Raw genomic sequence first — 50,876 nt, 5'->3', positions numbered from 1 at the left:
AGTCGAAACGTCTTATTACGGCGTAAAGCATGACAACCAGATGGGTCCAGGCATCGAAACGCTTGATGTACCTTTCTCCTGTGTGTGTTCGGCTATGTTGGAGGACTTGAGACTTGTCTAAGAGGTGGAGCAGCTGACTATAGATGGGCTGTCCGAAGAAATGCTTACTTTTACTCATCGTTACCTTGCATTGGTTTGGCGACAACAAAGTAACGAAAAGAGGGCTGACTTCCTGATACAGGAGCCAGCCCTTAATTTATTACTTCAAAAATTTTTATCGGACACCAATATTTTGCAATAACTTGCGTTCTTATTTCAATGAGATGATATACTACGTTCGTCCTGCTTCGCTTAAAAGTTCTGCAAGCTCTCTACCTGAACGAAAAAACCGGCCTGTGTAAAAGAAAAATGGCAATAAATTCAATATATTCCTTACATCGAATTCATGTCAAATCAGGAATCTCTAAAGTCGAACCTTGGCAATGCTCTTCTTGATTGTTCCCTCACCGATAATGGTCGCATGCGCATCTTCCGGCCAAAAAATGATAAACTGGCCGGGTTTATAATTGAAATAACCATCAGGTTCGTCTCCATAAAACATACAGTCACGTGCTGCATCGTAAGGCACAACTTTATCCCGGCAATCGGGGGTGGATTTCCACCCCACTCTCTCCTTTCCTTCCAACAGGAAATGAATATCTATAAAATTACGGTGAACCTCCAACACCTGCTTTTCTTCGGGTACGCCCAAAGGCCTGTCGTTATTGATAAACAAAATATCAGGCCGGAGAACGATACGCCCCGGAGGCATAAGTAACAAATCATGCTGTTTTACATACTCGAATACTTCATGAAAAAGCGGATGCAAGCATTCGTAACGATACGACTCCGATAAATTTGCTAAAACCATAAGATTATTTATTTACTATTTTATGCCCCATATACCACCCCATCAAACTGCGAATAAGCAGATAGCTTAAAAAAGCTATCCATAATATGGTCAATCCGCTTTCTGCTAAAAACCCGAATACAGAAGCAGAGCAATAAATGACAAAAAAAGCTGTCACTCCGGCAATCATGGTCAACCGCATGGCACGGCTATGGGTGGCACCGACAAAAATACCATCCCATAGAAATGCCGCAAAACCGCATAACGGAATTAAAGCAGCCCAATGTGCGTAATGCAAGGCATAGTCTATAACTTCCTGTTCGTCCGTGAGCAGATAAAGCAAGCCCTGCGGAAAAAGAAAATACAATACAGTGGTAATAAAACTCATGATCCAACCGATAACGAAGATGTTTTTAACGGTCTGTCTCAGCATATCGTATTTCTTTTCTCCGATAAACCGTCCGGTCAACGCCTCTCCCGCAAAAGCAAAACCGTCCAGAAAATAGGAAAATATAGTAAATAACTGCATCAGCAGAGCATTTGCCGCCACAGCATCAGTTCCAATTTTAGTTCCGGCATAAGTAAAAAACAGAGTCACACAACTCAACAAACCCGTCCGGATAATCAAATCCACCGAAATGCGGAGATACTGTCTAATTCTATGTGTGGAAAACATATCCTGCCAACGGATAAAACGTAAAATACGCCTGTACTTAAGTACACCGGCTACCAGCAGCATAAACACAGCAGAGTATTGCGCCAGTACAGTTCCCAAGGCCAAACCGCCGACTCCAAAATGAAACCGGACAACAAAAGCCACACTCAAACCGATATTGATAAGGTTTTGAAGTATTGCCACCGCCATTATCACACGTGTATTTTGCATACCGATAAACCAACCGTTTAACACATAAAGAGACAATGCGGCGGGTGCACCCAGAAAAGCCACTCTCAAATAGTCCAAAGCCTGATCGCTAATCTCCTGTCTACCGGCAGAAATCAAACCGGACAAATCATACAGAACAGGACGCAGGAGGATAATAAGAAATCCGCCCGCAACGGCGAAAAACAGACCTCGTGTCAATTGTAAACAGATGTCCCTCACATCCGATCGGCCATAAGCCTGAGCCGTAAAACCGGTACTGCCCATACGCAAGAAAGCAAAAAGCCAGACAACAAAGTTAACGACTCCGACGGCCACGGAAACAGCCCCAATGGTGGAAGAGGCTCCCATACGTCCGGCCAAACCCAAATCGACCAACGTCAACAAGGGTACGGTTATATTGGAAATGATATTGGGCAAAGCCAATCGAAAAATCTTCCTGTACATCATGCTGCAAAGTTAAGTCGAAAGAAAGGCAAAATATGCCTTAAGGTGGTTCATTCGGCTTACTAAAGTTATATTTGTAACCGATAACAGATTAAACAAGTTGCATCACAATCGTCATGATTCTCTGTATAGCCGAAAAACCGAGCGTAGCCCGAGATATTGCTTCCATACTGGGAGCCAATGAACGCCATGAGGGTTACATGGAAGGAAACGGCTATTTTGTGTCCTGGACTTTCGGACACCTGTGTACACTCAAAGAACCGCACGACTACGACTTGTATTGGAAACGGTGGGATCTAAGTACGTTACCGATGATTCCCGCCCGTTTCGGCATCAAATTTATTCCGCAGACCTCATACGAAAAACAGGGTAAGATTATTAAAGATCTCATTTCTCGCTCCAGGATGGTTATCAACTGCGGCGATGCCGGTCAGGAAGGTGAGTTGATCCAGCGATGGGTCTTGCAAATGTGTGGAAACACATTGCCGGTAAAGCGTTTATGGATATCTTCGATGACAGATCAGGCCATCAAAGAGGGTTTTCAAAATCTTAGAGAAGAGCATGAATTCCAATCGCTGTACGAAGCAGGAATGTGCCGTGCCATCGGAGACTGGTTGTTGGGAATGAACGCTACACGGCTTTATACCCTCAAATACAATAACCAACAGGGACAGGTGCTCAGTATCGGACGAGTACAAACTCCCACGCTGGCTCTTATCGTGCAAAGGCAAAACGAAATCGACCACTTCATCCCTACGACATACTGGACACTGAGCACGCAATACCGGGAAGTGACATTTTCGGCACAAAAGGGTAAATTCGATAAACAGGAAGAAGCGAACGAATCTTTATCCAAAATAGCATCCGAACCTTTTCTGATCAAGGATATCTCACAAAAAAAGGGGAAAGAACTGCCACCTAAACTATTTGACCTGACAAGCCTGCAAGTTTCCTGCAATAAGAAATTCAATCTTTCGGCAGAAGAAACACTCGGCATCATTCAAAGTTTATATGAAAAGAAACTGACCACCTATCCGCGCGTAGACACAACATATCTAAGCGATGATATCTATCCCAAAATTCCGGATATCCTGCGAGGGCTTGCAGATTATCAAGAGTTTACCGCCCCGCTGCTAAACGGCAAACCGCTTAAAAAAAGTAAAAAGGTTTTCGACAATAAAAAAGTTACAGATCACCACGCCATTATTCCGACAGGACAACGACCCGGAAATTTAACCGAAAAAGAACTGATTGTCTTCGACCTCATTACCCGTCATTTTATTGCCTCTTTCTATCCTGATTGTGAGATCAGCACCACAACGGTACTCGGCGAATCTGCCGATATACCTTTTAAGGCTACCGGCAAAGAGATACTTAAACCGGGCTGGAAAGCCATCTTCACCAATGATCAAACCGAAGAGGAAGACGAAGAAAATAAAACCAACAAAGAAGAAGAAGAACCGCAGAACAAAGTACTGCCGGCATTCGTGAGCGGGGAAAGCGGACCTCACAAGCCGGAAGTGAAAGAAAAACAAACCCAACCACCCAAACCGTATACGGAGGCCACATTGCTACGGGCTATGGAAACGGCAGGAAAGACAGTGGATGACGAAGAACTGCGCGAAGCAATGAAAGAAAACGGCATAGGACGACCAAGTACCCGTGCGAATATCATTGAAACGCTTTTCAAACGCGGATATATCGTCAAAGAACGAAAAAGCCTCAAACCGACGACTATCGGAAGCGGACTGATGAAAACCATAAACTACGAACTGCTGAAAAGCCCTGAACTGACCGGGATATGGGAATACAAGCTTCGGCAAATAGAAAGAAAGGAACTGGAAGCAGCTCAATTCATTTCAGAACTGAAAGCTCAAACAACACAGTTGGTCAATCAGGTACTCAGTACACCCAACAGACCGGGAGCGGCAAGCGAAGCGGTATCTCACTCGAATACGCCTCCCGTTTGCCCCAAATGCGGTAGAGGGTATATCATCAGAGGCAATAAGGCCTTCGGGTGCAGTGCCTACAAAGAGGGTTGCAACTTCAGACTCCCTTATGAAGAATATTCCCCGCAAATGTCGGATGAAGAACTTCTCGATACAATCAGAAAAATCAGCATAAATAAAATTCAACCATAAAAAATGAACAGACGATACCACATGGCAACGCTCTTGATTGCCATTTTTACGACATTGCCCTTTTCAGGATTATCCCAAACAGGCGCTCCTCCTTTAGACGATGGTTTTGGCCCTGTCGATATGGTTTCCCCCCTTATAGGAACCCAAAGCAGTTTCGAGTTGAGCAACGGTAATACCTATCCTGTAATTGCGCGCCCCTGGGGAATGAACAGTTGGACACCGCAAACGGGCAAGATGGGAGACGGATGGCAATATACTTATAATGCGCACAAGATCAGAGGGTTCAAGCAAACACACCAACCGAGTCCGTGGATCAACGACTACGGTCAGTTCAGCCTGATGCCCATCATCAGCAATGAACCGGTATTCGATGAAGACAAAAGAGCTTCATGGTTCAGCCACAAGGCGGAGACGGTTACTCCTTATTATTATAGTGTTTATTTAGCCGATTATAATATCAAAGCCGAGCTAACCCCCACAGAGCGTGCTGCTGTTTTTCGTTTCCTTTACCCTCGTCCCGGAGTAGACAACGGTTTTCCCACCCCATGGCTGATTATCGACGGTTTCGACGGCGGTTCGGATATTCAGGCGGCAGAAGGTTCTAACATCATCAGCGGTTACACCACAAAAAACAGCGGTGGCGTGCCGGAAAATTTCCGTTGCCACTTCATCATCAAATTGGACAGGCCCATTTTGGAAGTAAAAAAATGGGTTAAAGAAGATACCGAAAAAGGCACGCACACACAATTGGCCGTGCGCTTCGATGTGAGGAAGAACCCTTACGTCATTGCCAAAGTAGCCTCCTCTTTCATCAGTCAGGAACAAGCACAGTTAAATCTGCAAGAAATCGGCAATCGGGATTTCGAAACGGTAAAAAGAGCAGGACGAAAGGTTTGGAACGATCTACTGGGAAGAATCATCGTGGAAGACGGTACAACGGATCAGATGCGTACTTTTTACAGTGCTCTTTACAGGAGTTTACTCTTCCCGAGAAGATTTTTCGAAATCAACGGAAAACAGGAAATCGTACACTACAGCCCTTACAACGGAAAAATAGAACAGGGATACATGTACACCGATACGGGTTTTTGGGATACGTTCCGCTCCCTTTTTCCTCTGCTGAATCTTCTGTATCCGGAAGAGAACAAAAAAATCCAGGAAGGCCTGATCAATACTTACAAAGAAAGCGGTTTCTTCCCCGAATGGGCAAGCCCCGGACATCGGGACTGCATGGTGGGCAACAACTCGGCCTCTGTTTTAGCAGATGCTTTCATCAAGGGTATTCGTGTGGCAGATAAGAAGACGCTGGCAAAGGGCGTCGTCCACGGAGCGAATAATGTGCATCCGACAGTGAAAAGCACCGGACGCTTAGGGTATAAATACTACAATAAACTGGGTTACGTGCCTTATAATGCAGGCATCAACGAAAGCGTAGCACGTACTTTGGAATACTCCTATAACGATTGGTGCATATACAGACTGCTACGAAGCATGAGAAGGCCGGAAAAAGAGTGGGAAACGTATGCTTCGCGCGCACTCAACTATAGAACTCTTTTCGACCCGACGAGCAACTTGATGAGAGGGCGTTTGAAAAACGGCCGCTGGATGGAGCCATTCGAACCGTTGAAATGGGGAGATGCTTTCACCGAAGGTAATGCATGGCACTATGTATGGTCTGTTTTTCACGATGTGCAGGGACTCATAGACCTGATGGGTGGTGATGGAGCTTTTACCGATATGCTCGATCATGTATTCAAACTGCCACCGATCTTCGATGAGAGTTATTACGGTTTCGTAATACACGAAATCAGGGAAATGCAAATCACGAACATGGGTAACTACGCACATGGCAATCAACCGATCCAGCACATGATCTATCTTTATAACTATGCCGGCGAACCCTGGAAGGCACAGGCACGGGTGAGAGAAGTCATGAACAAACTCTATACACCGAACCCCGATGGCTACTGCGGAGACGAAGATAACGGACAAACCTCTGCCTGGTACGTGTTTTCAGCAATGGGATTCTACCCTGTTTGTCCCGGCACAGATCAGTATGTTCTGGGCTCTCCGCTTTTCCCGCGTATCACCCTTTTTCCCGGTGGCGACAGATATAAACCAACGGTTATCGAAGCCAAAGGCAACAACGATACCACCCCTTATATAGAATCGCTGACGATTAACGGTATTCCTTCCAGCAGATGCTACCTGACTCATAAAGAATTGACAGAAGGAGGTAAACTCGTATTCACCATGAGCACCCAACCGAACAAAGAAAGAGGAACTCTAACCGCAGACCGGCCTTATTCGTTCAGTACGGATCCTTCCAAATAAAATACCATTCAGTCATGAATATCAATAAACAACATTTATGGGGGCTAATCCTTCTGCTCGTTTCAACCGTCACAGCCTGTAATAAAGCAAGCCTGACAGACAGTTACGATGCACCGGTAGATTGCGTAAATCCTTACATGGGCAATATCAGCCATCTTTTGGTGCCGACCTACCCCACCGTACATTTACCGAACAGTATGCTCCGGGTGTATCCGGAGCGTGCGGATTACACCGGTGAAACGCTCAACGGCCTGCCTGTAATCGTAACCAGCCATCGCGGAAAGTCAGCCTTCAAGCTCTTCCCCTTAAGCTCTTCGCCCGATTCTCTACCCATAAAGCATCATTATACGTACGACAACGAAGTGATTACACCTTACCGCTATCAGGTTTTACTTGACGATGAAATGATACAGGTGGATTTCGCTCCAATGAATCAGAGTGCTCTATACAATTTTGAATTTACCGGTAAGAAAGGAAGAGCCATAGCATTACAAACGGACAAAGGAAATCTTGAAGTTAAAGACAATACGATAACAGGAGTCGAACATTTGAAAGACAGCACATTTGTTTATCTGTATGCGGAATTTCAGAAAAAACCCATAGACATTGTACAAACGCCTGTCGACTCGACTGTTTCACATGCACCCCAAACAATCGTACTCAAGTTTGACGACAAAGAGCACTCCGTGGCCATGCGTTACGGTATTTCTTTTATCAGCATAGAACAGGCAAAGAAAAATCTCGAACGTGAAATATCCTCGTATGTAGTCGATGTAGTAGCTAAACAAGGGCGCAACGAATGGGCAAAAGCCCTCGGCAAAATAGAGGTATCGGGGGGAACAGCCGAGCAACGAAATGTTTTCTATACAAGTCTGTACCGGACTTATGAAAGAATGATCTGCATCTCGGAAGATGGCAGATACTTCAGTGCATTCGATAACGAAGTTCACGATGACGAAGGGATACCTTTCTATACGGATGACTGGATATGGGATACCTACCGCGCCGTACATCCGCTACGCATCCTCATCGACCCGGAAAAAGAGGCTTATATGATACACTCTTTTCTTCGTATGGCAGAGCAAAGCAAGGATGGTTGGCTACCGACTTTCCCTGAAGTAACGGGAGACAGTCACCGGATGAATGGCAATCACGCCATTGCTACTCTGGCAGATGCTTATGCCAAAGGTATCACCGGCTTTAACTTGAGTGCTGCTTATCAGGCAGGAACCAAGACCATGAGAGAAAAATCTCAGGTCCCCTGGACGCGCATGCCTAAAACACCTCTGGATAAATATATGGATGAACACGGTTATCTGCCGGCTCTCAAACCCGGAGAGAAGGAAACAGAGCCATATATCACGCTATGGGAAAAAAGACAGGCCGTAGCCGTAACCTTAGCAGCATGCTACGACTATTGGTGCCTGAGCCAGTTAGCCACTTTCGGCGGACATATCAAAGAAGCAAAAGAGTGGCTGAGAAAAAGCTATGACTACAGATCGCTTTTCAATTACGAAACCGGATTTTTCCACCCCCGCGACAATAAAGGCAAATTCATCATGCCATTTGATTATGAGCTTTCCGGCGGATTGGGAGCGAGGGATTATTACGACGAAAATAATGCCTATACCTACCGGTGGGATGTGCAACACAATGTGGCAGATCTATTATATCTAATGGGAGGTAAAGAACAGTTTGTAAATTATCTGGATGAAACATTCCGTACTCCCATCAGTATAAATAAGTTCAACTTCTATCATCAGTTACCCGATCAAACCGGTAATGTAGGGCAATTCAGCATGGCCAACGAACCCGGTTTGCACATACCCTATCTCTACAACTATGCCGGTCAGCCATGGAGAACGCAGAAGATGATAAGAAAACTTATCGGCACCTGGTTCAGAAACGATCTCATGGGTGTACCCGGCGATGAAGATGGAGGAGGCATGAGTGCTTTTGTCGTTTTCTCCATGATGGGTATTTACCCGGTAACCCCGGGAATGGCCTCGTACAACATAGGAACGCCTTTCTTCCCGGAAGTAACGATACACTTATCCAACAACAAGACGTTTACCATTAAAGCCGTGAACCTGAGTGAAGAAAACAAATACATACAGAATGCGGAATTGGATGGAAAAAAACTCAACCGTCCCTGGATAAAACACAGGGAACTGATAGACGGCAATGTGCTTACGCTGAAAATGGGTAAATACCCGAATAAAGAATGGGGAGCGGCAGCACCTCCGCCTTCTGCCAACAAAATTTTCATCTCTGAAAATGAATAATCAAGACACATAAAAAACAAAACGGAGAAAGCGACAGCCTTACAACCGGTATGGTATACCGAAAAAGGCTCTCATAATCTTGAAATAAAGGAAAATAGGCTATTTTTGCAAAAAAAATTAATATTTAGCATATTATAAATATATGATGACATCAAAAGAGATCAGAGAAAGTTTCAAAACTTTCTTTGCATCGAAACAGCACCATATCGTTCCTTCTGCACCAATGGTAATTAAGGATGACCCTACATTGATGTTTACCAATGCGGGGATGAATCAGTTCAAAGATATTATTCTGGGTAATGCAGAAGCTCAATATAAGAGAGTTGCAGATTCACAAAAATGTCTGCGAGTAAGCGGTAAGCACAACGATCTGGAAGAAGTAGGAAGAGATACCTACCACCACACGATGTTTGAAATGCTCGGCAACTGGTCTTTTGGAGATTATTTCAAAAAAGAAGCCATCGCCTGGGCATGGGAGTATCTGACAGATGTGTTAAAAATAGATCCGGATCTTTTATACGTTACTGTTTTTGAGGGTTATGAGCCTGAAAATCTGGCTCCCGATACAGAAGCGGCATCTTTATGGGAAGCATTTCTACCAAAAGAAAGAATACTATCAGGTAATAAGCACGATAATTTCTGGGAAATGGGAGACACCGGTCCTTGCGGCCCCTGCTCCGAAATACACATCGATTTACGCCCTGAATCGGAGAAAAAAAACAAACCGGGGCGCGAATTGGTAAACAGCGATCATCCGCAAGTGATCGAGATCTGGAATTTGGTCTTTATGCAATACAATCGTAAAGCCAACGGCTCATTAGAACCTCTACCCAACAAGGTTATAGACACAGGCATGGGTTTTGAGCGTTTATGTATGGCCATACAAGGAAAAACATCAAACTACGACACAGACATTTTCACACCCATATTGTCTGCCATCAGCACGCTAACGGGAATTTCTTACGGTAAAAGCGAGGAAACGGATATAGCCATGCGTGTCATAGCAGATCATATCAGGACTATTGCTTTTGCAATTACGGACGGACAGTTGCCAGGCAATGCAAAAGCCGGCTACGTTATCCGCCGCATCCTTCGTCGTGCGGTAAGATACGGGTATACTTTCCTGAACCGGAGAGAAGCTTTCATGTACTGCCTCATCCCCGTTTTAATCGAAACAATGGGTGAAGCATACCCCGAGTTGATTCACTCGCGCGAACTGATAGAAAAAGTAATCAAGGAAGAAGAAGAGAGCTTCATGCGTACACTGGAAACGGGTATACGGTTACTGGACAAGAAAATTGCCGAAGCACGGGAACAGGGTGTAAAAATACTGAATGGTGAAGATGCTTTCATTCTTTTTGACACCTATGGATTCCCCCTCGACTTGACTTCTCTGATTCTGAACGAACACGATATGACTGTGGACGAAGCTGGATTTGAGGCACAAATGAATATGCAAAAAGAGCGTGCCCGAAATGCTGCCAGCATCGATGCTTCGGACTGGGTAATATTAAAAAACGGAGAAACTCAATTTGTCGGTTACGATAAAACAGAATGTAACACGGAAATACTGCGTTATCGACGAGTAAAACAAAATAAACAGGAGTTTTACCAAGTTGTTTTATCCACAACCCCATTTTATGCCGAGATGGGAGGACAAGTCGGTGATACCGGCTGGCTGATTGACAGCAACAATAAAAAGTATGCTGTTTATGATACCAAAAAGGAAAACAACCTGCCTGTTCATCTGATGAAAAAGTTACCCGCAGAAACAAGCGGAACTTTTGTGGCGAAGATCGACTTTGAAAAAAGATTGTCAGCCGAAGCAAATCATACGGCAACACACCTGTTGCACGAAGCTTTAAGAGAAGTGCTTGGTTCGCATGTCGAACAAAAAGGATCTTTTGTCAGCGCCGATGTTTTACGTTTTGACTTCTCCCATTACTCTAAACTGTCTTCGGAGGAGATCAGAAAGGTGGAAATACTGGTCAATGAGCGTATTCGCAAAGACTACAAACGGGAAGAATTTCGCGATATCCCCATTCAGCAAGCTAAAGAAATGGGAGCTATGGCTCTGTTCGGGGAGAAATACGGCGACAGCGTGCGCGTATTGAAATACGGAACCTCCATAGAGTTATGCGGCGGAACTCACATCCCTTCCACCGGCATGATCGGAGTATTCAGGATAATTAACGAAAGCTCCATTGCAGCCGGCATAAGGCGTATAGAAGCTGTTACAGGCGTACAATCGGAAGCTTATCTTTACAAACAGGCAGACCTGCTCAATGAATTAAAAGAGCTTTTAGGCAATAACCCAATGCCGGTAAAAGCTCTGGAAAAGATTTTAGAAGAAGAAAGTACTCTGAAAAAGCAAGTAGCAGAAATGTCCAAAATACGCACAGCCCAAATCAAACAATCTATTTTGGAGCAGAAAGAAGAGCAAAATGGTATCCGGCTTTTCGTAATCGAAGGGGAAATACCTGCAGATATCGTAAAGGATATAGCTTTTCAGGTATCGGGAGAAATTAAGGGCTCTTTCTGTCTCTTAGGAGCAACCAAAGATCAGGGACGCCCGACACTGACCGTGATGTTGAGCAAAGATATTACTGAAAAGTTTAACGCCGGCAATTTGGTACGCACCGCCGCAAAACAGATTCAAGGAGGTGGCGGTGGCCAGCCTCACTTCGCGACAGCCGGAGGAAAACGAATTGAAGGCTTGCCCGAAGCGTTAAAGGTAATGAAATCGGAATTGGGCTTTGCCTAAAAAGATGAAATGACTATTATCAAATACCTAAATAATTGCACAGAGCTAATAAAGCTTATCGGAGAGTATTCTGCCTCCGGTAAGCTTTTTGCTTTCATGAGTCGCAGGGTTGCCGAATTACATCCGATATTGGCAAAGACTGTTGAACGGTCTTGCCGGGTTTGCCTGATTGAAAACGAAGAAGCATATAAAAATATTGAAAGTGTAACCGATTTATGGAAATTTCTTTCTGCAAACGGAGCAGATCGTGAAGCTCGAATTATAGCGATCGGAGGCGGGGCCATAACTGATCTTTCGGGCTTTACAGCCTCTACCTATATGCGAGGTATTCAATGTATCTATGTTCCCACCACCCTGCTATCGATGATCGATGCATCCATAGGCGGCAAAACAGCCATAAATATTGACCGGATAAAAAATCTGGCAGGCACATTTCACCAACCCTCCGAGGTTTTAATTTTACCCGAATTTCTAAAAACATTACCGCAACGCGAACTTTTAAGCGGTTTTGCAGAAGCAATCAAACACGCCATTCTATCCGGAGAAAAAGACTTCCGTTCTTTGAAAGAAATTACATCAAACATAAAAGAAATAAACTGGGAAGTTTTCATAAAAACGAATATAGAGTTTAAGCAACGCATCGTGGAAGCCGATGAGAAAGAAACTTCAAACATCAGGGCCCAGTTAAACTTCGGGCACACTTTCGGACATGCTATCGAATCTCTTTGCAACAATCCGTCTAATGAACTACAGCCGGTTTTGCACGGGGAAGCGGTCTTTGCCGGCATGATCTGCGAACTCTACCTCTCGGCTCTACAAAACAATGGCTCTACAGCACTTGTAAGAGATATGCTTCACTCCTTCAGCTCTTTTTACAAAAAAATACCGATTGAATGCAAACATTACAAACAATTGATTCACCTGATGACATTAGACAAAAAGAACAGAAATAAAGCTATACGCTATATATCGATAGAGTATCCGGGGAGTTTTTCCCTGTCTCGAATAGACAACGAAAACGACATCAAAGAGAGTCTGGACTTTTACAGAGAAACATTTGTTTGAACAAATAATTTTACTACCTTTGCAACGCTTTCGGGATGTAGCTCAGTCCGGTTAGAGTACTCGTCTGGGGGGCGAGTGGTCGCTGGTTCGAATCCAGTCATCCCGACTGATTATCGAAAAGGTTTTCCTGGTTCTCAAGAAAACCTTTTTACTTTTTTAGAAACAGTCATTTGTTATCTGTATAACCCAATCCATAAGTTGCTGTCCCTTCAAGAAGATGGATAGAAAATAAAAAAGGAGTCGATCTTCCCAGACGAACTCCTTAATCACCTAAATAAATGTATTCCCATCGAAACTTAGATGCCGATATTCAATATCCGGCATACCAACTATCTTATCCCAGATAGATTTTGTGCAATTCATAATTAAACGAAAAGATGATATCTTTTAGAATAAATTTTTCCTAACACTTTGGGTACAGAAAAATTTAATCGTCTTAATTATCTATCACAAATATCTCTATTCTGAGAAAAAATCAATTGTCTTTTTTTGTCATTTATTTGTATTATTCAAGCAATTTACCCATTGCCATTTGTATTTATTGCGCATAAATCAGATACAAATCATCTGATTTACAGCACATTAAAAACTACAAACAAGAAATAATACTTTATATATCCAAGTCTGAAAGTTGCTGGTATTGCGTAGGAGTATATCCGGTCATTTTTTTGAATGTTTTAGAAAAATAAGGCAAATCATAATAACCGCACAATTCTGCAATCTCGGTAATGTTCATCTCGCTTCCACGTAAAAGCTTTTTTGCTTTCTTCATTTTTATATGAATAATATGATTTGATGTAGAACAACCGATAATAGCATTCAATTTTCGATTAAGCTGGGAAACACTCATATAGAGTTGAGATGCAATAAAAGATGTAGTCAGAGCCGGATTCTGTATATTTTCATCAATAATTCGGGTGACTTTTAAAATAAAATTCATCTTATCATCGTCATAGTAAGGTTTGTCATCTTTTTCGGACTCCACTCGAATGTCGGAAACATGTTGCTCTATTTTTGTCAAATATTTCTCTTTTAACAGTTGCCTTCTACTTAATATATTTTCTATAAGCAAAAGTAATTCTTCCGCATCAAAAGGTTTTTTAAGATAAGCTTCTGCTCCGGACTTCAATCCTTGTATCTTGTCTTCTACCGAAGATTTAGCAGTCAAGAGTATGACCGGAATATGATTTAACAATGAAGATTCCCGAATTGAAGTGCAGAGTTCGTAGCCATCTATTTCAGGCATCATAATATCTGAAACAATAATATCCGGCATTGCCTCAGAGGCTTTGGCTAAAGCTTCCCTACCATTATTCGCCAATATCACGTTATATTGATCTTGCAGCAAAGTCTTTATATAATTAATGACATCATTATTGTCCTCTACCACCAAAATGCAATATTTTTCATCAACATCTTTATTTTCATCAGACAGCATAGAACATTCATTATTTATATCCTCCATACGAGACTGTATAGAATCTACAATGGGAAAAATCGGATTCATAGGCGAATTTATATTCCAAAAATCCAAACGAGACCCGGATTTTGTACGCTTAGGAAATTGAATTATAAAAGTAGCACCCTCTCCTTTTACACTTTCCACATCTATAGTTCCATTCATACCTTTAACCAACAACTCCGTAAAATACAATCCAACCCCTGAACCAACATTGGATTTCACATTTGATCCCTGATAAAACAGTGAAAATATATTTTTCAAATCCTCTTCATCAATCCCCTGTCCGGTATCGGAAACTCGAATAGAAATCAAATCTTCACTGGGTTCTGCGATATTGATATAAATTTCACCTCCTGCATCAGTATTTTTAATGGCATTGGACATCAGATTATTGATAATTTTGTCAATATAAAATGGTACAAAATCCATTTCTATATCCTCTTTCTCAGACTGAAACACCAAGTTTATATCCTTTTGAGCTGCTATCAATTTAAAAGTTTCAGAAAGCATATTTATGTATACCACAATATTCCCTTGTTTCCAATCAGGTTTATTGACACGACTTTTCAGTTTGCTGATATCCATGATATCATTGACAAGCCACAACAAATTATTACTTTGTCTGCGGATGGACTTAAGATATTCCAACTGTGTTTCACGGCTCAACTCTTTATTTTCCATCTGCTCACTAAGCCCCTGAATTACAGTAATAGGTGTTCTGAATTCATGAGTGATGTAAGTGTAAAAGTTAGATCTGAAACGCTCGATATCTTTCAATATCTTATTTGTTTTAGTACGTTGGCGAAAAATATAAAAACCAAGAATAAATACAAAAAACAAAATGCAAAAGACAAGACCGGCAATAATCAATGTATAACGATTGGTTTTCTCTTTCTTCAGATTCAATTCTTCTAAAGATTTAATCTGTCTGCGACCTTTCTCACGCTCGTAGTTTATCCTGAAATCGGTAAACTCATTGGCTTTGACAAGATTTACCGTGCTGTCTTGCATAAGCTCGCTCTGCCGGAACAGTTCAAAAGCTTTTTCATAATCGCCCTTTTGTTCATAGTATTCAGATTGTAAAGAATATACCTGTACCAAATGCTCCGGAGATTTGATTTCTTTTGCTGTAGATTCAGCTTGGGATATCAACTTCAAAAAATCGCTATAATTATTCAAGTAAAAGTTTATACGGGCTAAAGAAATAACCGGCTCAAGCCAATGCCATTTATCTGTTTTTTCAAACATCACATCATAGGCCAACTTATATTGCTCTTTCGCTTTGATAAAATCTTTCCCTATTTCATGCAACCTGCCTAAATGAGTATAACACAAGCCCTTTCCCAAAGCGGAACCGGCACGGATATTGCATTCTAAAGATTTATTATAAAAATATCGAGCTGAATCGTATTGATTTCTTAACTCAAAACAGGAACCGATATTGGCATAGTTAATCGCCTTTCCCAAATTATTATCTTGTACCAGTTCATGATTAAGCGCCTCTCTAAAAAAACTCTCTGCTTCATTGTAATTCCGTAAAGATAAACTGACATTTCCCAATCCGTTCAATGAGTAGATATACCCACGAAAGCCCGGATCATGCTTTTTTGAATATTGCTCCGATATATTCAAGGCTTTATAATGATAATTGGAGGCTTCGCTAAACATACTCAACCGCCTGAAATCAGTGCCCAAGTTATTCAATGCCTCTGTTATTTCCAGGGTATCATTAAAAAACACCGCTTCTTCAAGGTATTTCCGGTTAAAGTGTACCGATTCTATAAACTGTGCTTCAGAACGCATTCTCTTACCCAAAATTTTATAATAAATCATCGAAGACAACCTGTCCTCTTTTTGAACGCTTTCCAAAAGCTCGCTCTTTATATAATCCGTAGAAACGGATGAATCCAACAGGGCATAAATACTATCCTTTTTCTGTTGTATATCTATCATGGGATCTACATCCCCGGAATGACAGGATACGAATAAAATCATTGTAACCGTTAACAGCAAAAGGCTACAACAGCCTTTGTTAATTCTCATAGGCATAGAATTAGGAATACATATTTCAATAAGATTTTAGCGCACAGATAAAAGTAGCAAATATTCTATAGAAATCAGCGAAGCATTAATCAAATAACCTGACTTCTATATTGTTTTTTCTATATCGACCGGATAAAATTGATTAATTATTTTTTTTCTCCTTTGGTTATCTCCTTTTCTCTCATATACCACACCTCAAACAAACATAAAAAGAAAAGAGATAAACATACATCAGCCTTTCAGATAGAAGGAAAGTAAATATGCCCGTCATTTACATTCATTGTCTTTTCACATCGAACTTGTTTCTCAATAAATAGAAGAGAATCGGCCTCATCTTAAAAACAAAATTTTATCGCACTTTATTCATAAGATTGGCCTCCTTTATGCAATAAAATAATTATTATGGTTTTTTATTCAAAACAAATGATAAATCAGAAGCAACAGATAAAGATTAAAAAATTTTCGGACCACCAAATTGATGAAATAATCGATACTTTAGGCCAATTTCATTAAAAATTTAACTATTTTTGCAGATATTACTCCGAGAAAATGAAATTTGATGATTTTGACTTGCACGATGAGATTTTAGACGGGTTGGATGCCATGAACTTTTATGAGCCTACTCCCGTGCAAGCAGCTACCATACCTCTTATAATAGAAGGACACGATATGATTGCCTGTGCACAAACAGGCACAGGCAAGACGGCTGCATATATCCTCCCGATTTTGGACAAATTAAGCAGCGGAACATATTCAGAGTCACATGTAAATGCTGTAATTATGGCGCCAACCAGAGAATTGGCACAACAAATAGATCAGCAAGTACAGGGTTTTTCCTATTTTTTACCGGTTTCTGCCGTTGCAATATACGGTGGCACAGACGGTATAGCTTGGGAACAGCAAAAAAGAGGAATAAATATGGGATGCGACATAATCATAGCAACACCCGGCAGATTAATATCAATGTTGAATATCGGATCTGCCGACCTGTCTCATGTTTCTTTTTTTGTTTTGGACGAAGCAGACAGAATGCTGGATATGGGGTTTTACGATGATATTATGCAGATATACAAACAGTTACCACAAAACGTACAAACGGTAATGTTTTCTGCAACCATGCCGCCTAAAATCAAAAAGTTGGCAGAAACGATCTTGAAGAAACCTCAATTTATCGAAATAGCCATTTCTCGACCGCCGGAGAGCATAATTCAGTCTGCATACATCTGTTTTGAACATCAAAAAATACCGATTCTAACCAAATTGTTCAAACAATCTCCGCCCACACGTACACTGATTTTCGCATCATCGAAACTCAAAGTTCGCGAACTGGCTCGAGAATTGAAGAAACTGCATTTTAATGCCGCAGATATGCACTCCGACCTCGATCAGTTACAGCGAGAGCAGGTCATGAGGGATTTCAAAAATGGCTATATCGATGTTTTGGTAGCTACAGACATTGTGGCGCGAGGTATCGATATCGAAGACATAAAACTTGTTATAAACATAGATATACCTCATGACGCAGAAGATTATGTACACAGAATAGGCCGGACAGCACGAGGAACCAACGAAGAAGGATTGGCCATAACGTTCGTTTCCCCTGCCGAACAGTATAATTTCTCCAAAATTGAAAAATTTCTGGGGAAAAGCATTTACAAAATACCGATAGACGAAGAGTTTGGTCCTTGCCCGCCCTACAATCCCAATTTAAGAACAGAGGAAAAAAAGAGAAGAAAAAGACCCAACAAAAGATTGCAAAAACATACAACAACAATTCATAAACAAAAGGAGAAAACAAAGAAAAAAGAATAATTCTCTATTTTCCTCAGCCTGCTCGATGTACAAAACATCAAAAAGAATTATATATAAAACAATAAAAAGCCATACGGAAACGTATTTAGAATAAATAGACTCATCATGAACCAAGAATTATTAACAGAATTAGAGCAAGGATCAAAAGCCTCGGAAATAAAGAGAAAGATCATAGCTCACCACATAGAAAACGGGCCTGCCACCATTACCGAGTTGGCCAAGATATTGAATTTGAGCGTACCTACCGTAACCAAATTCATTACGGATATGATTGATTTCGGTTGTATCAAAGACTATGGAAAGTTGGAAACAACCGGAGGTCGCTACCCTATTTTGTACGGTCTGGATCCGGATTCCGGTTATTTTATAGGAGTAGATGTCAAATACACCTCTATCAACATCGGCCTCATCGATATGGTGGGAGACATGAAGCGCGTCGAATATGACATTCCTTTTAAGCTTGAAAGTTCACCAGAAAGACTGAACGAACTGTGCAACATCATCAAAAAGTTTATAGAGGAAGGAGAAGTTTCAGAGAAAAATATTCTCAACATCAATATAAACCTGCCGGGACGAATCAATCCGAAAACCGGCTTCAGCCATATTCTGTTCAATTTCGGAGATGAAAGACCTCTTTCCGAAATAATTTCCCAAAAGATAGGCCTGCGTGTAACCATCGACAACGACACGCGTGGAATGGCCTACGGAGAGTATACACAGGGATGCTGTCTGGGTAAAGACTATAAACATGTACTGTATATAAACCTTAGCTGGGGATTGGGACTCGGTATCATTCTGGACGGAAAGATTTATATGGGTAAATCCGGTTTCAGCGGTGAATTCGGGCATATCAGCTCTTACGATAATCAGATTTTATGCCATTGCGGCAAAAAGGGTTGTTTGGAAACAGAAGTCAGCGGTTTGGCCATGCACAGGATACTTCTGGAGCATATTCAAAACAAAGAAAGTTCCATTCTGAGCAAAAAAGTGGAAAACGAGGAAGAGATTACATTTAGCGACATTATAGAAGCATGTAACCAGGAAGATATCCTTTGTCTGGAAATCCTCGGAGAAATGGGACGAAATCTGGGCCGACAAGTAGCAACGCTAATCAATATATTCAATCCGGAGCTGGTTATCATCGGCGGCACTTTGTCACAAACAGGAGATTATCTGAAACAAGCCATACAGACTGTTGTCAGGACTTATTCTCTAAATCTTGTAAATAGAGATACCGATATCATTACAGCTTGCTTAGGAGAGAAAGCAGGTGTAATCGGAGCATGTATGATGGCTCGCACCAGAAGATTTTCCGAAGTGTAAAATATCGGATAAATCATTCTTTTCGAGAAAGGACTCCCTTATATAAAGTATTTCTCGTTGAAGAATAAAGATAAACTTCAAACTATAAATATTGAAGGAGAGGGCATCACTTCCTTTGTGATGCCCTCCCTTTTTTACAAATATAACTTCTGCAAATGTTCTATTGATTACTCTATCCCGTAGAGATAAAAATCCGTAGCGCTAAGAATTTTCAACCAAGTTAACTTGGATTTTTATTCTTTGCCTGAAGAATTTTCAACCATCAGGCAGAGAATTTTTGTCCTGATGTGTACTGAAAAAAGTCACTCGGGGCTGTTAAGTTCGTGATTAAATTTATACTGTTTTTCTAAAAACCATTTCAGGTTGACACTCTTTTTCGCATTTGAGCTTGGTCTTGAGCAAACGATTCTCTTAACGTAAACGTTCTGATTCTTCTCTTTCTTTGAGCGTTAAATCGCTCTTGGCAACGGGGGATGTTTTCATCGGGTCTTGAGGAATTTTGTCTTCAAGACCAAATTTACGAAGCCAATCGTTAATAAGACACTGAGCAATGCGGTACTTCTTGGCGATGGCATACTTGCTTTGGGAGCTCACGAGATATTCCTCTAAAATTCTCAGACGCTCGGAGTCGGTCAAATGTTTAGACATAATTACTGCTTTTTTGACCGCCTCGAGTGTCAACTTTTTTCAGTACACGTCAATTTTTTAGCGATATTTCAGATTCCCAAATTAGATATATTCAGAAATTAATTAACAAAAACCAGAAAAAGAAAGAACCTTTAAATTTCCGAATGATTTTTCCCTAATTCTGTTGCATCGTTGTATCCGATACTGTAATCTGCAATTGAGGATAAAATCGCTGCACGTTCCAAACAAATTATTATCTTTATTATGAGAATCTGTAAATGGAAAATTAACCTGTAAGGTTGGAGACACTTATAGCATTGAAGAGAGCGGTTCGAGTCTGCGGCACTTTGCAAGAATTTGTATGTCTATAGAAGATATTAAAACGTTTTTTGCCATTAAAATGAATAATAATCAAAAAATGAACAAATTAAAGAATGGAAATATAAAGGAGAGGCAATCCCATTCCTTTTTAAAAGGCAAATGTATAAAAATACGCTATTCACATTGGTATATGCAGTCGTAACGGCTATAGTCGGAATGTTTATTATGAGTTTTCTCTATGATATTAAAATTAACTTTATTTATGGAGCCATCCTTGCAGGTTGGTTATTCTTAATTACCTTTCTCTTCTTGCTTGTTAAATTAAAAAAACAAAAGGATTTTAAAATTAAGTAAATTTCTATCTGTATGTTTTTGAGTTGAAATGTCCTGAAAAAGTTGACAGTCAGGGAGGTTAAGTTTGTGATTAAAGCACTCAAGATGAACCAACGAATAACAAAGTGTATCATTCTTTTTTATGTGTTTGCATGTATCCCTCTGCATGGGCAAGAGAATTATTCTAAACTAACGAAAGAGGCTTTAGAGACTATGTGGGAAGCGAAAGATACTGTAGGTTACAGAAAGTCTTTTGATATGTACGAACGTGCTTTCTCTCTTTTTCCTGATAGCATCGATGAGACTGGATTGTACAAAGCTTCTGTTCTTGCATCTGACCTAAAAGAGAATGACAAGGCTTTCAAATATCTTACTCTTTTATTTGAACTAAAGCCGAACCTCCCTTGGGAACCAAATTGGAGTTATATCCTTGGAGATGAGTCTGAAAATGAGTATAAGAATTTGCTCTCAGATGTAAGGTGGAACGAATTGAAACAAAAAGCTCTGAAAGCGAAGCTAACTTTTTACGAAGAATTGAACGTAAATGAAAAAGAATTTTATGCTTCCAATAAAGTTCCACTATACAAAGTAAAAGACGGCAAGACTCTATATAAGGAAATCCGAAAGAAGAATGGATATTTATCCAAGAAAAGACAGAATTACTCTATTTCGTTTGCAATAAATGATTCGGTTAAAACCTCGTTTTTTGTACATATTCCTAAAAATTACAGCCCTAACAAGAGCTATCCACTGCTATTCTTTTTGCATGGGGCTGTCAGATATAATCAGCTATCTGATTATCAGCTTGCCTCTTGGGTACTCTATGATTGGAATAGATATTACACGAAGTACGCTGAACAGAATGATGTGATATTGGTTTTTCCGAAAGGTAGCGGAAAGTTCAATTGGATGACTTCCGATGACGGCTTCTTTATGATTCCTAAGATAGTTGCGCTTGTCAAAAAGGCACTCAATGTGGATGATGATAAAGTGTTTATTTCAGGACACTCCAATGGGGCGACAGGATCTTTCTCGTATCTGATGAAACAGCCAACTTTATTTGCAGGTTTCTATGGTTTCAATACTTATCCAAAAGTCTTTACAGGAGGCACTTTTGTAGAGAATATCAAAAACCGCTCATTTATCAACTTCTCAACAGATGAGGATTACTACTATCCACCCAATGCAAACGACGATTTCACCCAGCTGATGAATAGTATCAATGCCGATTACAAAGAGTATCGGTACAATGGGTTTCCGCACTCGTTTCCTCAGTTCGATGAATCAGAGCCAGCCTATGGAATTTTATTTGCAGACCTTCTTAAGCGACAAAGAAATCCTTTTCCAAAAGAAATATCTTGGGAGTTTGACGATGAATGCTATGGAGATATTGATTGGCTTTCCAATATTAAACTCGATACGTTGGCTGTGAGAAAAGACTGGCACAAAGTAAAGAACTTCAAAATCAATCGTTGGCTGAAATACGACGAAAAAGATAGCCTTGTAGTTATGGAAGTGGATCGAATGGCTTTCGACTTTCCTCGTAAATCGGGTAAGATAATAGCAAAGTATGAAAATAACATCTTTCGAATTGAAACCTCTTGTGTAAAATCTTTCTCGGTGAATATATCTCCAGAAATGATAGATACGGGAAAGAAAGTACGGATATATCTAAACGGAAAATTGTGCTTTAATAAGAGGATTGGATATAACACGAATTTTATGTTGCAGAATTTCAATATAAACCAAGACAGAATTCAAGTTTGGATAAATCAAGTCAACATACAATAAAGTTTATCCGATAGAGTTGTAGAGTTTTATATTATCACAAACTCAAAAATTAGATATATTTAGATATTGAGCAAGGTGATATATCAAAGTAAATAAGAGAAAAGAACTTACTCCACAAAGACGGAGCAAGTTCTTTTTGTGTCGTCTTATCTGTAAAGTATCAATAGATACGCTACACTTTTTCTTTTCATAGGCAAATCTTAATCCGTATCTTCTCTTCGTAGTATGAAAATCGAAACACACAATATCGGCAACATAAAGGTGGCTGAAATCATAACAGACAAAATAATTTTAAGATCTATCGAAGACGGATTAGACTTATTGGGGAATTTATATTATCAGGGATTTGATAAAATCATTGTCTACGAAAAGAATATTATACCTGCTTTTTTCGACCTAAAAACTAAAATAGCAGGAGATATACTCCAAAAATTTGCTCAATATCGAATGCCATTGATAATTGTTGGAGATTTTTCTAAGTTTCAGAACAAGAGTTTAAACGATTTTATTTTTGAAAGTAACAAAGGCAAACAAATAAATTTTGTCAACTCTCGATCAGAGGCAATAAAATTATTGACGAATTGAAAATGCGAAACACACAGCCTTTGCTCTACTTCTTCAACCTTTCGACATATTGTTCCCCATTCTCATTTATTTTTATTTACCTTCCAGCTACTCCGTAATATCCCTTCCTCGAATAGCTCCTTGATTTTTGGCTTTTATACAATGCAGATTTCGTATTTGTTCCATAAAATGGAACAAAAGCTATAACTTTGTTATATGAAACGAAAAGAGAACTCTTCCGCCGGTTTTATGGGCAAAGAAATCATAGAGTTTGCCACTGTTGGGGTGAATTTTGCAGCTATGATGGAGCAGGCTTCAGACTTTACACCCTCAGAATTTGTAAGTCGTCTGACACGAATTTTGGGGCTGTTATACGTAAAAACAGCTCTTCTGCCGGCATACGAATATGATCCGGAAAACTATGTGGAAGATTATGTGGATGAAGACACCTACAACCTGCTTATGGGAAAAGTAAGCAGCTTGCTCGGAAACTACAACACATTCCTTACAGCCACACACAACGACATGCAATACAGCGATGCTCCGATCGCGGCGAACATAGCGGAATATTTAGCAGACGTATATCAAAATGTTGTCAACCTTTTGGGTATAATTCGCGAAGAAAATGAAATGGCTTTACTTTCTGCAATCGGTCGATGCAGACATTATTTTGCAGAGTATTGGGGCGAACATCTGTTGGCTGCATTAACCGCTCTACACCGTATCGAATATTCTTCGGAGGCTATGGAGCATCTGGATAATGAGCAAAATAACGTTATCCCGGAGTCTTTAATTTAAGGAGTTTTCATCCATGGAACCGGTAAGAAATATAAATCTGCTCGCATTTCAGCCTTCCGTCAGCAAGGAAACAATAGACAGTTTCCCAAAAGCCGAATTTCGAGGAAACTTACACTTGATAGACAATAACGAACTTCTGGCACAGGCTGTCGACGAGCTTTCGGGCTATCGGGCTATCGGGTTCGATACGGAAACACGGCCGAGTTTCAGAAAAGGAGAGCAGCACGATGTGGCATTACTTCAACTATCAACCGAAAACGACTGCTATCTGTTCCGCATGAACAAGATAGGACTACCCTCTTCTTTGGTCGGAATTCTGGAAAACAAATCCATCTTAAAAGTGGGGCTAAGCGTACTGGACGATATCAGAGCTCTACGCAAAAGAGCAAAATTCAATGCCGAAAGTTTTATCGAACTGCAACGTTTGTGTCCGGCTTACGGAATAAAAGATGCAAGCCTGCAGAAAATATATGCCATCATTTATCAGGAAAAAATAAGCAAAAGTCAACGGCTAACGAACTGGGAAGCTCAAGACCTTACCGTTTCTCAACAAGAATATGCCGCTTTGGATGCATGGGCATCATTGAGGATATTCAACAAATTAATGGAGTTGCCGGCTCCTTCACCCATCCAATTCGCACTTATATGACAGAGGTAGCTAAACCTTCGGCCATCATAAAACTTTTACCCAAAAGAGATGAATCCATAAAACGTTTCCATCCCTGGGTTTTTTCCGGTGCTATCCGTGCTATTCAAGGGGAACCGCAGGAAGGCGATTTGGTCAAAGTCGTCTCTCACGACGAAGAACCATTGGCTATCGGCCATTATGCACCGGAGAGCATTACGGTAAGAATTTTATCTTTCGATGCCGATGAGGAAGTGAACGAGGATTTCTGGAGCAGAAAATTAGCGGCAGCTCTGCGGCTTCGGCAAGACTGCAATCTGATACGTAAGGACAACAACGTCATGAGACTTGTTCACGGTGAAGGTGACGGTATGCCCGGGCTCATTATAGATATTTATGGACGAACGGCCGTCTTGCAGGCGCACAGTGCAGGCATGCATTATGCACGCATCTCGATAGCCAACGCTCTGAAGAATATTTTGGGGAATATCATAGATGCCGTTTATTACAAATCCGAAAACACCCTGCCCTTCAAAGCCAACCTCGATGCACACGACGGTTTTCTCACAGGCAGAGCCGAAGAAGAGCCTGTACAAGAAAACGGTATCCTGTTCTATCCCGACTGGTCGCGAGGACAAAAAACAGGCTTCTTTATCGATCAACGCAATAACAGGGCTCTTCTCGAACATTATGCTCTCAACAAAAAAGTACTTAATACTTTCTGCTATACCGGCGGCTTTTCGTTATACGCCCTCAGAGGTGGAGCCCAAGAAGTTCACTCTGTGGACAGTTCGGCAAAAGCAATGAGTTTGACCGATAAAAATGTAGGTCTCAATATCAAGCCGGAAGAAGCTTTTCTACGACATAAAAGCATCACAACCGATGCTTTCAAATATCTGGAAGAGATGCCCCAGGGATACTATGATCTCATCGTATTAGACCCTCCTGCATTTGCAAAGCACAGAAAAGTGCTGCGCAATGCTCTGCAAGGCTATCGCCGCATCAACGCACAAGCTTTTAAGAAAATAGCCCCCGGCGGCATATTGTTTACTTTCAGCTGCTCACAGGCTGTCAGTCGGGAGGAGTTCAGGCTGTCCGTATTCAGTGCAGCAGCTTCCACCGGAAGGCGTGTACGTATCCTGCACCAACTCACTCAACCGGAAGATCACCCCATAAACATATATCACCCCGAAGGTGAATATCTGAAAGGTTTAGTCTTAAGAGTCGAATAAATGCCGGTTTGTTATATCTCCATCAAACCGAAAATCACTTAAACAGTAATATTAGTTGGCAATACGGGAAAAAATACATAGTTTTATTCATTATATCTAATTTAGTTCGTTCCTATTATGACTTTCAGTAAGCAATGCAACGAGATTTTTGGTAAAGCTACCGCTGAATACCATGTAATCGACAGTGTAGATCAGGAAATCAACAATCCTTTCGAATTTAAGTCAATCGAATACTACCTCTATCTGAAAAACTGGATCGATGCCGTTCAATGGCATTTCGAAGACATTATTCGCGACCCGAACATCGATCCGGTCGAAGCGCTTAAATTAAAACGGAGAATCGACAAATCCAATCAAGACCGTACCGATCTGGTAGAACTTATCGACAGCTATTTCCTGGACAAGTATAAAAATATTTCTCCCGCTCCGGATGCTACGATTAATACGGAAAGCCCCGCATGGGCCATAGACCGTTTGTCGATCCTCATGTTAAAAATCTATCACATGCAGGAAGAGGTCAATAGAAAAGATACCACGGAGGAGCATCATCGGCAATGCCGGCAAAAATTAAATATTTTGCTGGAACAACAAAAAGACCTTTCGTCTGCAATAGACCAGCTGTTGGCAGATATCGAGGCCGGGAAAAAATACATGAAAGTCTACAAGCAGATGAAAATGTACAATGACCCGGCATTAAACCCCGTTCTCTACGGTAAAAAATAATCTGTGGCACACCTCCTGATTATTCGCTTCTCAGCACTCGGTGACGTAGCCATGACCATTCCGGCAGTACGTTCTTTGGCCGTACAGTATCCGGAGCTCAAAATAACGGTTTTGACACGTAAATCCTGGGAACCTCTCTTCAGTTCGGGGTTACCCGGGAATGTGTCCGTAACAGGTGCCGACTTATCCGGCAAACACAAAACATTCAAAGGGCTTCAAGCCTTATATAAACAACTCAAAGCAATGGACATCGATGCCATTGCAGACTTCCACGGCACACTGAGGTCTGTCTATCTTTCCATCCGCTTTCGTATGGCCGGAATCGCTGTCTCCACAATCGACAAAGGCAGAAGCGGAAAGAGAAAACTTGTACGTAAAAAACACAAGAAATTCAAGCCTCAAAAGAGTTCTTTCGAACGGTATGCAGATGTACTGGCCAAATTGGGATACCCGGTAGAGCTGGATTTTACCTCTATTTATGATGAAGAGAAAGGAGATATAAATGAAATCGTATCGATAACAGGAGAAAAAAACGGGGCAAAGTGGCTTGGTATTGCACCGTTTGCAAAACATGCCGGCAAAATTTACCCCATAGAACGTCAAGAGCAGGTAGTAGCATATTTTGCCGCCCGGAAAGATGTCAAAGTGTTTCTCTTCGGTGGAGGGAAAAAGGAGCAGGAAATATTCGATTCCTGGACAGCTAAATACCCGACAGTCTCTTCCATGATCGGGAAACTCGATATGCAAAAGGAGCTGAACCTGATCAGTCATCTCGATGTTATGCTGTCCATGGACTCCGCCAATATGCATCTGGCCTCACTGGTAAACACCCGCGTTGTATCGGTATGGGGAGCCACCCACCCTTATGCCGGCTTTATGGGCTGGCATCAAAAAGAGTCCGATGCCGTTCAAATAGATATGTCTTGTCGTCCCTGCTCGGTTTATGGCAAAAAACCTTGCCACCGCAAAGATTATGCCTGTCTCTACAACATTTCGCCCAAACAAATTATAGAGAAAGTAGAAGAAGCGCTTAAATAATCCTCTTTTCTCCAAGTCAAGTATGGTCTCCAAACTCTTTTACAAGACATTATATTCTTTCGGGTACTTATTTTCCTTAATTCCCCTGAGAGTTCTTTATCTGTTTTCCGATTTACTTTACTTCCCTCTGTATTACTGCATCCGGTATCGGCGGAAAATTGTTCGTAAAAACCTCGTAGCATCATTTCCTGAAAAAACATTACGGGATATTATCCGCATAGAAAAAAAGTTCTATGCCTTTTTTTGCGATTATATTATCGAAACAATAAAGCTCTTCTCTATAAGCAGGAAAGCAATGATGAGAAGGATGAAATTTGAAAACATTCAGGAGATCGAAGAGGTTTTCGCTTCCGGGCAATCCTGCTCGCTTTACTTGGGGCATTACTGTAATTGGGAATGGATAAGCTCTCTGCCCATGCATATCGGTAAAGAATGTAAATGCGGACAAATCTATCATGCTTTAGAGAATCCGGCCTTCGACAGGTTATTTCTAAAAATCCGGGGACGGTTTGGAGCGCATTCCATAGCCATGGAAGACACTTTTCGTACCATCATCACCTGGCAAAGACAGGGAGATTTAAGCATTGTCGGCTATATCTCCGATCAGGTGCCAAGCTATAATGCCATGCACTACTGGACAAATTTTCTGAATCATGAAGATACTCCCGTGTTTACCGGTCCGGAACGTATATCGCGTTTGGTAAATGCCGTGCCGTTTTACACGGAAATCGAACGAACCAAACGAGGATATTACAAATGCCGGTTTATAAGAATGACCGAAAGCATTAAAGAGACTCCCAAGTTTTCGATAACGGAAACATATTTCCGTATGCTTGAAAAAACAATTGTACGAGAGCCCTCTTTCTGGCTTTGGTCTCACAATCGTTGGAAAAGGACACGTGAAGGGTTTCAAGCCCGTTTCTCCGAAGAAGAACAGAAAAAACTAACAAGCCGACTATAGGATTTAATATAAAAAGCAGGATACCCCAATAGATGGATTATTTCTTCCCGACTCATTTTTCAAACGAAATCGATCCATTCAAAAAACGACTGTGCACACTCATTCTGTGAAATCAAAATATTTCTTAAGCACAAGAAGAGAGATCAATCGCTCACGTTTTTTATCCTGAAACTGAGCAATATACTCATGTGCGTGATCGATAATCTGCTGTGCCTCGTCCGGATGTTCTATATAATATTGAATGCGTTCCACAAAATCCGAATAATCGGACTTTACTTCTATATAATGATAATCAGGAATAAGACATCCTTCCATAAACCACGTTTCGCAAGTCGGTTTGGGCATCACGGCAATCGAGTTTGAAGACATAACCCATTTCAAATTGCTGGCTACATCGTTTCCTTCCAAACTGACAATAAATTTATAGTCGAGGTGCTCGTAAAGAGTCAATTTACCGGCACTGTTAGACTGTGGATCAGGGGATGTATCGCCTACATCAAACAGCGGATGATCATGAAACATTTCCAAGAAAATCTGCCTGTTTTTCTTGTTTTTCGTATCTCCCCGAAAAATGACTTTATCCTGCTTTTCCGTAAAAACCTTTTTATCTTTCAGGAAGATAAAGTGCCTGACTTTATCCATATTGAGCAAAACAGAGTTTTTATTATCTCCGCTTAGAGGTCTTGCTTTGACAATAGAAGGAACCGGCACATGATAATTGGTATCTCCCGGTGTCACAATCCAACGAAGATGAGATGGGAACCATCGAACAAACTCATACGAATCGAAAAAATACACACTGCCCATATTCTTCATAGAATGCTCCCCTGCACTTTTGGTTTCCTGAGGCAATTTTACCAAAGTATTCAGCTTATTGTAATAATTGACCCTCTCAATAATACAGGAATAGTCACTCCTCCGTTCGACACCTCTCAATACCGCTTTCAACCTGTATTGAAAAAAGAATTTAGGAACAATATAGCGAAATGTACTCTTGGTATAATATAGAAATTTGGAATTCTTACCCGTTTTCTTCAAAAAAGATATAGCACACATAATCTCCAGGAGTTTTTATAAAAGGACTTATATCGTCTTTCTATATACGTTCAATAAATCCCGTGTGATAAACTCATCGTCAAATTTTGAAGCATATTTTTTGCCTTCCATAATCATCTGTTGCCTTAATGTCTCATCTGTCAAAGTTTGCCCGATAGCAACAGCCAAAGCTTCCGGATCATTCGGATTTACATAAAGAGAACAGGGGCCTCCGGCCTCTTCCAAACAGGAACCCGTTGCCGCCACAACAGGTACTCCACTCTGTAAAGCCTCCAATACGGGAATACCGAATCCTTCATAAAAAGACGGATAAACAAATGTTGCAGACAACTGATAAAAAGCAGGAAGTTCTTGAGTCGGCACATTATGAAGCAGTTTCACAAGATGCGTCAATCCTTGTGCTTTTACATAAGCTTCTACTTTTTCCGTATATGCCGTTCTCTTACCGATAGCGATTAAAGGTATGGGATTTTTCATCAAAGTCAATGCCTTGACTACGAGTAAAAGATTCTTTCGTTCCTCAATACTGCCAACATAAAGAATAAAACTCTCGGGTAAATGATACTTTGCAATCAACTGCTTTTTCTCAAAATCGGTTGCCTGTTGCTTAAATTCACTATCGCAGCCCTGGTAAACAACATCTATTTTGTTTTCACAAATATGGAAAAATCTTACAATATCTCTTTTGGTACACTCGCTTACAGCTATAATCCGATCTGCATTCCGGCATGCTTTACGGAACTTATAAGCATAGATATGCCGATCTATGTACGGATAATAATGAGGAAAAATTAAAAAGATCAGGTCATGAACAGTTACGATGGTTTTCGTGTTCCCGGCTCTCTTGATATTCAAAGGAAGTTCATTGCTAAGACCATGGAAAAGCGTCACCCCGTCTCGTATAATATCGTCGGTAACTCCCCAAATACGCCACAGAGAACGGCATTTTTTCCAAAAACGACTCTTAGGTGTACATATTTTACCCTTATATTCTGTTTCGGAAAGCATATTACCGGGTTCTTTAGGAGTATAATAAAAATACTCATCACCGGAATTATAAGAAGAGAGCAGCCTTAATATCAATCTGCTGTAATTGCCCAACCCCGTACGATTTTGTGCCGCTCTTTTGGCGTCAAACCCAATTCTCATATTTCATTCTATTACTACCAATTTTGAGCTAAGATATAAAGAATCGCAGGTTCTCGACCGAAAACGAAGTGCTTTTTATTGCTATTTTTGCAAATAATATATTCGCTGATATGATTTTACTCAGTTTTGACATTGAGGAATTCGATGTTCCTCTTGAGCATGATGTCGATATCACAATGGAGCAGCAAATCAGGATATCGGTTCAAGGTACCGAAGCGATACTCGATTGTTTGAGAGAAAAGAAAATCAAAGCCACCTTTTTTTGTACGGCCAATTTTGCGAATCATGCCAAACATATTATTGAACGTATTTTAGAGGAAGGACATGAGCTTGCCTCGCATGGTTATTACCACACGACATTTGAAATACCGGATCTGAAAAAATCCAAAGAAGCATTAGAAGCTCTATCCGGTAGGCAAATAACAGGATACAGGCAAGCCCGAATGATGCCTGTATCAGAGGATGAAATATTCAAAGCCGGTTATAAATACAACTCGTCACTGAATCCCACATTTATTCCGGGCAGATATATGCATCTGAATGCATCACGCACACCGTTTATGAAAGGAAATGTATTGCAAATACCGGCTTCGGTTACTCCCTGGATACGATTTCCTCTTTTTTGGCTCTCCTGTCATAATCTGCCATTCGGACTTTATCGCCGGCTCTGTGCAAGAACACTCAAGCACGATGGTTCCTTAGCCATCTATTTTCACCCTTGGGAGTTTTATCCTCTCCAAAAACACCCGGAATTCAAGTTGCCTTTTATTATTCGTAACCGGTCCGGACAAGGAATGATCGATCGTCTCAACAGACTCACAGACTATTTTATAAAACGGGGAGAACAGTTTATGACTTTCTCCGAATTTGCCGAAAAATGGCTACAATGCCAACAAGGAGGTACAAAATGATCAAACTCGGTATTATTTCTCCGTGTTACAATGAACACGAAGTATTACCTCATTCCATTGAGAAACTTACGTTTCTTCTGAATGAGCTTGTCGCAAAAAACAAAATAACACCGGATAGCTTTATTCTGCTTGTAAATGATGGGAGTATGGATAACACATGGGATATCATCTCTCGTCTACATCAAGAAAATGAATATGTGTACGGCATCAATCTGGCAAGAAATGTGGGGCATCAGAATGCTATCATGGCCGGAATGATGACCGCGAAAAACCAATGCGATGCCGTTATCACCATTGATGTAGATCTGCAGGACGACATCAATGCCATTGAATCCATGGTCGACCGTCAGGCAGAAGGTTATGACATTGTCTATGGCGTGAAAGTATCGCGCACGGGAGATTCTTTTGTAAAACGAAATACAGCTCTGGCTTTTTACAAATTACAAGAAAGCATGGGTATCAAGGCTGTTTATAATCACGCAGATTTCCGTCTGATGAGCCGGAGAGCATTAGAGGCTTTATCGCGTTACGAGGAGCGCAATCTTTATCTGCGCGGTCTCGTTCCCCTTATCGGCTTCAAATCTGCAACGGTAGATGATGTTATCAGCGAACGAGCTGCAGGAAAATCGAAATATACATTCAAGAAAATGTTGACACTGGCTTTAGACGGGATCACCTCTTTTTCCACAAAACCGATCTCACTCATTTTCGGCATCGGGGTTCTCTTTCTAATTGTCAGTATCATTATAGCCGTCTATGTACTGGTATCCTACTGGGAGCATAAAACCGTTCCGGGATGGACCTCTCTGATGCTTTCCGTATGGTTCATCGGCAGTATACTCCTCATGTCTTTGGGTGTTCTCGGGGAGTATATCGGGAAGATTTATACAGAAATAAAGAATCGTCCTTTATACACAATCGAATCCATACTTTGGAAAAAGGACAAATAACCTCCGTGTGTGTTATAATACGAATGTTCGAGTTCTCTCTAAAGGCAAATAAAGCAAATCCGAAAAATCTGCACAAATCCATTCGACTATGATAAATCTGACAAAGCGTACGGTTGCATTCTTCAAGCATCCTTTCTTTAGCGATCCACGCACATTACTCGGTTTATGGCTTCTTTTGCCGGTCGTAGCGGCTTTAACAAAAATGTCGAAGCACAATAACTTCCTGATCTTTAAGTATGTGTATTGGCACACTATTGAGCAGCTTCCTCTTTATTCATTATATCCGGAGCAATATCATGATTGTAATCACTATGGGCCGTTCTTCAGTCTCGTGATTGCACCCTTCGCCCTATTGCCCACTTGGTGGGGACTGCTCTTTTGGCTGATTGCTCTTTCTGTAGCTCTCTACATAGCCATCCGTAAACTCCCTTTGGCAAACAGGCAGCGGATTTTTATTTATTGGTTCTGTGCACACGAACTTCTAACCGCCCTTTTTATGTCTCAATTCAATATTGCCATTGCGGCTATTATCATAGGGGCTTTTTACTGCATAGAAAAGGAAAAAGATTTTTGGGCTGTTTTTCTTATTATGTTAGGCACATTCGTAAAGCTATACGGGATTGTAGGACTGGCATTCTTCTTTTTTTCAAAACATCAAGGAAAGTTTCTGCTATCGCTAATTTTTTGGGGAGGTTTAATGTTTGCAGCCCCCATGCTGATTAGCAGCCCCGAATATATCTTGTCTCAATATGCGGGATGGTGGGAAAGTCTTTCGGAAAAAAGTATCGAAAATTTATTTGCTTCGCATCAAAATATTTCTCTGCTGGGAATGGTCAGAAAGATTTCACACTCCATCGCCTATTCCGATCTTTGGCTTATTGTCGGAGGATTACTTCTGTTTGCCCTGCCATATCTACGTTTTCAACAATACAAATATCTCAATTTCAGATACGCGTTTCTTTCCTCCGTTCTCTTATTTGTCGTACTGTTCAGTTCGGGGAGCGAATCCAGTTCCTATATCATTGCATTTGTCGGGATTGCCTTATGGTACATTTCAGCGCCATGGAAAAGGAATAAATGGGATATTTTCTTGCTGGTTTTTGCTTTTATCCTGACAAGCATGTCACCGTCAGACCTTTTTCCGGCATATATAAGACGTGAATTTGTTCAGCCTTATGCCCTGAAAGCATTTCCTTGCATAATTATCTGGTTCAAACTGTGCTATGAAATGTGCAGAAAAGACTATAAAGGAAAAAGTTATGTTTCTGAATAAAAGAAATATATCGGCCGAATTTATACGTTATTGCATCGTTGGCTCTATCTCTGCAGCTATTCATTATGGCGTTTATCTGTTTTTTGAGCAATTTATCAATGTAAATATTGCTTATACCATAGGGTATATAATCAGTTTTATCGGCAACTTCTTTTTAACATCTTATTTAACGTTTCGTACCAAGCCCTCCATAAAAAAGGCTTTGGGTTTTAGCGGAAGTCATCTGATCAATTATATCAATCACATATTGCTATTTAATCTCTTTCTGTATCTCGGCATATCAACCGAATTAGCTCCCATTTTGGTGTTAATCATAGTCGTTCCGGTTAACTATATTTTGCTGAGATGGATATTCTCAAAAGCAAAATCATTCAAATAACAGAATCGATTCTGTTTTGATACAGTTTTCCGAACTATCTTTATTACCATAAAATATTAATCAAAGACGATGTTTAAGAGATCTTTTATTCTTACGGCCATTTTAACCCTAAGTACGAGCATTTTTTCCGTTACACATGCTCAGCAAAAGGACAGTAAACTTTTTATGGTTAGCGGGTATATACAAACAGATGCGCTTTTTGGCGAAAAAGATGCCAACCACAGCGTGGGAGAATTATATACTCATGATGAAATCAATAAAACCGGTAAATCCTTTTCACGGTTCGGCATCAGGCGCGGTAGAATAAAAGGGACTTTTGCAAAAAAAGACTGGAGTATCATTGCCCAATTGAATATTACGGAAAACAGAGTAGCACCGCATACGATGATGCTTCAGTGGAGTCCGGATAAATGGAAAGGATTCGACATAAGGATCGGCTTGCAAGAAGATGGTTTTGGTTTAGAATCCTCTTTAAGCGGAAAAGATTTATTAGGAGTCGAACGTTCTCAGTATATAACGGATCTGTTTCGCGGAAATATAGATGTTTGCGTTTCTATAAATTATAAACTCAAGAACTTATCGCACTTAAACAATACCGGTTTCAGGTTGGGTTTGATGAGTGGCAACAACGGGGGAAAGATGCGGAAAAACAAACCGGACATCCTTCTTCGCTTAACCACAGGACATCTTTATGAAAATAAAGATCAATGGGAAATCGGCCTTTCGGGGTATTACGGAGATGTTGCACAGAATGACGGTATAGGCTCTGTGGACAGGCAATACATCGGTTCGCACTTCAAGTTGGGCAAGGCGTCTGCATGGGGTTTGACATCGCTGTATGGAGAATGTATTACCGGGAAGCAGCCGGGACAGTTCTTTAACAATACCGTAACAGGTCCGGCGATCAAAGCTTCGGATTATTTTAACCCGAACTATGTTATTTTCTCACGTAAATTCTTAGGGGCTATGGGTGTTCTTACCCACCGGTTTGATAAAATGCCCGTAGAATTGATCGGTAAATACTATTACTATGACCGCAATTTGGATTTATCGGCAAACGAAATTGCAGAACATTTTAAGAACAACGAAAAAACATTCAGCCCTCATAACGAAAACGCCAATCATGTGTGGGGAGCCGGAGCCACTTATATAGGAATGAACAATGCTCTGCGAATTACGGCATATTACGAATGGATGAGACACGAACTTATTCCGAATAAACAATCTCGATACAGTTCAAAATTGAATGACAATCTGATGACAATCAGACTTCAATACTCGTTCTGAAAAAAAGCCTGTGAAACATCTCCACAGGCTTTTACTTTATCGCTGATTTTACTTATACTAATCGACTTGCACATAATCCAAATGGAAGATGATGTCATGATAAAATTCCTTATAGAGATCTGAAGAACTGTCTTTCAAACTCTCTATGATTATTCTTACTCTTTTGGAGTTGTCCCGATTCATCTCTCCGATACGCTTGAGCAGCACGACTGCCATTTGTTGATGCAATGAAGGCAAATTATCCTGTTCGACCGTATCCTTACTTTCTGCCGGTATCAAAATTTGTTTGGTTTCCAGCAGTAATTTCTGCAATATCTCATTTGAAATATGAAGCGATCCGTTAAAAGCAATCCGGGCAAGCAGCATCAAAGCCGTGAGCTTAAGCTCGCTCGGATTGCTCTGTTCATGACCGTCATTCTTTTTATCCATCAGCCATGATATAGCCCAATAAGCGGCATCCGAACATTTGGAAAGCAAATTCATGCACAATTGTTCCCTTAGCTCCGTATGGTAAGATGCTGCGATTGCCATGGATAAAGCTTCCGAGTATCCGAGTTCTTCCGGAGGCATAATCATCGTAGCGATAATACGTAACTCGCGAACTTCCGTATTCCATAAATATCGCGCCAATTCAATTGACGAGGGGGTCTCTTTTGCCAGTCGCAATAAATGTTCCCGTGTCAATCCGAAGTTATACTTATAATCCAACCCTTTTTTGCGCATAGTGGTGGACACGATTCCATCCATCGCCAATCTCAATTTCTTACGCAAAGCATTGGCCTGCGCCATAATACTTTCAGAAGGGTTAAAACTGTCTTGTAGTATTTCGTAGACTGAAACCGGATCAAGAGACAAAAATCCATAACCGGCATCATAGCGTTGCATCTGTTCTTCATAACTTTCCTCATAGCAAACAAGAACATCTGCAATTTCTCCTTCCTGATTTTTGGCAAGGGTATACAGGGGATTTACAAAACCTTTGTATGGAGCGATATTAAGAGTCCAGTATAAATCCAAAACTTTCTTATGGATTTTCTTATCTATTTTAGTACCGTATTTTTCGACCAAATGCATGGCAGCCGGTAAATCTCCTTCACTTTTTATTCGTTGTACTTCAGCCAGCAGTTCTCCTATTATCGGCCTGATTTTCTCGTAATCATTGATTATCAACTCGATGCCATTCAGTTGCATAAGGTTTTTCTTCTCAGCTTTTTCCAGCACATAATTAGCAATTAAAGCCCTGTTTTTCATATGAGCTTCTTCAAGATTGTCACCGAGTTTTATACGCACTAACTGGGTAATGAGTCCGTTTAAGAAATAACGGTAATAACAAGCTTTGTATGCTTCCTGATCAGGCAATAAACCCAGCTGTATCATCTTTTTGTCCGCCATGAAATAAAGAGCGAACAAATCCGCCCTCGCCTCCTCTATGGTAGAAGCACAAACTCCTAAGGCATCAGGATTGGTACCCTCCAATAACCGGCCGGATCCATGCCCCAAACATTCGTGCAGGTCCGTATGCAATCGATCCGTGATATCTCCGTATTTTTCCAAAAGCAAACGACTTTCTTCATCAGGAACGAATAAGCGATCCATGCCATTGGCACGTTTGGCCACGTCATATGCATAATGGATATTTTCGATCGTAACGGATTTCGACCCATATCGAGCTCTTATCCAGTCAGCATTGGGAAGATTGATGCCTATCGGCGTTGCCGGATATGAATCTCCGGCAAGCATGGCCACTGTAACAACGCTGGCAGATATACCCACAGGGTTTTTCTTCTTGAAAAGCGGATCGATGGGGGCATTGTCTTCAAACCATTTAGCATGATTGCTAAGTGTTTTCGTTCGCACGGAGCTTTCCATATCCTTAAAATGTACTAATCCCTCCCAAGATCCTTTCATGCATAAAGGATCACTGTATGTCTCGGTAAAACCGTTGATGAAATCGACACGGCTTTCCGTGTCCTTAACCCACTCTATACAATAGGTATTGTATTCTTTCAGATCTCCGGTCTTATAAAAACGAATCAATGCCTCTAAAGCATTCTTTTGCGTATTCGTCTCGGCATATTCCGCAGCTTTTGTCAGATTATCGACAATATGTCTGATAGCCGGTGCATAAAGCCCCTGAACGGAGTATCTCTGTTCGTAAATCTTCCCCTCTTTATTTCTAGCCAAGCGACTGTTCAGTCCGTAGGATACCGGATATTTACGATCCTCGGAGGCAGCCAGCGTTTTTTGATGGTTGTAAAAATGTTCGACTTCTTCCTGAGAGATTTTCTCATCGTAAAAATTTACCGAAGATTTTTCTATGGCATTTACAGAATCGCTCTGATCGGTCTTTTTTGGGAAAAGGTCAGGCTCAAAAACAATGCTTGTCAAAAGAGCAAGTTCTTTTTCTCCGAACAGATAAAGAAATCCCTCATTCCGCATCCTCTCGACCACTTTTTTGAAATAAGGCTTTGAGAATTTGGGAGTAAACTTATCCGAACTGTAATGATGGTGAATACCCGAAGCAAACCATAAGCCATACGTATATTCCCGAATAGCCAGAAACTCTTCAACCGACCGATCCCCCGGATATTCCTTTAGAATGGTACCGAAAAGTCTACGAAGTCGGAGATTATAACGTCCGTTTTGATCGAAAATAATGTCACGGCCGCATAAAGCCGCTTCATTGAGGTAATAAATGAATTTCTTCTGTTTCAGAGGAAGATTATCAAAACAATCTACATGATACCTTAGTATTTCTATATCTGCAAACCGGGCAACGCTTTCCCCGGCCTTATCGTTTTTTGCTGTTTTACCTGTCATTATAATCGTCTTATTTTCCACTTTCCTGTTTCTTTTCCAATGCAATCAGCTCATCACGCAATCTGGCTGCTTCAATAAAATCGAGTTCCTTGGCTGCTGCAAGCATTCTCTTGCGTGTTTCTTTAATTAAAACATCTACTTTATCCGTTGTCAGATAATCTGTTACCGGATCTGCTGCACGCATACCGGCCGGTTCGATGTACGCCCCCTTCTCGGCAGTTTCCATCTCCACATTATCTCCTTTGAAGATTGCTGCGCTGTTTTTTATAATTTGCTGAGGAGTTATATGGTATTGTTTGTTGTAAGCCATTTGTTTTTCCCTTCGTCTGGCCGTTTCGTCCATCGTTCTCTTCATACTGTCGGTAATCATATCGGCATAGAAAATTACACGCCCATCCACATGCCTGGCTGCACGTCCTGCGGTTTGGGTAAGAGAACGGTGAGATCGTAAAAATCCTTCTTTATCGGCGTCCAGTATCGCCACCAGCGCAACCTCGGGCAAATCCAATCCTTCGCGCAACAAGTTGACACCGATGAGAATATCATAAGCTCCTCTACGCAAATCTTCCATGATACGTACACGCTCCATGGTGTCTACATCGCTATGGATATAACTGCACTTAAACCTGTGCTCGAGCAAATATTTGGAAAGCTCCTCCGCCATACGCTTCGTAAGTGTGGTAACCAGCACGCGTTGCCCTTTGTCTATACACTTCAGTATTTCTTCTTCCAAATCGTCCACCTGATTTACCGTAGGACGAACTTCGATCGGAGGGTCCAATAAACCGGTAGGCCGAATAAGCTGTTCGACTACCACTCCCTCGCTTTTTTCCAATTCGTAGTCGGCAGGCGTAGCACTGATGTAGATGGATTGAGGCGTCATGGACTCAAACTCCGGGAATGTAAGAGGACGGTTATCCAAAGCGGCAGGAAGACGGAACCCGTATTCCACCAAACTCTGTTTGCGGGAACGGTCGCCTCCATACATAGCTCTGATTTGAGGTATGGTTACATGACTTTCATCCACAACCAACAGAAAATCATCCGGGAAATAGTCCAACAGGCAAAAAGGTCTCTCTCCGGCTTTTCTCCCGTCGAAATAGCGGGAATAGTTCTCGATGCCGGAGCAGTACCCCAATTCCTTAATCATTTCCACATCATAGGATACTCGTTCGTATAACCTTTTGGCTTCAAAAGTTTTCCCCAGTTGCTCCAATTCATTGACACGGCTTTCAAGATCCAATTTTATCATATTCACAGCCCATTCCTGCTGCTCTTTTGTAGTAACGAACAAGTTCGCAGGATAAATCTGAAGACTGTTCAGAATAGCATTTTCCCTGCCGGAGTGCGGATCGAATCGAGATATACGCTCTATCTCGTTATCCCAAAACTCGATGCGATATGCAACGCCATCGTATCCTTCAATAGCCGGGAAAACATCCACCGTGTCGCCTTTAACCCTGAAATTCCCGCTATTGAAATCGACTTTGTTATTTACATAGTAACCTTCAACCAACTGCCGGGTAAAGTCCTCTCTATCCATAACCTCTCCGGTCTTAATTCGTATCACCTTTTCGTCATAGGCTTCCGGATTTGCCATACCGTACAGGCAGGAAACGGAGGAAACGACAATCACATCCTTTCTGCCACTCAAAAGAGAAGCAGTGGTTCGCAAACGAAGCTTCTCTATTTCGGCATTAATGGCCATGTCTTTTTCTATATAAGTATCCGTCGTCGCCAAATATGCCTCGGGTTGATAGTAATCGTAATAAGACACGAAATATTCGACTGCATTTTCGGGAAAAAAAGATTTGAATTCGCCATATAGCTGTGCCGCAAGCGTTTTGTTGTGGCTGAGCACTAAAGTCGGCCTTCCCAACTGTGCAATAACATTAGCAACAGTAAATGTTTTGCCGGATCCCGTTACGCCTAATAAGACCTGACTGTCATCTCCGGCCTCAACACCCTTTACCAATGCCTTAATTGCTTCCGGCTGATCGCCGGTAGGCTTAAATCTGGATGTTAAATGAAATTCGGACATCGATCGAATTTGTTATGCTTCTTTATTTTTATCAACGGCATGAACGGTCAGTTGCGGGAAAGGGAATTCGATACCCTGTCTGTTAAATTCGGCATAAACCGTTTTATTCACATCAAAATAGACATTCCACAAATCCGGTGTCTTAGACCAGGCCCTGACAACAATATCGACCGAACTGTCATTTAATTGCTTCAGAGCAATGAAGGGTTCGGGAGTCGTTAAAATACGCTCATCTTTGGCAATAATCCCCGACAGAATTTGCTTTACCTTCTCATAATCTTCATCATAGTTAACAGAGATAATCCACTCGTTACGTCTGAGGTCCTCTTGAGAAAGATTCGAAATAACTCCGCTGCTAAGGGCACCGTTGGGAATATAGATTGTCTTATTGTCCACGGATTTTATAACGGTATGAAACAAAGAAAGTGCCTGAACCGTCCCCTCTACATTTTGTGCAACGATGAAATCTCCAATTGTAAACGGTTTGGTTATTAAAATTATAAATCCGCCGGCCAGATTTTGAAGTTGTCCGCTAAGCCCCATACCGACACCCACACCCAATGAGGCTATAAGCGCTGCAAAAGTTACGGACTTGATCCCGATGATATTTGTCATAACCACGAGAAGGCCGACATAGAGAATAACCCGAATGACATTTTTTAATACACTTTTGAAATTAGGATCTATCCGGGTTCTGTTTATTAACTTCATGAAATACTTGGTGATTACTTTTATCAAGTATTTTCCAATAATAAAGAACAGGAATGCGAGTATGATCTTGATTCCCAAATCAAGAGCTTTGGCACTCCAATTATCTAAAAGAGCATTCATTGAAAAATCAGACCAAATAGAATGAGAAATTACCGATTCCGTGGTCTTGGACAATGTCTCTGTAACTTTAGGCGTTAAAGAAGAAAAGAATACAGACATCATATTCATTTAATTGATTAATTAAGTATCTTTAAATAAACAAACAAAGTTAATTATTATGCAGGCTATACATATATATACATTTAATAAACGAAAATATATCTCATTATGTTTAGCCGTTCTGGCCCTCTTGCTATACGTCTTTCCCGTGGCAGCTCAAACCGACAGTTTACCGATTAAAAAAAGTGAGAATGTTTACTTAAACTTTATTGAAGAAAGCTATAAACTGGGAGAAACGGGTTCATACGAAAAGGCTATCGAGGCTTTGAAGAAAGCCATCGATGCAGAGCCAAAAAATCCGCTCAATGCCGTTCTATTAAATAACATAGCCGGTCTTTATCAGCTACTTGGGCAGAATGAAGAGGCCTTACTGGTGTACGATGCAGCCATCAAAAAACTGCCCAACGATTTAACCATAAGACATAATCGGGCTCTGTTGTTTGCCAAAATGAAAAAAGACAAGCAGGCTCTTACGGATTATTCGATTCTGATCGGTCTGGCACAAAAAAACGAAATTTATCTCTACCAAAGGGCTATGATTTACCTTGCCAATAAAAAATACGATTTGGCCCGTAACGATCTGGAAGAAATCATAAGATTAAACGATTCCTCACTGAAAGCCAGATTGGGATATGCTCTCCTGGAAACTTTGACCGGCAACTTTAATGAAGCCGAAAGGCTTTACGATTATGTCATCGGCAAACTTCCGAACAATGCCGAAGCCATGGCAGGCAGAGCACGACTCTTTTTGGCCAGAAAAATGTACGGGTTCGCCCTGCGGGATATATCCAGAGCTTTTGAAATTTCCGGCAAAGAAGCTACAGCAGATATGTACGTTATCCGGGGAGAAATCAATTTGGCTCTGAAAGACACACGTGCAGCACACGAAGATTTCGTCAAAGCAAAATCATTAGACCCGCAAATCGTTACTCCTTAGCATAACTTCGATATGGAACCCTTTCTAAAGTCCGTAGCAAAACATTTTTACAAGCAGTACGGTAAGGAAATCAGCCGGCGAACATTTGTTTTCCCTTCAAGACGTGCCGGACTTTTCTTTCGCATGTATCTGAGCGAAATAGCAGCAGAGCCGATATTTTCCCCCCGTATAACCACCATCAACGATTTTATTATCGATCTTTCCCCCCGATATAAGGTCATACAGAAACAAGAGTTACTATTCCATTTATACGAGGCTTTCATAAAAACAAAAGGAAACGAAGAAAAACTCATAGACGATTTTCTGTATTGGGGAGGGCTTATCCTAAATGATTTCGATGAATTGGATCGCTATCTGATCGATGCCCGCATATTCTTTTCCAACCTGAAAGACTACAAAGATTTCGACAACTCTTTCGACTATCTGACTGAAGGGCAGAAAAAAGCGATTAAGTCTTTTTGGGGATATTTTGAGCACATTCATGCAAGAAAAGACGCAGACGATTCCAATCAAATTTCCAAAGAGTTCAATCGTTTCTGGCATTCCTTGCAGGAAACGTATGAAATATTCAAGGAAAAATTAGAAGCAGAAAACAAAGCTTACGAAGGTATGCTTTATCGAAAGGCTGCAGAAAACACCGATTGTTTAGATGAACTGAAAGAAGAATCGATTTTCGTGGGTCTGTTTGCCCTCAGCCCGGCCGAATTAAAAATATTATCGCGCCTGAAGGACCGAAACAAAGCTTTCTTCTGTTGGGACCACAGAGCCGTTGCGGCACAGGACCCGAAGAGTATTGTCCATAAACTATTGACAGAGAACATAAAACGTTTGGGTGAAGAAACCGTTTGCCAAACAGATTCGACTTTTCCACAACCTGTAATCGAGGTCATAAAGTGCCCCGGAGAGAATATTCAGGCAAAACTTCTCTCTTCTTTGATTGAGGAGATGAAGCAAAGAAGTGGGGAGACAAATATCAGCCAAGCCGTTGTGCTGCCCGATCAGGCCCTGCAAATGGCTGTTGTTGCCGCCATACCGCAAGAAGAAGATATTAATATTACAATCGGCTATCCTTTACACCGAACCGGTATTGCCATGCTGTTAAATCAATGGTATAAATTACTGCTGATGAGAAGGAAATCCGGTGATAATGAAGACTATTCGATTACAACGGAACAGGTCATCAATATGCTCTCTCATAAACTGATCACCAGGAGCTCACCGAAAGTTGCCGGCGTAATCGACCATATAAGGAAACAAAAGTTTTTTTATCTCAAGGCTTCGGAACTGGAACCGTTGATAGAAGGCGACGAACTTCTAAGCAATCTTCTGAAAGTAACATGGGACATCGACTCTTTTTTCCGAAATCTCCTGTTTATTCTCCGTTATTTGGTGTCGGATTTTGAAAATACGGAGGAAGCAGAACAAGAAGAAACTCATGCCGAACCGGACGGATTCCTGTCACCGTTCGATACCGAGTTTATATACCATTATCTAACCTTAGCACAGGGGTTGCTCAATCAAATCAAAGCGTTTAACATTCAGCCGGATATAAAATCCGGCATAACCATGTTAGAGGAGTTAGCCAGAGGTTTTAAGATTCCATTCGAAGGGGAGCCGTTGAAGGGGTTGCAAATAATGGGCATGTTAGAAACCAGGGTATTGAATTTCTCCGAATTGATTTTCCTCTCTGCAGAAGACAGCACTCTTCCGGGTAATAAGCTGATATCCACATTGATTCCCTATACTCTACGGGCCGGTTACGGATTACCCGTCGGAGAAGTGCAGGAAGCCATCACTGCATATAACTTCTTTCGATTGATCGGCGGAGCCGACAGAATAACATTTCTGTACAATTCGGCAGGCAGTAAAGGAGGAGCTGTCAGCAGGTATATTCTGCAACTCAAATATCTTTACGGTTACGACATTCGCCAAAGAGCCATCGACTTTGAGGCATCTGCAACAGACGAACCGGTACTTACCGTTCCGAAAACACAGGAAATCATAGACAAACTAAAAGAAAAGGAATTATCGGCAAGCGCCCTGCATAAATATATAGACTGTCCCCTGAAGTTTTATTATGAATATGTAGAACAGGCAGATGAAGAGGAGGTTCCCGAAATCTTAATGAATGAAGCGGATTTTGGCAATGTGGTACACCTGACACTCGAAATGCTGTTTGAAAATCATAGCAACGAAATCATAACCTCCGATTTCATCGATCGAATATTAGCTCATGACATACTGCTCCGCCAAACAATAAAAGAGGCTTACCTCACGGCATATCTGAAAATAAAAGATGAGGCAAAAAAAACATTCCGGTTCGGCGAACTGGATAAACTGTATCTATTGATGATAGAAAAGCAGGTACGTTGTATATTGCAATTCGAACGGGAAACGGAATTTGTCTATATCCAGGGGGAAAAGAAACTCAAAGGAGAAATTGTTTTGGACGAACAGAACACCATTAAAATAAAAGGCTACATAGATCGCATAGACAAACGGGGAGATACAATCAGAATCATCGATTATAAATCAGGACGCATCGAATCCACCAGAGAAAAGAACATCGAAGATCTGTACAATCACGATAAAAAAGGAGAGTATAAACCACAGGCACAATTACTCTTCTATCAAGAGCTGGTAAAGCAGAATGAAAGAGAACTGGGACTTGGATGCTGCAATATCGAACCACATCTGTACGCAGTGAGACTTATGCAAACTGTTCCCGATTACAGTTCACACATAAAATACAGTATTCAGGACCGGGTCTATGAGCAATACACAGAAGAGTTGCGTGCATTCTATCTCGAAAGACTAAGGGGTATCCTGTCCGAAATGATCGATATAAATATACCCTTCGCACAAGCCAATGATGCACACCGGCATGTGTGCGGTTATTGCCCTTTTGCCATATCCTGCGGGCGCCTGTCTTAAAGAGTTTTCAGTATTGCAGATAAGCGAATCGGTTGTTTACTGCGCTGCTGAGCTGTCGCATTGTACACAACAGCAGAGCCTGCAACACTCAGCATTTCCATATCATTAGCTCCATCGCCGACGGCCACACAATGCGACAAACGTTGTTCAGAACCTGCAATTTTAAGGATATATGCTGCCTTATCTTCAGGCAGAATAATCGTCTCTTCTTTCAAACCTTTTAATTTTCCATCTTCCATTCGAGGTTCGGAACAGAGATAGCCGGCAAACGAATAATCGGACATCAATTTCCGCGCAAAACAACCGAAACCTCCGGTAACAATATAAGCGGGACAATTCAAAACAGATAAAACATCTTTCAAATCGGGAATAACAGGCATTTCATCTGCAACGGCTTGCAGAGTGTCTGTTGTCAGACCCTCCAACATGTGAACACGGTGTATAAAACTTGAAGCAAAAGGAAGAATGCCGCTCATAGTCAAGCGGGTAAGTTCCTGCATACTGTTTCCTGAACTGATTTTACCAAAAAGCAAAACCATCATCTCTGCAGAAATCAATGTATTGTCGAGATCGAAAAAAGCAAAAGAAAACAGCCCCGGTGAAATGGCCGGACAGAGTACAAAAGCGTAACCTTCCTGCGAATGTTCCATAAGTATAGGCAATATCAGAGCACGCAGTCCGGATTTGGATTTGCCGGAAATCCTAAAAACAAGCCGCCCCGTACGACTGCTTCTTTCTTCACTCACGGCATCCTCCAAAACACCTGCACTGTTAAACAGGTCTTTGAAATAGGCATACATCACATCGTATTCCGTATGCCCGAAAACAATTATATACTCGCAATACTTCCTATTCATCGGATAACAAAGATATAATCTTTAATTTTGTAACGGCTTAAATAAAGCGATACGACCAATGAGCAGGATAATTCTTATAACAGGCGGACAGAGATCTGGTAAAAGCTCGTATGCAGAACAACTGGCTTTGAGTCTGTCTGAAAATCCCATTTATATAGCTACAGCCAGAATATGGGATGATGAGTTTGCCCTACGGGTAAAGAAACATCAGGAAAGACGCGGTCTCGAATGGACAAACATAGAAGAAGAAAAATTCTTAAGCAGGCATATCTATCCGGATAGGACTATGCTTATCGATTGCGTAACGCTGTGGAGCACGAATTTCTTTTTCGATAACGAAAGCAATATAGAGCTCTCTCTGAAAGCTCTAAAAAAAGAGTTCGACACCTTTACGGCTACACCGGCAAACTATATCTTCGTAACCAATGAAATCGGGTTGGGAGGCGTTTCCGAAAATGATATTCAACGAAAATACACCGACCTCTTAGGCTGGCTCAACCAGTATATCGCATCGAAAGCCGACGATGTCATATTCATGGTTTCCGGTATTCCTGTGACAATCAAACAATCTGGAAAAAATGAAAACATTTAATATCGTCCACCCCGACGAAGCCATACGGCAACGGTTGGAATTCAAAAACAATGATCTGACCAAACCCAAAGGAGCATTAGGCAGACTTGAAGATATTGCCATACAATTGGGAATGATACAGCAAACCCTCACTCCCCGACTGAAAAATCCTCATAATATTTTATTTGCCGGAGATCATGGTGCAGCCGAAGAAAATATCAGCAAAAGCCCCAAAGAAATTACATGGCAAGTTCTTTACAACTTTATTGAGGGGGGGCAAGGTATTAATTTCCTTTGCAGACAGCACGGCTTCGTTCTGGATATAGTGGACGTCGGGGTCGATCACGATTTCGAAGCCAAGATGCCTATCATACACAGAAAAATTGCATACGGTACGAAAAACTATTGCCGGGAAGCAGCGATGTCGGAAAACGAATTGGAGAAAGCTCTCGAAATCGGTGCCGAAAGAGTGAAAACGGCTTTTAAGAAAGGCTGTAATATTGTCAGCTTCGGGGAAATGGGCATTACCAACACTTCGGCATCGGCCATCTGGATGAGTTTTTTCACCGGTATAGACCTCAAAGAATGTGTGGGAGCCGGCAGCGGTCTGGACGAAAAAGGAATCAGACACAAATATCAAGTTCTGAAAAGAGCCATGGAATCTTATCCGGGCGACTGCAGTGCATGGGATATCATTCGATATTTTGGCGGATTTGAAATGGTGGCTGCCGTGGGGGGTATGATGCAGGCCGCAGAACTGAAAATGGTGGTTCTCGTGGATGGATTCATCATGACTGCCTGCATGCTGGCGGCATCGAAAATATATCCTGACATCCTGCACTATGCTATATTCGGACATTCGGGCGAAGAAACAGGACACAGGCAAATGCTGGCCTATCTGGATGCCAAACCGGTATTGCAGCTTGGTATGCATCTCGGGGAAGGCAGCGGTGCTGTATGTGCTTTTCCAATTATAGACAGTGCAGCACGAATGTTTTGCGAAATGAAAACTTTCCATGGTGCGGATATGACTAAATACTTCGAATAATTTGAGGCAGATGAATGACTTATTAGCAGCATTGATATTATACACCCGGCTCCCATTCGGAAGAATAAAAAAACTTCCCATGGAAAGTTTCAGCAGGGCGACGGACTATTGGAGTTGGACAGGCATATTAACAGGTGCTTTCCTCGCTTCCGGATATTGGTGCGGATATAAATTATCCGGCAGTTTTTCGTTTGCTGCTCTCTTCGCCATTATTGTTCGTCTTTTGGTTACAGGCGCATTCCACGAAGACGGGCTTGCGGATTTCTTCGACGGCATGGGCGGCGGTTACAACAGGGAGCGTATTCTGGAAATAATGAAAGACTCCCATACAGGCACCTACGGCGTTATTGCCCTGATTATTTACTTCCTCTCTTTTTATCTGTCTCTCGGTTCCCTTGCCGGAATATCTCCGGTCGTGATCTGGTCATTGGACCCATTATCCAAAACATTTGCACTCAGTCAGATCAAACTGCTCCCCTATGCACGTAATGTCGAAAATGCTAAATTAAAAGCCGTTTATACACCTCCGTCCGGATTCAGATTTTTTATAGCTCTTATCCCTGCATTACTCTCATGCGGAGTTCTCGTAAACTTTGCGGGAGCAAAAATTTTATTGGCACTGATTCTCCCGTTGCTATTGATGATCGGCCTGATTATCTTAATGAAAAAGAAAATCAACGGATACACGGGCGATTGCTGCGGAGCTTCTTTTTTAATGTGCGAGCTGTCTCTCTATTGGGGGATATTGTTAATCTATCCTGTTCTATAATGGAAGTATTTCTGGTCAGGCATACGACCCCGCTTGTTCCCCAAGGTATTTGCTACGGACAAACCGATCTGGACGTTACCGATACATTTGAAACCGAAGCATGGATCGTAAAAGAACAGCTAAGAGGTTTTACATTCTCCGAGGTCTATAGCAGTCCGCTTAAAAGATGCGTCAAACTCGCCGGTTATTGCGGTTATGTCAACCCTAAATTAGACAGGCGACTAATGGAAAAAAACTTCGGAGATTGGGAAATGACAGCGTGGGACGACATCAAAGGCCGTGAGGCTGAAATGTGGTATGCCAATTGGGTAGAACAGGCTCCACCAAAAGGTGAGAGTCTGATACAGCAATACGAACGCATGAAAGAGTTTTTCGATGATTTGAAACAACTCTACCCCATCTCTTCCTCTCCCGTTTTGATTTTCACTCATGGAGGTATTCAAACTTTAGCGGGCGTATATGCAGGTTTATACCCTCTGAAAGAATGTTTTGAACACACCTTCCCCTACGGCAGTATCGTCAAACTGTCTCTTTAAGGCAAAAGAAGCAGAAGGGAAATTGGTATATATCTCCCGTTCTTTTGTATTTTTAAGCACTCACCTCATCAAAAGAATCTTATGGGAAATTACAGGCTACGAAGTGGCAAGGTGTTGTATACACCTGAAAAGATCGAACATCTGGAACAGAACGAAGTATTTGTTTTCGGGAGCAATTTATCCGGTCATCATGCAGGAGGAGCGGCACGTGTGGCTGCAGAGCGTTTTGGAGCTGTATGGGGACAAGGCACAGGCTTACAGGGACAAAGCTTTGCCATCCCCACCATGCAGGGAGGAGTAGAAACCATTCGACCTTATGTCGATGAATTCATTGCTTTTGCGCAGGAACATCCCGAACTCTTTTTCTATGTCACCAAAATAGGTTGTGGCATTGCAGGCTTCAGTATAGAAGAAATAGCCCCGCTTTTCAAAGCTGCACAGGAAGTAGAAAATATCTGTCTGCCTCATGAGTTCGTAACTTTCCTGGAGTGCGAATAACAGTGCCCGGTCATTAGACTGTGACGCTCAAAAATTCTTTGCCTGAAGAATTTTCAACCATCAGGCAAAGAAAAAAAATCCAAGTTAACTTCGATAAAAATCCATCAGGCAGAGAATTTTTATCGCTCCGACAAGAAAAAGTTTTTTATCTGGATGAAAAACGAATCCACTCGGTAAGCAGTCTTAACTGCTCGTAAGAAGCACCTAAAAGCAGCAACGTATGAAAATCTTCGGCTATACTCCGATAGAATTCACGTTCGCCGTGTTCGCTGTCGGCTTCCATGTACCGGTTTTTGGATTTCAAATAAAAATCGACCGACTCCTCACGTTTACCCACCATTAAAGCTGCGTGACCGGCATTCAAAAAATCAGGGGCGCGCAAATCGTTAACGAAAGTTTCTATAATATTCTTATACACTTCGAAAGCACGCTCATAGGCTCCGGACATTAACAGACACCAGGCAATCGGTCTTTTTGTCTGCAAACTTTCACTCGCCGTAAACTCATATTTGTAATAAAAGGAAAGAGCCTCTTCCCACTTCTTCAAAGCCATCAAACAGGAAGCAGCCCTTAACAGCAAAGATTTATTCTCAGGCTTTAATGAAAAACAACGTTCGTAATCGGCCAATGCAACTTCATAGTTCCCTAACCGGTGATTGCACTCAGCCCGTTGACGGGTTACCCAATAAGTCTCACCTCCAATCAAATCGGCATGTGCATAAGCTTCCAGTGCTTTTGCGTAGTCACCGGCCAGTTGAAGAGCCCACCCTCTTTTCTCATTCAGCAATGCATCGTCGGGTGCTTTTTCACACAAAACGGTCAACATCCCGGCCGCTTCCCGATATCGCTTCTGTCCTAAAAGAATATCGACAATCTCCCGTTCAAAAGAAATATCATTCAAAAGATCATGTAAAAATGCCACATCCAATGGGTAAGGTTCGTCGAACCTGTCATCAAACTCTCTATGTATCTTAAAATCTTTGTAAAAACGATAAAGGTCTTCCAGATAACGTTTCACTTCCCTTTTATATAAATCGGTATCATCGGAAATCTCACGCAATTCCAACTGCTCTTTCATTTCACTGATATTTGCACCGCTCATCTGGGTGAGCGTCTGCATGCGCAGATGTTCCGGCATAAGGGCTAATGTAGCCAAAAGTCCATACATATCCGTATCACAAAGCTGGGTACTCATCATACGTGCCACATCGCGGAATCCGTCGTCAGAAACCACGTGAGCAATATGACTGTGGTGCATATCGAAAGGAATAAACCAATTAGGCATTTCGGAAAAGAACAAGTTTCTTTTCATTCCCTTAAAACTGCTGTACATCACATCGGCACCGCGATCTTGCATCTCGGAGAGCTCGCGCAGAGTATCATCCAACCCGGTACCTTCAATGGCTTTGAACCAGTCGGGGTTAGCTCCGTTTTCGGCAGACTGATCTCCAAAGAGATCCAATTTATGA

General features: G+C 41.4%; 39 protein-coding genes, 1 tRNA gene and 1 pseudogene (1 of these 41 only partly in view). 28 read left to right on the top strand and 13 right to left on the bottom strand.

The annotated features are described in order from the left end of the window. The 3 genes from A3GI_RS11525 to A3GI_RS0108380 form a co-directional block, all read right to left on the bottom strand. Positions 1-178: DUF4372 domain-containing protein (locus A3GI_RS11525; protein ID WP_018361010.1), on the bottom strand; the 178-nt coding region annotated here is incomplete at its 3' end. 285 nt (positions 179-463) lie between these two features. After that, positions 464-910 (bottom strand): YhcH/YjgK/YiaL family protein, encoded by a 447-nt coding sequence (locus A3GI_RS0108385; protein WP_018361009.1) that lies wholly within the window; start codon positions 908-910, stop codon positions 464-466. Between the two features lie 4 nt (positions 911-914). After that, entirely contained in the window at positions 915-2,222 is a 1,308-nt protein-coding gene (locus A3GI_RS0108380; RefSeq protein WP_238319961.1) for an MATE family efflux transporter, read from the bottom strand. A 113-nt stretch (positions 2,223-2,335) separates the two neighbouring features. Here A3GI_RS0108380 and A3GI_RS0108375 point away from each other — a divergent pair, with 113 nt between their 5' ends. The 6 genes from A3GI_RS0108375 (at position 2,336) to A3GI_RS0108350 (ending at position 12,914) form a co-directional block, all read left to right on the top strand. Beyond that, entirely contained in the window at positions 2,336-4,360 is a 2,025-nt protein-coding gene (locus A3GI_RS0108375; protein ID WP_018361007.1) for a DNA topoisomerase 3, read from the top strand. 3 nt (positions 4,361-4,363) lie between these two features. Further along, positions 4,364-6,694 (top strand): GH92 family glycosyl hydrolase, encoded by a 2,331-nt coding sequence (locus A3GI_RS0108370; RefSeq protein ID WP_026216026.1) that lies wholly within the window; start codon positions 4,364-4,366, stop codon positions 6,692-6,694. 14 nt (positions 6,695-6,708) lie between these two features. Continuing rightward, a complete protein-coding gene (locus A3GI_RS0108365) occupies positions 6,709-8,979 on the top strand; it encodes a GH92 family glycosyl hydrolase (protein WP_018361005.1) in 2,271 nt (756 codons plus the stop codon). Positions 8,980-9,121: 142 nt separating this feature from the next. Beyond that, the gene (gene alaS, locus A3GI_RS0108360) at positions 9,122-11,743 is read left to right on the top strand and encodes an alanine--tRNA ligase (protein WP_018361004.1); all 2,622 of its coding nucleotides are present in this window, start codon (positions 9,122-9,124) and stop codon (positions 11,741-11,743) included. Between the two features lie 9 nt (positions 11,744-11,752). Continuing rightward, a complete protein-coding gene (gene aroB / locus A3GI_RS0108355; RefSeq protein WP_018361003.1) occupies positions 11,753-12,808 on the top strand; it encodes a 3-dehydroquinate synthase in 1,056 nt (351 codons plus the stop codon). A 31-nt stretch (positions 12,809-12,839) separates the two neighbouring features. Continuing rightward, a tRNA-Pro gene (locus tag A3GI_RS0108350) sits at positions 12,840-12,914 on the top strand. Between the two features lie 504 nt (positions 12,915-13,418). Here the strand turns inward: A3GI_RS0108350 and A3GI_RS10930 are convergent. Then, a complete protein-coding gene (locus A3GI_RS10930) occupies positions 13,419-15,581 on the bottom strand; it encodes a hybrid sensor histidine kinase/response regulator transcription factor (RefSeq protein WP_244861563.1) in 2,163 nt (720 codons plus the stop codon). A 72-nt stretch (positions 15,582-15,653) separates the two neighbouring features. Continuing rightward, a pseudogene (locus A3GI_RS11995) lies at positions 15,654-15,938 on the bottom strand (tetratricopeptide repeat protein); the annotation flags it as partial. Positions 15,939-16,862: 924 nt separating this feature from the next. On the opposite strand from A3GI_RS11995, the gene A3GI_RS0108335 reads away from it, so the two are divergent. Next, complete coding sequence (locus tag A3GI_RS0108335; protein WP_018361000.1) at positions 16,863-18,125, top strand: DEAD/DEAH box helicase; 1,263 nt, start codon at positions 16,863-16,865, stop codon at positions 18,123-18,125. Positions 18,126-18,230: 105 nt separating this feature from the next. Then, positions 18,231-19,448 (top strand): ROK family transcriptional regulator, encoded by a 1,218-nt coding sequence (locus A3GI_RS0108330; protein WP_018360999.1) that lies wholly within the window; start codon positions 18,231-18,233, stop codon positions 19,446-19,448. A gap of 411 nt (positions 19,449-19,859) precedes the next feature. Here A3GI_RS0108330 and A3GI_RS10925 read toward each other — a convergent pair whose 3' ends face one another. Continuing rightward, the gene (locus tag A3GI_RS10925; protein ID WP_018360998.1) at positions 19,860-20,096 is read right to left on the bottom strand and encodes a hypothetical protein; all 237 of its coding nucleotides are present in this window, start codon (positions 20,094-20,096) and stop codon (positions 19,860-19,862) included. 738 nt (positions 20,097-20,834) lie between these two features. Between A3GI_RS10925 and A3GI_RS0108315 the strand changes: the two genes are divergently transcribed. The 8 genes from A3GI_RS0108315 (at position 20,835) to A3GI_RS0108280 (ending at position 28,461) form a co-directional block, all read left to right on the top strand. After that, positions 20,835-22,520 (top strand): alpha/beta hydrolase-fold protein, encoded by a 1,686-nt coding sequence (locus tag A3GI_RS0108315; protein ID WP_025079462.1) that lies wholly within the window; start codon positions 20,835-20,837, stop codon positions 22,518-22,520. A gap of 261 nt (positions 22,521-22,781) precedes the next feature. Continuing rightward, the gene (locus A3GI_RS0108310; protein WP_238319963.1) at positions 22,782-23,105 is read left to right on the top strand and encodes a DUF4180 domain-containing protein; all 324 of its coding nucleotides are present in this window, start codon (positions 22,782-22,784) and stop codon (positions 23,103-23,105) included. A gap of 195 nt (positions 23,106-23,300) precedes the next feature. Further along, positions 23,301-23,882: a DUF5063 domain-containing protein gene (locus A3GI_RS0108305; RefSeq protein ID WP_018360994.1), complete on the top strand. Its 582-nt coding sequence runs from the start codon at positions 23,301-23,303 to the stop codon at positions 23,880-23,882. Positions 23,883-23,895: 13 nt separating this feature from the next. Further along, entirely contained in the window at positions 23,896-24,531 is a 636-nt protein-coding gene (locus tag A3GI_RS0108300) for a 3'-5' exonuclease (RefSeq protein ID WP_018360993.1), read from the top strand. Further along, positions 24,528-25,739, top strand: coding sequence for a class I SAM-dependent rRNA methyltransferase (locus A3GI_RS0108295; RefSeq protein ID WP_018360992.1), 1,212 nt, complete (start codon positions 24,528-24,530; stop codon positions 25,737-25,739). Before A3GI_RS0108300 ends, A3GI_RS0108295 begins: the two co-directional genes overlap by 4 nt. Positions 25,740-25,856: 117 nt before the next feature. After that, positions 25,857-26,462: a DUF4254 domain-containing protein gene (locus A3GI_RS0108290; RefSeq protein WP_018360991.1), complete on the top strand. Its 606-nt coding sequence runs from the start codon at positions 25,857-25,859 to the stop codon at positions 26,460-26,462. A gap of 3 nt (positions 26,463-26,465) precedes the next feature. Then, complete coding sequence (locus A3GI_RS0108285; RefSeq protein WP_018360990.1) at positions 26,466-27,500, top strand: glycosyltransferase family 9 protein; 1,035 nt, start codon at positions 26,466-26,468, stop codon at positions 27,498-27,500. 22 nt (positions 27,501-27,522) lie between these two features. Further along, on the top strand, positions 27,523-28,461 hold the full coding sequence (locus A3GI_RS0108280; RefSeq protein ID WP_018360989.1) for a lysophospholipid acyltransferase family protein: 939 nt from the start codon (positions 27,523-27,525) through the stop codon (positions 28,459-28,461). A 99-nt stretch (positions 28,462-28,560) separates the two neighbouring features. On the opposite strand, the gene A3GI_RS0108275 is transcribed toward A3GI_RS0108280, so the two are convergent. Both A3GI_RS0108275 and A3GI_RS0108270 read right to left on the bottom strand, forming a co-directional pair. Next, positions 28,561-29,517: a glycosyl transferase family 90 gene (locus A3GI_RS0108275; RefSeq protein WP_018360988.1), complete on the bottom strand. Its 957-nt coding sequence runs from the start codon at positions 29,515-29,517 to the stop codon at positions 28,561-28,563. Between the two features lie 27 nt (positions 29,518-29,544). Next, a complete protein-coding gene (locus A3GI_RS0108270; RefSeq protein ID WP_018360987.1) occupies positions 29,545-30,666 on the bottom strand; it encodes a glycosyltransferase family 4 protein in 1,122 nt (373 codons plus the stop codon). 110 nt (positions 30,667-30,776) lie between these two features. Between A3GI_RS0108270 and A3GI_RS0108265 the strand changes: the two genes are divergently transcribed. The 5 genes from A3GI_RS0108265 (at position 30,777) to A3GI_RS0108245 (ending at position 35,466) form a co-directional block, all read left to right on the top strand. Further along, a complete protein-coding gene (locus tag A3GI_RS0108265) occupies positions 30,777-31,577 on the top strand; it encodes a polysaccharide deacetylase family protein (protein WP_025079464.1) in 801 nt (266 codons plus the stop codon). Then, positions 31,574-32,527 (top strand): glycosyltransferase family 2 protein, encoded by a 954-nt coding sequence (locus A3GI_RS0108260; protein ID WP_018360985.1) that lies wholly within the window; start codon positions 31,574-31,576, stop codon positions 32,525-32,527. Before A3GI_RS0108265 ends, A3GI_RS0108260 begins: the two co-directional genes overlap by 4 nt. Positions 32,528-32,615: 88 nt before the next feature. Then, entirely contained in the window at positions 32,616-33,800 is a 1,185-nt protein-coding gene (locus A3GI_RS0108255) for a glycosyltransferase family 87 protein (protein WP_018360984.1), read from the top strand. Continuing rightward, a complete protein-coding gene (locus A3GI_RS0108250; protein WP_018360983.1) occupies positions 33,787-34,179 on the top strand; it encodes a GtrA family protein in 393 nt (130 codons plus the stop codon). Before A3GI_RS0108255 ends, A3GI_RS0108250 begins: the two co-directional genes overlap by 14 nt. Before the next feature lie 69 nt (positions 34,180-34,248). Continuing rightward, positions 34,249-35,466, top strand: a complete 1,218-nt coding sequence (locus A3GI_RS0108245; protein ID WP_018360982.1) for a hypothetical protein — start codon at positions 34,249-34,251, stop codon at positions 35,464-35,466. Positions 35,467-35,523: 57 nt separating this feature from the next. Here A3GI_RS0108245 and A3GI_RS0108240 read toward each other — a convergent pair whose 3' ends face one another. Genes A3GI_RS0108240 through A3GI_RS0108230 form a run of 3 tightly spaced genes read right to left on the bottom strand, consistent with a single transcriptional unit; the run spans position 35,524 to position 41,260 of the window. Beyond that, positions 35,524-38,286 carry a dipeptidyl-peptidase 3 family protein gene (locus A3GI_RS0108240; protein WP_025079465.1) on the bottom strand — a complete coding sequence of 921 codons (2,763 nt, stop codon included), beginning with the start codon at positions 38,284-38,286 and terminating at the stop codon, positions 35,524-35,526. A gap of 10 nt (positions 38,287-38,296) precedes the next feature. Then, positions 38,297-40,327 carry an excinuclease ABC subunit UvrB gene (gene uvrB, locus A3GI_RS0108235; protein WP_018360980.1) on the bottom strand — a complete coding sequence of 677 codons (2,031 nt, stop codon included), beginning with the start codon at positions 40,325-40,327 and terminating at the stop codon, positions 38,297-38,299. 12 nt (positions 40,328-40,339) lie between these two features. Next, complete coding sequence (locus tag A3GI_RS0108230; protein WP_162151360.1) at positions 40,340-41,260, bottom strand: mechanosensitive ion channel family protein; 921 nt, start codon at positions 41,258-41,260, stop codon at positions 40,340-40,342. Positions 41,261-41,405: 145 nt separating this feature from the next. On the opposite strand from A3GI_RS0108230, the gene A3GI_RS0108225 reads away from it, so the two are divergent. Together A3GI_RS0108225 and A3GI_RS0108220 are read left to right on the top strand one after the other, a co-directional pair. Then, entirely contained in the window at positions 41,406-42,194 is a 789-nt protein-coding gene (locus A3GI_RS0108225; protein ID WP_162151361.1) for a tetratricopeptide repeat protein, read from the top strand. A 12-nt stretch (positions 42,195-42,206) separates the two neighbouring features. Then, positions 42,207-45,128, top strand: coding sequence for a PD-(D/E)XK nuclease family protein (locus A3GI_RS0108220; protein WP_018360977.1), 2,922 nt, complete (start codon positions 42,207-42,209; stop codon positions 45,126-45,128). On the opposite strand, the gene A3GI_RS0108215 is transcribed toward A3GI_RS0108220, so the two are convergent. Then, on the bottom strand, positions 45,125-45,985 hold the full coding sequence (locus A3GI_RS0108215) for an HAD family hydrolase (RefSeq protein ID WP_018360976.1): 861 nt from the start codon (positions 45,983-45,985) through the stop codon (positions 45,125-45,127). The two genes, A3GI_RS0108220 and A3GI_RS0108215, sit on opposite strands and share 4 nt — an antisense overlap. Before the next feature lie 58 nt (positions 45,986-46,043). Here A3GI_RS0108215 and cobU point away from each other — a divergent pair, with 58 nt between their 5' ends. The 5 genes from cobU to A3GI_RS0108190 all read left to right on the top strand — a co-directional run bounded on the left by cobU (position 46,044) and on the right by A3GI_RS0108190 (position 49,407). Beyond that, positions 46,044-46,577, top strand: coding sequence for a bifunctional adenosylcobinamide kinase/adenosylcobinamide-phosphate guanylyltransferase (cobU, locus tag A3GI_RS0108210; protein WP_018360975.1), 534 nt, complete (start codon positions 46,044-46,046; stop codon positions 46,575-46,577). Continuing rightward, on the top strand, positions 46,564-47,604 hold the full coding sequence (gene cobT / locus A3GI_RS0108205) for a nicotinate-nucleotide--dimethylbenzimidazole phosphoribosyltransferase (protein ID WP_018360974.1): 1,041 nt from the start codon (positions 46,564-46,566) through the stop codon (positions 47,602-47,604). The genes cobU and cobT overlap by 14 nt, the downstream gene beginning before the upstream one ends. A gap of 10 nt (positions 47,605-47,614) precedes the next feature. Then, a complete protein-coding gene (locus A3GI_RS0108200) occupies positions 47,615-48,373 on the top strand; it encodes an adenosylcobinamide-GDP ribazoletransferase (protein ID WP_025079467.1) in 759 nt (252 codons plus the stop codon). Further along, on the top strand, positions 48,373-48,909 hold the full coding sequence (gene cobC / locus A3GI_RS0108195) for an alpha-ribazole phosphatase family protein (RefSeq protein WP_018360972.1): 537 nt from the start codon (positions 48,373-48,375) through the stop codon (positions 48,907-48,909). Before A3GI_RS0108200 ends, cobC begins: the two co-directional genes overlap by 1 nt. Positions 48,910-48,990: 81 nt before the next feature. Continuing rightward, entirely contained in the window at positions 48,991-49,407 is a 417-nt protein-coding gene (locus A3GI_RS0108190) for an A1S_2505 family phage non-structural protein (protein WP_018360971.1), read from the top strand. 145 nt (positions 49,408-49,552) lie between these two features. Here A3GI_RS0108190 and A3GI_RS0108185 read toward each other — a convergent pair whose 3' ends face one another. Continuing rightward, a protein-coding gene (locus tag A3GI_RS0108185) for a tetratricopeptide repeat protein (protein ID WP_018360970.1) crosses the window boundary here: on the bottom strand, positions 49,553-50,876 show its 3' portion. It continues 827 nt past the right edge of the window; the window shows 1,324 of its 2,151 coding nt (coding positions 828-2,151); its start codon lies beyond the right edge, outside the window; its stop codon occupies positions 49,553-49,555.

Origin of the sequence: Porphyromonas macacae DSM 20710 = JCM 13914, from assembly GCF_000379945.1 — a bacterium.
GTDB classification, from domain to species: domain Bacteria; phylum Bacteroidota; class Bacteroidia; order Bacteroidales; family Porphyromonadaceae; genus Porphyromonas; species Porphyromonas macacae.
The sequence above is the reverse complement of the archived record's forward strand: the minus strand, read 5'-3'. Positions and strand labels throughout refer to the sequence as shown.

Coding starts and splice junctions, on each gene's coding strand:
- A3GI_RS0108385 (WP_018361009.1), bottom strand. CDS start 910: ATGGTTTTAGCAAATTTATCGGAGTCGTATCGTTACGAATGCTTGCAT.
- A3GI_RS0108380 (WP_238319961.1), bottom strand. CDS start 2,222: ATGATGTACAGGAAGATTTTTCGATTGGCTTTGCCCAATATCATTTCC.
- A3GI_RS0108375 (WP_018361007.1), top strand. CDS start 2,336: ATGATTCTCTGTATAGCCGAAAAACCGAGCGTAGCCCGAGATATTGCT.
- A3GI_RS0108370 (WP_026216026.1), top strand. CDS start 4,364: ATGAACAGACGATACCACATGGCAACGCTCTTGATTGCCATTTTTACG.
- A3GI_RS0108365 (WP_018361005.1), top strand. CDS start 6,709: ATGAATATCAATAAACAACATTTATGGGGGCTAATCCTTCTGCTCGTT.
- alaS (WP_018361004.1), top strand. CDS start 9,122: ATGATGACATCAAAAGAGATCAGAGAAAGTTTCAAAACTTTCTTTGCA.
- aroB (WP_018361003.1), top strand. CDS start 11,753: ATGACTATTATCAAATACCTAAATAATTGCACAGAGCTAATAAAGCTT.
- A3GI_RS0108335 (WP_018361000.1), top strand. CDS start 16,863: ATGAAATTTGATGATTTTGACTTGCACGATGAGATTTTAGACGGGTTG.
- A3GI_RS0108330 (WP_018360999.1), top strand. CDS start 18,231: ATGAACCAAGAATTATTAACAGAATTAGAGCAAGGATCAAAAGCCTCG.
- A3GI_RS10925 (WP_018360998.1), bottom strand. CDS start 20,096: ATGTCTAAACATTTGACCGACTCCGAGCGTCTGAGAATTTTAGAGGAA.
- A3GI_RS0108315 (WP_025079462.1), top strand. CDS start 20,835: ATGAACCAACGAATAACAAAGTGTATCATTCTTTTTTATGTGTTTGCA.
- A3GI_RS0108305 (WP_018360994.1), top strand. CDS start 23,301: ATGAAACGAAAAGAGAACTCTTCCGCCGGTTTTATGGGCAAAGAAATC.
- A3GI_RS0108300 (WP_018360993.1), top strand. CDS start 23,896: ATGGAACCGGTAAGAAATATAAATCTGCTCGCATTTCAGCCTTCCGTC.
- A3GI_RS0108295 (WP_018360992.1), top strand. CDS start 24,528: ATGACAGAGGTAGCTAAACCTTCGGCCATCATAAAACTTTTACCCAAA.
- A3GI_RS0108290 (WP_018360991.1), top strand. CDS start 25,857: ATGACTTTCAGTAAGCAATGCAACGAGATTTTTGGTAAAGCTACCGCT.
- A3GI_RS0108280 (WP_018360989.1), top strand. CDS start 27,523: ATGGTCTCCAAACTCTTTTACAAGACATTATATTCTTTCGGGTACTTA.
- A3GI_RS0108275 (WP_018360988.1), bottom strand. CDS start 29,517: ATGTGTGCTATATCTTTTTTGAAGAAAACGGGTAAGAATTCCAAATTT.
- A3GI_RS0108270 (WP_018360987.1), bottom strand. CDS start 30,666: ATGAGAATTGGGTTTGACGCCAAAAGAGCGGCACAAAATCGTACGGGG.
- A3GI_RS0108265 (WP_025079464.1), top strand. CDS start 30,777: ATGATTTTACTCAGTTTTGACATTGAGGAATTCGATGTTCCTCTTGAG.
- A3GI_RS0108260 (WP_018360985.1), top strand. CDS start 31,574: ATGATCAAACTCGGTATTATTTCTCCGTGTTACAATGAACACGAAGTA.
- A3GI_RS0108255 (WP_018360984.1), top strand. CDS start 32,616: ATGATAAATCTGACAAAGCGTACGGTTGCATTCTTCAAGCATCCTTTC.
- A3GI_RS0108250 (WP_018360983.1), top strand. CDS start 33,787: ATGTTTCTGAATAAAAGAAATATATCGGCCGAATTTATACGTTATTGC.
- A3GI_RS0108245 (WP_018360982.1), top strand. CDS start 34,249: ATGTTTAAGAGATCTTTTATTCTTACGGCCATTTTAACCCTAAGTACG.
- A3GI_RS0108240 (WP_025079465.1), bottom strand. CDS start 38,286: ATGACAGGTAAAACAGCAAAAAACGATAAGGCCGGGGAAAGCGTTGCC.
- uvrB (WP_018360980.1), bottom strand. CDS start 40,327: ATGTCCGAATTTCATTTAACATCCAGATTTAAGCCTACCGGCGATCAG.
- A3GI_RS0108230 (WP_162151360.1), bottom strand. CDS start 41,260: ATGATGTCTGTATTCTTTTCTTCTTTAACGCCTAAAGTTACAGAGACA.
- A3GI_RS0108220 (WP_018360977.1), top strand. CDS start 42,207: ATGGAACCCTTTCTAAAGTCCGTAGCAAAACATTTTTACAAGCAGTAC.
- A3GI_RS0108215 (WP_018360976.1), bottom strand. CDS start 45,985: ATGAATAGGAAGTATTGCGAGTATATAATTGTTTTCGGGCATACGGAA.
- cobU (WP_018360975.1), top strand. CDS start 46,044: ATGAGCAGGATAATTCTTATAACAGGCGGACAGAGATCTGGTAAAAGC.
- cobT (WP_018360974.1), top strand. CDS start 46,564: ATGAAAACATTTAATATCGTCCACCCCGACGAAGCCATACGGCAACGG.
- A3GI_RS0108200 (WP_025079467.1), top strand. CDS start 47,615: ATGAATGACTTATTAGCAGCATTGATATTATACACCCGGCTCCCATTC.
- cobC (WP_018360972.1), top strand. CDS start 48,373: ATGGAAGTATTTCTGGTCAGGCATACGACCCCGCTTGTTCCCCAAGGT.
- A3GI_RS0108190 (WP_018360971.1), top strand. CDS start 48,991: ATGGGAAATTACAGGCTACGAAGTGGCAAGGTGTTGTATACACCTGAA.